The 55613-nt window shown below is 68.0% G+C and carries 53 protein-coding genes and 1 other RNA gene (1 of these 54 running past the window's edge); 31 read left to right on the forward strand and 23 right to left on the reverse strand.

The window, feature by feature from the left end; genetic code table 11:
* The first annotated feature begins 359 nt into the window (after positions 1-359).
* The gene (locus tag PV781_RS16425) at positions 360-872 is read left to right on the forward strand and encodes a peptide deformylase (RefSeq protein ID WP_274776718.1); all 513 of its coding nucleotides are present in this window, start codon (positions 360-362) and stop codon (positions 870-872) included.
* 98 nt (positions 873-970) lie between these two features.
* The gene (locus PV781_RS16430) at positions 971-1564 is read left to right on the forward strand and encodes a nucleoside 2-deoxyribosyltransferase (RefSeq protein WP_274776719.1); all 594 of its coding nucleotides are present in this window, start codon (positions 971-973) and stop codon (positions 1562-1564) included.
* 12 nt (positions 1565-1576) lie between these two features.
* On the opposite strand, the gene PV781_RS16435 is transcribed toward PV781_RS16430, so the two are convergent.
* The 7 genes from PV781_RS16435 to PV781_RS16465 form a co-directional block, all read right to left on the reverse strand.
* Positions 1577-2716, reverse strand: coding sequence for a tetratricopeptide repeat protein (locus tag PV781_RS16435; RefSeq protein WP_274776720.1), 1140 nt, complete (start codon positions 2714-2716; stop codon positions 1577-1579).
* Positions 2713-3354, reverse strand: coding sequence for a thiamine phosphate synthase (locus PV781_RS16440; RefSeq protein WP_274776721.1), 642 nt, complete (start codon positions 3352-3354; stop codon positions 2713-2715). Before PV781_RS16440 ends, PV781_RS16435 begins: the two co-directional genes overlap by 4 nt.
* A 301-nt stretch (positions 3355-3655) precedes the next feature.
* Entirely contained in the window at positions 3656-4681 is a 1026-nt protein-coding gene (locus PV781_RS16445; RefSeq protein ID WP_274776722.1) for a class I fructose-bisphosphate aldolase, read from the reverse strand.
* Between the two features lie 76 nt (positions 4682-4757).
* Complete coding sequence (locus tag PV781_RS16450) at positions 4758-5948, reverse strand: phosphoglycerate kinase (RefSeq protein WP_274776723.1); 1191 nt, start codon at positions 5946-5948, stop codon at positions 4758-4760.
* Positions 5949-5969: 21 nt separating this feature from the next.
* Positions 5970-6977, reverse strand: a complete 1008-nt coding sequence (gap, locus tag PV781_RS16455; RefSeq protein WP_274776724.1) for a type I glyceraldehyde-3-phosphate dehydrogenase — start codon at positions 6975-6977, stop codon at positions 5970-5972.
* A gap of 123 nt (positions 6978-7100) precedes the next feature.
* Positions 7101-9092, reverse strand: coding sequence for a transketolase (tkt, locus tag PV781_RS16460; RefSeq protein ID WP_274776725.1), 1992 nt, complete (start codon positions 9090-9092; stop codon positions 7101-7103).
* A 207-nt stretch (positions 9093-9299) separates the two neighbouring features.
* A complete protein-coding gene (locus tag PV781_RS16465; protein WP_274776726.1) occupies positions 9300-9803 on the reverse strand; it encodes a YqhG/Tai3 family protein in 504 nt (167 codons plus the stop codon).
* 209 nt (positions 9804-10012) lie between these two features.
* Between PV781_RS16465 and PV781_RS16470 the strand changes: the two genes are divergently transcribed.
* Together PV781_RS16470 and PV781_RS16475 are read left to right on the forward strand one after the other, a co-directional pair.
* Entirely contained in the window at positions 10013-10315 is a 303-nt protein-coding gene (locus PV781_RS16470; RefSeq protein ID WP_274776727.1) for a DUF4164 family protein, read from the forward strand.
* Between the two features lie 2 nt (positions 10316-10317).
* Positions 10318-10701, forward strand: a complete 384-nt coding sequence (locus PV781_RS16475; RefSeq protein ID WP_274776728.1) for a cell division protein ZapA — start codon at positions 10318-10320, stop codon at positions 10699-10701.
* A 3-nt stretch (positions 10702-10704) separates the two neighbouring features.
* Here the strand turns inward: PV781_RS16475 and PV781_RS16480 are convergent, their stop codons facing one another.
* Positions 10705-11538 carry a class I SAM-dependent methyltransferase gene (locus tag PV781_RS16480; RefSeq protein WP_274776729.1) on the reverse strand — a complete coding sequence of 278 codons (834 nt, stop codon included), beginning with the start codon at positions 11536-11538 and terminating at the stop codon, positions 10705-10707.
* A 150-nt stretch (positions 11539-11688) separates the two neighbouring features.
* Here PV781_RS16480 and ssrS point away from each other — a divergent pair.
* The 4 genes from ssrS to PV781_RS16495 all read left to right on the forward strand — a co-directional run bounded on the left by ssrS (position 11689) and on the right by PV781_RS16495 (position 14272).
* Positions 11689-11844, forward strand: a non-coding RNA gene (ssrS, locus tag PV781_RS24130) — 6S RNA.
* A gap of 29 nt (positions 11845-11873) precedes the next feature.
* Positions 11874-12470, forward strand: a complete 597-nt coding sequence (locus PV781_RS16485) for a 5-formyltetrahydrofolate cyclo-ligase (RefSeq protein ID WP_274776730.1) — start codon at positions 11874-11876, stop codon at positions 12468-12470.
* A gap of 1 nt (position 12471) precedes the next feature.
* On the forward strand, positions 12472-13296 hold the full coding sequence (locus tag PV781_RS16490; RefSeq protein ID WP_274776731.1) for a TIGR00282 family metallophosphoesterase: 825 nt from the start codon (positions 12472-12474) through the stop codon (positions 13294-13296).
* A 226-nt stretch (positions 13297-13522) separates the two neighbouring features.
* Complete coding sequence (locus tag PV781_RS16495) at positions 13523-14272, forward strand: YebC/PmpR family DNA-binding transcriptional regulator (RefSeq protein WP_274776732.1); 750 nt, start codon at positions 13523-13525, stop codon at positions 14270-14272.
* Positions 14273-14488: 216 nt separating this feature from the next.
* Here the strand turns inward: PV781_RS16495 and PV781_RS16500 are convergent, their stop codons facing one another.
* Positions 14489-14917, reverse strand: coding sequence for a MerR family transcriptional regulator (locus PV781_RS16500; protein WP_274776733.1), 429 nt, complete (start codon positions 14915-14917; stop codon positions 14489-14491).
* 354 nt (positions 14918-15271) lie between these two features.
* On the opposite strand from PV781_RS16500, the gene PV781_RS16505 reads away from it, so the two are divergent.
* The gene (locus PV781_RS16505) at positions 15272-17548 is read left to right on the forward strand and encodes a tetratricopeptide repeat protein (protein WP_274776734.1); all 2277 of its coding nucleotides are present in this window, start codon (positions 15272-15274) and stop codon (positions 17546-17548) included.
* Positions 17549-17671: 123 nt separating this feature from the next.
* On the opposite strand, the gene PV781_RS16510 is transcribed toward PV781_RS16505, so the two are convergent.
* The 3 genes from PV781_RS16510 to PV781_RS16520 form a co-directional block, all read right to left on the reverse strand.
* On the reverse strand, positions 17672-18277 hold the full coding sequence (locus PV781_RS16510) for a GNAT family N-acetyltransferase (RefSeq protein ID WP_274776735.1): 606 nt from the start codon (positions 18275-18277) through the stop codon (positions 17672-17674).
* 321 nt (positions 18278-18598) lie between these two features.
* The gene (locus PV781_RS16515; RefSeq protein WP_274776736.1) at positions 18599-19894 is read right to left on the reverse strand and encodes a glycerate kinase type-2 family protein; all 1296 of its coding nucleotides are present in this window, start codon (positions 19892-19894) and stop codon (positions 18599-18601) included.
* A gap of 141 nt (positions 19895-20035) precedes the next feature.
* Positions 20036-20941: a LysR family transcriptional regulator gene (locus PV781_RS16520; protein ID WP_274776737.1), complete on the reverse strand. Its 906-nt coding sequence runs from the start codon at positions 20939-20941 to the stop codon at positions 20036-20038.
* Between the two features lie 136 nt (positions 20942-21077).
* Between PV781_RS16520 and PV781_RS16525 the strand changes: the two genes are divergently transcribed.
* The 5 genes from PV781_RS16525 (at position 21078) to PV781_RS16545 (ending at position 25812) form a co-directional block, all read left to right on the forward strand.
* Positions 21078-22451: an acyclic terpene utilization AtuA family protein gene (locus tag PV781_RS16525; RefSeq protein WP_274776738.1), complete on the forward strand. Its 1374-nt coding sequence runs from the start codon at positions 21078-21080 to the stop codon at positions 22449-22451.
* Positions 22448-22834: an AtuA-related protein gene (locus PV781_RS16530; protein ID WP_274776739.1), complete on the forward strand. Its 387-nt coding sequence runs from the start codon at positions 22448-22450 to the stop codon at positions 22832-22834. Before PV781_RS16525 ends, PV781_RS16530 begins: the two co-directional genes overlap by 4 nt.
* A gap of 17 nt (positions 22835-22851) precedes the next feature.
* Positions 22852-23865 carry a Bug family tripartite tricarboxylate transporter substrate binding protein gene (locus PV781_RS16535; protein WP_274776740.1) on the forward strand — a complete coding sequence of 338 codons (1014 nt, stop codon included), beginning with the start codon at positions 22852-22854 and terminating at the stop codon, positions 23863-23865.
* 97 nt (positions 23866-23962) lie between these two features.
* Positions 23963-24862 carry a methyltransferase domain-containing protein gene (locus PV781_RS16540; protein WP_274776936.1) on the forward strand — a complete coding sequence of 300 codons (900 nt, stop codon included), beginning with the start codon at positions 23963-23965 and terminating at the stop codon, positions 24860-24862.
* 134 nt (positions 24863-24996) lie between these two features.
* Positions 24997-25812 carry an FkbM family methyltransferase gene (locus tag PV781_RS16545; protein ID WP_274776741.1) on the forward strand — a complete coding sequence of 272 codons (816 nt, stop codon included), beginning with the start codon at positions 24997-24999 and terminating at the stop codon, positions 25810-25812.
* A gap of 22 nt (positions 25813-25834) precedes the next feature.
* On the opposite strand, the gene PV781_RS16550 is transcribed toward PV781_RS16545, so the two are convergent.
* The 4 genes from PV781_RS16550 to PV781_RS16565 all read right to left on the reverse strand — a co-directional run bounded on the left by PV781_RS16550 (position 25835) and on the right by PV781_RS16565 (position 30054).
* Entirely contained in the window at positions 25835-26449 is a 615-nt protein-coding gene (locus tag PV781_RS16550; RefSeq protein WP_274776742.1) for an LbetaH domain-containing protein, read from the reverse strand.
* An 11-nt stretch (positions 26450-26460) separates the two neighbouring features.
* Complete coding sequence (locus tag PV781_RS16555; RefSeq protein ID WP_274776743.1) at positions 26461-27159, reverse strand: DUF1045 domain-containing protein; 699 nt, start codon at positions 27157-27159, stop codon at positions 26461-26463.
* 107 nt (positions 27160-27266) lie between these two features.
* Positions 27267-28400 carry an alpha-D-ribose 1-methylphosphonate 5-triphosphate diphosphatase gene (locus PV781_RS16560; protein WP_274776744.1) on the reverse strand — a complete coding sequence of 378 codons (1134 nt, stop codon included), beginning with the start codon at positions 28398-28400 and terminating at the stop codon, positions 27267-27269.
* 97 nt (positions 28401-28497) lie between these two features.
* Positions 28498-30054, reverse strand: coding sequence for a glycosyltransferase family protein (locus PV781_RS16565; RefSeq protein WP_274776745.1), 1557 nt, complete (start codon positions 30052-30054; stop codon positions 28498-28500).
* A 208-nt stretch (positions 30055-30262) separates the two neighbouring features.
* Between PV781_RS16565 and argB the strand changes: the two genes are divergently transcribed.
* From argB to PV781_RS16595, 6 genes are all read left to right on the forward strand, one after another.
* Positions 30263-31183: an acetylglutamate kinase gene (gene argB / locus PV781_RS16570; RefSeq protein WP_274776746.1), complete on the forward strand. Its 921-nt coding sequence runs from the start codon at positions 30263-30265 to the stop codon at positions 31181-31183.
* Between the two features lie 221 nt (positions 31184-31404).
* Complete coding sequence (locus PV781_RS16575) at positions 31405-32100, forward strand: pyrimidine 5'-nucleotidase (RefSeq protein ID WP_274776747.1); 696 nt, start codon at positions 31405-31407, stop codon at positions 32098-32100.
* 14 nt (positions 32101-32114) lie between these two features.
* Positions 32115-33413: a GGDEF domain-containing protein gene (locus PV781_RS16580; RefSeq protein ID WP_274776748.1), complete on the forward strand. Its 1299-nt coding sequence runs from the start codon at positions 32115-32117 to the stop codon at positions 33411-33413.
* A gap of 40 nt (positions 33414-33453) precedes the next feature.
* On the forward strand, positions 33454-34305 hold the full coding sequence (locus PV781_RS16585) for a GNAT family N-acetyltransferase (protein WP_274776749.1): 852 nt from the start codon (positions 33454-33456) through the stop codon (positions 34303-34305).
* Positions 34306-34362: 57 nt separating this feature from the next.
* Entirely contained in the window at positions 34363-34998 is a 636-nt protein-coding gene (locus PV781_RS16590) for a TetR/AcrR family transcriptional regulator (protein ID WP_274776750.1), read from the forward strand.
* A 106-nt stretch (positions 34999-35104) separates the two neighbouring features.
* Positions 35105-35527 carry a DUF2852 domain-containing protein gene (locus tag PV781_RS16595; RefSeq protein ID WP_274776751.1) on the forward strand — a complete coding sequence of 141 codons (423 nt, stop codon included), beginning with the start codon at positions 35105-35107 and terminating at the stop codon, positions 35525-35527.
* Positions 35528-35612: 85 nt separating this feature from the next.
* On the opposite strand, the gene PV781_RS16600 is transcribed toward PV781_RS16595, so the two are convergent.
* Complete coding sequence (locus tag PV781_RS16600) at positions 35613-39095, reverse strand: indolepyruvate ferredoxin oxidoreductase family protein (protein ID WP_274776752.1); 3483 nt, start codon at positions 39093-39095, stop codon at positions 35613-35615.
* Positions 39096-39587: 492 nt separating this feature from the next.
* Between PV781_RS16600 and PV781_RS16605 the strand changes: the two genes are divergently transcribed.
* From PV781_RS16605 to PV781_RS16625, 5 genes are all read left to right on the forward strand, one after another.
* Positions 39588-39911 (forward strand): hypothetical protein, encoded by a 324-nt coding sequence (locus PV781_RS16605; protein ID WP_274776753.1) that lies wholly within the window; start codon positions 39588-39590, stop codon positions 39909-39911.
* Positions 39912-39985: 74 nt separating this feature from the next.
* A complete protein-coding gene (locus tag PV781_RS16610) occupies positions 39986-40297 on the forward strand; it encodes a hypothetical protein (protein ID WP_274776754.1) in 312 nt (103 codons plus the stop codon).
* 349 nt (positions 40298-40646) lie between these two features.
* Complete coding sequence (locus PV781_RS16615; RefSeq protein WP_274776755.1) at positions 40647-40958, forward strand: hypothetical protein; 312 nt, start codon at positions 40647-40649, stop codon at positions 40956-40958.
* Positions 40959-41005: 47 nt separating this feature from the next.
* Positions 41006-41341 carry a hypothetical protein gene (locus PV781_RS16620; RefSeq protein ID WP_274776756.1) on the forward strand — a complete coding sequence of 112 codons (336 nt, stop codon included), beginning with the start codon at positions 41006-41008 and terminating at the stop codon, positions 41339-41341.
* Between the two features lie 234 nt (positions 41342-41575).
* Entirely contained in the window at positions 41576-41845 is a 270-nt protein-coding gene (locus tag PV781_RS16625; protein ID WP_274776757.1) for a hypothetical protein, read from the forward strand.
* Positions 41846-41933: 88 nt separating this feature from the next.
* Here the strand turns inward: PV781_RS16625 and PV781_RS16630 are convergent, their stop codons facing one another.
* The 4 genes from PV781_RS16630 to dnaK all read right to left on the reverse strand — a co-directional run bounded on the left by PV781_RS16630 (position 41934) and on the right by dnaK (position 46952).
* Positions 41934-42941, reverse strand: a complete 1008-nt coding sequence (locus tag PV781_RS16630) for a nickel/cobalt transporter (protein ID WP_274776758.1) — start codon at positions 42939-42941, stop codon at positions 41934-41936.
* Complete coding sequence (locus PV781_RS16635; protein ID WP_274776759.1) at positions 42938-43579, reverse strand: DUF1007 family protein; 642 nt, start codon at positions 43577-43579, stop codon at positions 42938-42940. The genes PV781_RS16630 and PV781_RS16635 overlap by 4 nt, the downstream gene beginning before the upstream one ends.
* 80 nt (positions 43580-43659) lie before the next feature.
* Positions 43660-44814, reverse strand: a complete 1155-nt coding sequence (gene dnaJ / locus PV781_RS16640; protein ID WP_274776760.1) for a molecular chaperone DnaJ — start codon at positions 44812-44814, stop codon at positions 43660-43662.
* 200 nt (positions 44815-45014) lie between these two features.
* Entirely contained in the window at positions 45015-46952 is a 1938-nt protein-coding gene (gene dnaK / locus PV781_RS16645) for a molecular chaperone DnaK (RefSeq protein ID WP_274776937.1), read from the reverse strand.
* 174 nt (positions 46953-47126) lie between these two features.
* Between dnaK and pncA the strand changes: the two genes are divergently transcribed.
* Positions 47127-47768 carry a bifunctional nicotinamidase/pyrazinamidase gene (pncA, locus tag PV781_RS16650; protein WP_274776761.1) on the forward strand — a complete coding sequence of 214 codons (642 nt, stop codon included), beginning with the start codon at positions 47127-47129 and terminating at the stop codon, positions 47766-47768.
* 42 nt (positions 47769-47810) lie between these two features.
* On the opposite strand, the gene PV781_RS16655 is transcribed toward pncA, so the two are convergent.
* Positions 47811-48218, reverse strand: coding sequence for a DUF1236 domain-containing protein (locus tag PV781_RS16655; protein WP_274776762.1), 408 nt, complete (start codon positions 48216-48218; stop codon positions 47811-47813).
* A gap of 166 nt (positions 48219-48384) precedes the next feature.
* Here PV781_RS16655 and PV781_RS16660 point away from each other — a divergent pair, with 166 nt between their 5' ends.
* The 5 genes from PV781_RS16660 to PV781_RS16680 all read left to right on the forward strand — a co-directional run bounded on the left by PV781_RS16660 (position 48385) and on the right by PV781_RS16680 (position 54509).
* Entirely contained in the window at positions 48385-49002 is a 618-nt protein-coding gene (locus tag PV781_RS16660; RefSeq protein ID WP_274776763.1) for an alpha-ketoglutarate-dependent dioxygenase AlkB, read from the forward strand.
* Positions 49003-49103: 101 nt separating this feature from the next.
* Complete coding sequence (locus PV781_RS16665) at positions 49104-50042, forward strand: hypothetical protein (protein WP_274776764.1); 939 nt, start codon at positions 49104-49106, stop codon at positions 50040-50042.
* Positions 50043-50588: 546 nt separating this feature from the next.
* Positions 50589-52703 carry an acetate--CoA ligase family protein gene (locus PV781_RS16670; RefSeq protein WP_274776765.1) on the forward strand — a complete coding sequence of 705 codons (2115 nt, stop codon included), beginning with the start codon at positions 50589-50591 and terminating at the stop codon, positions 52701-52703.
* A gap of 3 nt (positions 52704-52706) precedes the next feature.
* The gene (locus tag PV781_RS16675) at positions 52707-53696 is read left to right on the forward strand and encodes an NADPH:quinone oxidoreductase family protein (RefSeq protein ID WP_274776766.1); all 990 of its coding nucleotides are present in this window, start codon (positions 52707-52709) and stop codon (positions 53694-53696) included.
* A gap of 33 nt (positions 53697-53729) precedes the next feature.
* A complete protein-coding gene (locus PV781_RS16680) occupies positions 53730-54509 on the forward strand; it encodes an enoyl-CoA hydratase/isomerase family protein (protein WP_274776767.1) in 780 nt (259 codons plus the stop codon).
* Between the two features lie 63 nt (positions 54510-54572).
* On the opposite strand, the gene PV781_RS16685 is transcribed toward PV781_RS16680, so the two are convergent.
* On the reverse strand, positions 54573-55613 hold the 3' portion of the coding sequence (locus PV781_RS16685; RefSeq protein ID WP_274776768.1) for an acyl-CoA dehydrogenase family protein. 123 nt of this gene lie beyond the right edge of the window; only the last 1041 of its 1164 coding nucleotides appear in the window; its start codon lies off the right edge, out of view; it ends in the stop codon at positions 54573-54575.

Here is a 55613-nt window from a genome sequence, read left to right on the forward strand (position 1 = left end):
CATCACCCGGCGCCTGAGCCGGCTGTCACAACATCAAGTCGTGAGAAGCATCCAGAGACGACGAACCAGCCGCTGAATTCGCGGCCGCAGCCCGTCGTTGATGGGCGGTTTATAGGACCCCCAATTTGGGGTGTCAACACAGGCTTCGCCGAAAAAATGAACGTGGCATGACGGAAACTGCCGAAAAGTTCGGCGGCTCAAGGCTTCGGCCTGTGGATGGCGTGCTGTTTTTTGGGCGTCAGCCCTGGCCAACAGACGGGACTTGCGGCGAGAATCGGAATTTCCGGCCCTGCTTCGAGCCCGCGTTCGCGCCCAAGCCGGCGGTGGGCAATGGGCCGTTCCCATATTCGGAGATGGCCTTGGCGATCCGTCCTCTCGTTGTCTTCCCCGATCCGCGCCTGCGCCTGGTGGCGGCCCCGGTCACCGCCTTCGATGCCGATTTGCGCGCCCTCGCGGACGACCTGCTCGACACGCTGCGCGCGGCGCCGGGCATCGGCATCACCGCGCCGCATGTGGGCGTGGCCGCGCGCGTGGTCGTCCTGGATCTTGGTTCAGGCGACCCCGACCCCGGCCATCCCGTGCGCATCCTGGTCAATCCCCGCATTCTGGCGCTGTCCGGCACCCCCGTGAGCCATGTGGAAGGCTCCATTTCCATGCCCGGCATCTCGGAAGAGGTGGAGCGTCCCGCTCATGTGCGCGTGGCCTACCAGGACCTTGCCGGCGCCGCGCACGAGGTCGAGGCGGACGGGCTGCTGGGCGTGTGCCTCCAGCATGAGATCGACCAATTGGACGGTCTTTTCTGGCTTCAGCGCCTGTCGCGGCTGAAGCGGGACCGGGCGGTGAAACGCTTTGCCAAGATCAACGGGCGGTGAGCCGTTAACCTGGCCTTCACCCTAAATGACAAAAGTTGGCATCCGGCCTGCGGCCGCCCGCCCTTTGCGAGGCCCGGCGCGCCATGCGAAAAGAGGGAATGCCTGTTGTCTACCTTGCCGGCCCGGAGGTCTTCCGGCCCGATGCCCTCGCAGAAGGCGAGCGCCTGAAAGCCTTGTGCGTCGAGGCCGGCCTTATCGGCCTCTATCCGCTCGACGGCGCCCCGCCCGAGGGCGAGGATGCCGGGGCCATCCGCGCCCGGTGCATTGCGGGCATTGAGCAGGCCGACATTCTGGTCGCCAACATCTCCCCGTTCCGGGGCGCCCACATGGATCCCGGCACCGCCTGGGAGATCGGCTATGCCCAGGCGCGGGGAAAGCCGGTGCACCTGTGGTCGGCCGACCGGCGGACCATGCGCGAACGCGTGCCCGCCACCTGCGGCCCCGACGGCTGGCGGGATGGCGATGGCCACCTGGTGGAGGATTTCGGCCAGGTCGAGAATCTCATGATCTGCGGGCCGGATGCCGTGGTGCATCCCAGTCCGCAGGCAGCCCTTGCGGCGGCAGCGGACGGCCTGGTCCATCCTGCACCGGTGCGGGCGGTCACGCGGCTCGACCTCGCCTTCAAGGTCGGCGTGGCCATGCTGATCGCGGCTGCGGTCAGCTTCGTGGTGCCACGCCTGATCGGCTGGTAGCGCCCCTCGTCCTCAGGGAGTCTGGAGCGCGGCGGCACCGGGGGTGGTGACCGCCCATTTGCGGGCGATGGCTTCCGCGTTGCGCCGCTCCTCCGGGGTCAGGGCGGAGACCACCCCGTCCAGATAGACATCACCCAGGCCGCGGCTCTTGGCGAGCAGATGCCAGCTGGCGGCAGCGGACTTGTCCTGCGGCACGCCGCGCCCCACGGAGAGCAGGCGGGCATAGCGGTTCTGGGCGATGGCGTTGCCATTCAGCGCGGCCTTGCGGAACAAGAGCGCGGCGGCCTGCTCGTCCTTGGGCACGCCATCGCCATTGAACAAGGCGATGGCCAGCTCCACCTGTGCGGTCACATGGTCCTGCAAGGCGGCGGCGGCCAGCAGGCGGATGCCTTCCGGCTTGTTTGGGGCCACGCCATTGCCCTCGCGCAGCAGGACGGACAGGGCATATTGGGCATCGGAGACGCCCGCGTCGGAGGCCTGCTTGAACCAGGTGGCGGCCGTGCTCACCTCGGGCGGCACGCCCCGCCCCTGGAGATAGAGCAGACCCAGATTATAGGCGGCGGCTGAATGCCCCTTGCGGGCGGCCTTCTCGAACCAGCTGGCGGCCTCGATGTCGCTCTGCGGCACGCCCTGCCCGGTCAGGCTCGCCATGCCCAGCGCGAACATGGCGTTGGTGTCGCCGTCCGCCGCCGCGCGGCGATAATAATCGGCCGCCTTGACGGGATCATAGGGCACGCCGAAGCCCCGGGAATAAAGCTCACCCAGAAGGGTGAGGGCGGCCGGGTCCTTCCCCGCTTCCAGGCGCTTCACCGCCTCCTGGGCGGCGGTGATGTAGTGGCCGGCCTGGTAGGCGCCGAACGCCACGTCGCCCCGCGCCGGGCCGGTGGAGGGGGTGGGAACCGCCAGGTTGGGCAAGGTGGGCTTGGCCGCCAGCGGCACGGTGGTGCTGGGCACGCCAGGGACCTGCGGCAAGGCGGGATAGGCCGAGGGCGGCGGCTGGATGGTCTGGCTCTGCACGGGGATGCCGGCCGGCTTGTCCATGGGCGCCGGTGTCTGGGCGCGGGCGGGCGCGGCGAGGGCGGGCATCGCCATGAACAGCGCCGCGAGGACGCGCGCGGTGGGCGCGGACAGCGGAACGAGGCGACCGGTCATGGCACCGCCTGCATGGGGCGGGCGGCGTCCGCCACCCGGGCATCGATGCGGGCAATGGCGGCGGCGGCCTCCGCCTGCGCCAGCCAGTCCCCGGAGAGGGCGACGAAATCCGCGCCTGCCTCTGCCAGCGCCACGGCCTCGGCCTCGGTCTCTGCCACGCCCACGCACGGCACCTCGAACAGGTCCGCCCACCAGCCGACCAGGTCCAGCGTCTGCTCGAACGGGAGGCCGGCATCGCCAAACAGCACATAATCGGCCCCGCCCTCGCCCGCTTCCATGGCGGAATGGCGGGTGGTGAGGCCGCCGGCACCGGCGATGAAATCGGGCTTCAGGCGCTTGACCGCCGCCTGGAAGGCAGGCTGGCCGCGCAGATGGGCACCGTCCGCATGGAGATCCGCCACCAGCTCGGGCAGGCCCTCGAGCAACAAGGCGGCGCCGGCCGCCTGGACCGGGCCGGCCAAGTCAGCCAGACGCCGGGCCTCGTCCGGCAGGGGAGCGGCGCCGGGCCGGGTGTCGCTGCGGGCCACCACGGCGGCCACGTCGCCGGCCTCCACCAGCGCGGCGATGGTGGCCGGCGAAACGGCGGGCGGCAGGAGCAGCATCAGCCGGGCCCGGTCTTCGGGCGATGTGTTCGTCATGGGTCGTGCGCGGTCCGCGTCCTGGTGCTGATGCCGGAATCGATGGGGCACCGATCCTTCAGGTTCCTATAGGGCCAGAGCCCGAAAGGCTCCAGAGCGTGGCGCCATCGGGCGACAGGAAGCCGGCGAAAACGCGGCGCGCCCCTTCCGGTGGGGAAGAAGGACGGCCGAAGGGCAAAAAGAAACCCGCCGCGCCGGAGGGCGCAGCGGGCGATGATGGGAGACGAGCTTGGATGGGAGACGGGCTTGGATGGGAGACGGGCCTGAGACCGGCGCCGGCACAGGGCCGGCGCCGCCGGGCTCACGCCGCCTTCTTTTCCTCGGTCGCCGACCACTGGCCGAGGGCGGCCAGCGAGTTCATGCGCGCGCGGTGGGTGAAGGCGGCCTGGGCGGCGGCCACGTTCTCGGCCTTGCCGGACCACGCCTTCTGGGGCGCGGCCTGGAGGGCGCGGCCGTAGGAATAGGTGAGCTTCCAGGGCAGGCCGCCCAGCTTCACCATGGCGTCGAGGTGGGCGGTGGCCTCCTCGTCGGACTGGCCGCCGGACAGGAAGGCGATGCCGGGCACGGAGGACGGCACGCAGGCCTTCAGCACGCGCACGGTCTTCTCGGCCACTTCCTCGACCGAGGCCTTCTTGGCGGACTTCTTGCCCGGCACGATCATGTTGGGCTTCAGCACCATGCCTTCGAGGCGGACGCGCTGGTAGTACAGCTCCTCGAACACGGTCTTCAGCGTCCACTCGGTGACCGCATAGCAGCGCTCGATGTCATGGTCGCCGTCCATGAGGACTTCCGGCTCCACGATCGGGACGATGTTGTTTTCCTGGCAGAGCGCCGCATAGCGGGCCAGCGCATGGGCGTTGGCGCGGATGGCGGTGTAGCTGGGAATGTCGGCGGCGATGTCGATCACGCCGCGCCACTTCGCGAAACGCGCGCCCAGCTTGTAATACTCCTTCAGCCGGCCGCCGAGGCCGTCGAGGCCCTCGGTGATGGTCTCGCCGGGGCAGAAGGCCATGGGCTTGGCGCCCGCATCCACCTTGATGCCGGGGATGGAGCCGGCGGCGGTGATGAGGTCCACCAGCGGGGTGCCATCCTTGGCCTTCTGGCGGATGGTCTCGTCGAACAGGATCACGCCGGAAATATAGTCCTGCATGGCCTGGGAGGTGCGGAACATCAGCTCGCGATAGTCGCGGCGGTTGTCCTCGGTGTTCACGACGCCGATGGCATCGAAGCGCTTCTGGATGGTGCCGGTGCTCTCGTCGGCAGCCAGGATCCCCTTGCCGTCAGCCACCATCTTCTGCGCAATCGCGTCGAGCTCAGCAGCGCTCATCTGTCTTCACCCCTCTGTTGGGAAACCGGGCCGCAGCCCGTTCGATTTCAAGTCTGATCAGGATCAAACGGAGGTCTCAGCGCCGCAGCGCCTCGACCCCCGGCAGGGCCTTGCCCTCGAGCCATTCCAGGAACGCGCCACCCGCCGTGGACACGTAGGAGAAGTCTCCCGCCGCGCCGGCATGGTTGAGCGCCGCCACCGTGTCGCCGCCGCCGGCGACCGAGAGCAGGCGCCCGGCCTTGGTGGCTTCCGCCACCGCCCGCGCCACCGCCACCGTGGCGGCATCGAAAGGCGGAAGCTCGAAGGCACCGAAGGGGCCGTTCCAGACCACCGTCTTCACCTGGCCGAGCTTCTCCTTGACCCGGGCCACGGTCGCCGGGCCGGCATCCAGGATCATCTCGTCCGCCTTCACGTCGTCGAGGCCGACCACGCGATGGGGGGCATGGGCCTTGAACTCGGTGGTCACCACCGCGTCCACCGGCAGGATGATCTCGCAGCCGCGGGCCGCGGCCTTTTCCATGATGTCGCGCGCGGTGGCGGCGAGGTCATGCTCGCACAAGGACTTGCCGACCGTGTGACCCTGGGCCGCGAGGAAGGTGTTGGCCATGCCGCCGCCAATGACGATCACGTCCACCTTGGCGGTGAGATTGCCCAGCAGTTCCAGCTTGGTGGACACCTTGGCGCCGCCCACCACCGCCAGCACCGGGCGCTCGGGCGCTTCCAGCGCCTTGGTCAGGGCATCGAGCTCGGACTGCATGGAGCGACCGGCAAAGGCCGGCAGCTTGTGGGCCAGCCCCTCGGTGGAGGCATGGGCGCGGTGGGCGGTGGAGAAGGCGTCGTTCACATAGAGGTCGCCCAGCTGGGCGAGCTCGGACACGAAGTCCGGCGCGTTCTTTTCCTCGCCCGCATAGAAACGGGTGTTTTCCAGCAGCAGCACGTCGCCATTGGCGAGGCCGTCGACCGCCTTGCGGGCCTCGGGGCCGACGCAATCGTCGAAGAAGTTCACCGGCCGGCCGAGCCGGGCCGAGAGCGCCGGCACGACGGGGGCCAGGGACTGGCTGGCATCGCGGCCCTTGGGCCGGCCGAAATGGGCGAGCAGGATGGCCCGCCCGCCCTTCTCGGAAATGGTGCGCAGAGTGGGGAGGATCGCCTGGATCCGGGTGTCGTCGGTGACGCGCCCGGCATCCATGGGCACGTTCAGGTCCACCCGGACCAGGACGCGCTTGCCGGCGAGATCCGCGTCATCGAGGGTGCGGAAAGCGGTCATGATGGCGCCCTCCCCGTCCGATCAACCGAGCTTGCCGAGGGCGACCGCGGTGTCGGACATGCGGTTCGAGAAGCCCCACTCGTTATCATACCAGGACATCACACGCACCAGCGTACCATCCATGACCTTGGTCTGGTCCATGTGGAAGGTGGAGGAGTGCGGGTCGTGGTTGAAGTCGATGGAGACGTTGGGCTGCTCCGTATAGCCCAACACGCCCTTCAGCTCGCCGTCCGCCGCCGCCTTGATGGCGGCGTTGATCTCGGCGACCGTGGTGGGGCGCTTGGCCACGAACTTCAGGTCGATGACCGACACGTTCGGGGTGGGCACGCGGATGGACACACCGTCCAGCTTGCCGTTCAGCTCGGGCAGGACGAGGCCCACCGCCTTGGCGGCACCGGTGGAGGTGGGGATCATGGACAGGGCCGCCGCGCGGGCGCGGTAGAGGTCCTTGTGCACCTGGTCCAGCGAGGGCTGGTCATTGGTGTAGGAGTGCACGGTGGTCATGAAGCCGCGCTCGATGCCGACCGCGTCATTCAGCACCTTGGCCACGGGGGCGAGGCAGTTGGTGGTGCAGGAGGCGTTGGACACCACCACATGGTCGGCGGTGAGCTTCTGGTGGTTCACGCCATAGACGACCGTGATGTCGGCACCATCGGCAGGCGCCGATACGAGCACGCGGCGGGCGCCGGCGGTCAGGTGGGCCGAGGCCTTGTCCTTCGACGTGAAGATGCCCGTGCATTCCAGGGCGATGTCGACGCCGAGATCCTTGTGGGGCAGCTGGGCGGGATCGCGCACGGCGGTGACCTTGATGCGGTTCTCGCCGATCACGAGCGTGTCGCCGTCCACCGTCACGGTGGCGGGGAAGCGGCCGTGCACGCTGTCGAAGCGCAGGAGGTGGGCATTGGTCTCGACCGGGGCGAGGTCGTTGATGGCCACCACCTGGATGTCGGTGCGCCCCGATTCGATGATGGCGCGCAGCACGTTGCGCCCGATGCGACCGAATCCGTTGATGGCCACCTTCACCGTCATGTCTTCCTCCATGTGCCCGCCCTCAAGGCCAGCCGTCCGATTATCGATCCCGCGGGCGCATCTGGCGCGCCCTCTCACATGCGAAAGCGGCCGGAGCCCGAAGGCCCGGCCGCCTCTTGAACCTCAGTCCTGCTTCAGCTGCGCCAGCGCAGCATCGGCAACCGCCTCTGGCGTAATGCCGAAATGCTTGAAAAGTTCCTTGGCCGGGGCGCTCGCACCGAAGCTGGACATGCCGATAAAAGCCGCATCCGAGCCGATAATGGCGTCCCAGCCCATGCGGATGGCCGCTTCCACGCCCACCTTGGCGGGCGCGGTGCCGATCACGGCGGCGCGCTCGGAAGCGGGGCGGGCGAGGAACAGCTCGAACGAAGGCACCGACACCACGCGGGTGGGCACGCCCTTGTCTTCCAGCAGCTTGCGCGCGGCCATGGCGAGCGAGACCTCGGAGCCGCTGGCGAACAGCGAGACCTGCGCCTCCCCGGAGGCGGGAGCGATCTCATAGGCGCCTTCGGCGACGCGGTTGGCCGCATCCGCCTGCCGCAGGATCGGCAGGTTCTGGCGCGAGAGGATGAGCGCGCTCGGCCGGTCCTTGGCGTTCAGCGCGATCTCCCAGCACTCGGCGGTCTCCACCGTGTCGCAGGGACGCAGCACCAGGAGGCCGGGAATGGCACGCAGCGCCGCCAGATGCTCCACCGGCTGATGGGTGGGGCCGTCTTCGCCCAGGCCAATGGAATCGTGGGTGAGCACATGGATCACCCGCTCGCCCATGAGCGCAGCGAGGCGGATGGCCGGGCGGGAATAGTCGGAGAACACCAGGAAGGTGCCGGAATAGGGAATGACGCCGCCATGGAGGGCGAGGCCGTTCATGGCGGCGGCCATGCCGTGCTCGCGCACGCCCCAATGCACGAAGGTGCCGGAGAAGTCATCGGGCGTGACCGAGGTCTGGCCCTTGGCGCGGGTGTTGTTGGAGCCGGTGAGATCCGCCGAGCCGCCGAGCATTTCCGGCACCGCCACGGTGATGGCGTCCAGCGTGATCTCGGAGGACTTGCGGGTGGCCACGGCGCCACCTTCGGCCGCCGCCTTCTCCTTCACCGCGCGGATAGCGGCGGCAAGCGCCTGCGCCGGCAGCTCGCCGGCGATGCGGCGCAGGAACTCAGCCTTCTTGTCTGCGGGGAGGGCATCGACGCGGCCTTCCCACTGCGCGCGGGGCGCGGCGGCGCGGGCGGTCGCCTCGGCCCAGGCCTGCGCCACGTCGGCGGGAATTTCGAACGCGCCGGCTTCCCAATTGAGGGCCTTGCGGGTCGCCTCGATCTCGGCGGCGCCCAGGGGCGAGCCGTGGGACTTCTCGGAGCCGGCCTTGGCGGGCGAGCCGAAGCCTATGGTGGTGCGGCAGGCGATCAGGCTCGGCGTGCCCGTCGCCTTGGCGGCGACGATGGCCGCAAAGATGGCGTCGGGATCATGCCCGTCCACGCGGGTCACGTCCCAGCCGGAGGCGGCAAAGCGGGCCAGCTGGTCGGTGGAGCCGGACAGCGAGGTGGCGCCATCGATGGAGATGCGGTTGTCATCCCACAGGACGATCAGCTTGCCGAGCTTCAGATGGCCGGCGAGCTCCACCGCCTCCTGGCTGATGCCTTCCATGAGGTCGCCATCGGAGGCGAGCACGAAGGTGTGGTGATCCACCACCTCGGCCCCGAAGCGGGCGGCCATCAGGCGCTCGCCCATGGCAAATCCCACCGCGGTGGCGATGCCCTGGCCGAGCGGGCCGGTGGTGGTCTCGATGCCGGTGGTGACGAAATTCTCAGGATGGCCGGGGGTGAGCGAGCCGAGCTGGCGGAATCGCTTGAGCTCCTCGATGGTCACGTCCTTGAAGCCGGTCAGGTGCAACAGCGCATAAAGCAGCATGGAGCCGTGGCCGGCCGACAGGATGAAGCGATCGCGGTCCGCCCATTTGGGGGCGGAGGGATCGAACTTCAGGACCTTCGAGAACAGGACGGTGGCGATGTCGGCCGCCCCCATGGGCAGGCCCGGATGGCCGGAATTGGCGGCCTCGACCGCATCCATGGCAAGGAACCGGATGGCGTTCGCCATGCGGTCATGCTGAGTTCGGCTGGCCATTCGGGACGTTTCTCCGGCGCGCACGCGCGCTGTCTTCAACCACGAGACGGGGCGCGGCCGGTCCGGCCATGCCCCAGCGGCGGCAGTGATAGCAGCGCCGCTCGGGGTGTCAAACGCAGCACGGGCCGAACGTCAAGCCCATCTTTTCGCAAGATGCCGCGCCGCATGGTCACGCGCTGCGGCGCAACGTGGCATTTCAGCCTGTCCTCAACGACTTGCGGTGCCCAGCAGCGCGCGCAGCGACTCCCGTGACCCGCCCCATTGCACGTCAGCTATGCGCCATCCATCGGCCGTCATGGTCAATTTGTAGGTGATGAGCTTGGGCTCGTCGAAGTTCAGGAAGCGGGCGGTGACGGTGGCTTCCTTGGGCGAGAGAGCGGTGGTGGCAAGTGTAACCCGGTCGATCTCGAAATCCTGCCCATCCACGAAGGGATCGAAATTCAGCCGGGGATCGCCGCGTTTCCCATCCGCCACCAGGAGCTTGGCCAGAACCGCATCGAAATAGGCGCGGGTGGTCGCGGGCGCGGTGTAGTCGAAGGGGATGAGCCGCTCCGGCTCGGTCTCCAGATAGTGCTTGTAGATGTCGCGGACCACCGTTTCAGGTGTTCCATTCGCCGCCGGCGCGGCCACCATTGGCGTGGACCACACCGCCGCCAGCAGGCAAGCCAGCGCCGCGATGACGGCCCGTCCCCGCCATCCCCATCCTTCCACACCCGCTCTTCTCCGCCCGGCCGTGCACCGCTCCACGTCCATCCCCTTCCCAAAGATCTGGCGGCCAACGGCTTTCCGCCGCCGGTTCCGCAAAGCCCCCGCCATCATGCGCCAGCTGCAATGCTGCCCCGCACGCCTTAAGGATCATTTATGCGTTGACAAGTATGAACAACTGGTCGCTTCGGCCGCGACTCGGATACATTGATGCCATGTATGCTCTGAAGCACCGCGCCCCGGACCCCAGTCCGATCGAAGCTGCCACCCAGCGGCTGCATGCCGCGCTGGACGCGCTCACCGCGGCGCTCGACCGGCGCAAGGACATGGACCGGCACCAGGAAGCCCTGCTGGCCCAGCTTCACGCCATGAGCAATGACCGCGCGCGGCTCGCCGCAGAGCTCGATGCCGCCCGCGAGCAGTCGCAGGCCCTCGGCGAGGTGGGCGAGGAAGTGGGCCGGCGGCTCGACGTGGCCATGGGCACCATCCGCGACGTGCTCGCCACCCACGGCGGATGACCATGGCCCAGGTGAGCGTCAACATCGCGGGACGTCATTACCGGATGGCGTGTGACGAGGGTCAGGAAGAACACCTGATGCGCCTCGCCAAGGACATTGACAGCCGCATCGGCCAGTTGCGCACCGCGTTCGGCGAGATCGGCGACCAGCGGCTGACCGTCATGGCGGCGGTGACCATCGCGGACGAGCTCCACGAGGCCCGCGCCCGCATTCGCGCTTTGGAGAGCGACCTGGAAGGCCAGCGCGACGCCCGCGCCTCCGCCCTCGCCCGCCTGGAAGCGGGCGAAGAGGCCGTCGCCCGCACCATAGACGAGGTGGCCGAGCGCCTGGAGCGCCTTGCCCGAGACATCACCCCGGCGCCCGTCACCACCATCGGGATGGGGTGAGCTTCACACCTCGGCGACGAAGATCAGCACGGCGGCCAATTCCGCAGCACGGATGCCAAAACGGCGAGATGCGCGACCAACGAAATAACATCGGGAGAAACCCGCTTGGCGGGTCCAGTCCAGAATCTCCCATCCGGGAATGGTGAACACGAGACTCCCCTTTTCCGGGTCAGCCGGGTTGCCGTGATACTCGGGCTCTTGCAGATGGACCAGTTTTCCATCCTGCAACTCAGCCTTCACCATGGACTTTTCCTGGCCATAGAAAAACGGAAAGGTACCGATGATGCGGCCGCCCGGCCGTAGAATACGACGTGCTTCGCGCAACTTGGCGTGGACATCGGGGACATGCTCAAGAACCTCGCATGTCACGTAGAGATCAAATGTCCCGTCCTGAAATGTAAGGGCCGTCACGTCTTCATGTCGGACGCCGGGATTGAGGGCCTTGGCCTCCTCGGTCGGCAAATACTCGCTGCCGGTGAAGCGCACCGGAAGCCGGTGTGAAAGAGTTGCCGCCAACGGCGTCAAAGCCTCAGGAGCATACACGTCTAATGGGTGACCAGCGTCGGTCAGGAAGGTCAGGATTTCATCCAAGACGGCCCGGATTCTAGCATTATGCCCGCCGAAACTGATGGTCTCACGATAGTTTTGGCTTGCTATTTCAATGTCGTGCGGCACTGCCCAGCCCAGGCATGGATCTTCTAGCCCAACGGCTCGCACAGAGGAAAGGTAGCGGCCAGTATAACCCGGGTCGGTGAGCCACGCCTCAGACTCAAACCAAGCCCTAAAATCTTCCAACGCACCGAGGATCTGTCGAACCTCATGCCACCTCTCCGCCATAAGCCCCCCCTCTGCGAAAAGATACACATGTTTAACACTTACATGGGGGCCAATACCACCCTAAAAAGAGAGACGACCAGATGCAACCGCGGGCGAAGCCATTCATCACCCCTGGCGCTTCACGCCATTCGCCCCTACATTGGTCTCAAGGCGGGGCTGTGGGGTTCGTTTTGGAGACTTTTCCCCGGGGCCTTATCGATCCTTAAGGGAGCTGTTCCTGACCTCGCCCCTGGGCTTGGACAAACGGCGCCCACCTACGTTGTAGGTTTCCCGGGATCGACCTCCGACGGCTTTTGCGGCTCCGCCCCATCTCATTCTTCTTCTTCGTGCGCCCCATGACCCCGCTGCCGCCCTCCGACGCCGCCGAAAAGGCGCGCCTGCGCACAGAGGTGCTGAAGCGCCGGGCCGCCATGGGGCCGGATGCCCGCGCCACCGCCTCGGTGCTCGCCGCCGGCAACGCGCCCGCGCTCCTGGGTTCGGTCGCCGGGCGGGTCGTGTCTCTGTTTGCCCCCTTCCGTGACGAGATCGACACCGCTCCGCTTGCCGCCGTCTTGTGGGAGGCGGGGGCGGAGGTCGCCCTGCCGGTGGTGGTGGACCGCGCCTCGCCCTTGCTCTTCCGCCGCTGGCGGCCAGGGGACGTGCTGGAACCGGTGGGCGCCTATCGTATCCCCACCCCCTCCGCCCTCCAGCCGGAGGTGGTGCCGCAGGATCTCATCGTGCCGCTGGCCGCCTTCGACCGGCGCGGCTATCGCATCGGCTATGGCGCGGGCCATTATGACCGGACGCTGGCTCTGCTGCGCGCCCATGGTCCGGTGCGCGCCTTCGGCTATGCATTTGCCTGCCAGGAAGTGGACCACGTTCCCGCCGAACCCCATGACGAAAGGGTGGAGGGAATGATAACGGAAGAGCGCGTTTTCACCTGCGGCGAGTAGCATGCGCATTCTCTTCCTTGGCGATGTGGTCGGCCGTCCCGGCCGCGAGGTCGTCACTGCCCATCTGCCGGGCCTCGTTTCCGGCTGGAAGCTCGATCTCGTGGTGGTCAATGGGGAGAATGCCGCCGGCGGGTTCGGCATCACCGAAGCCATCTATGAGGATCTGCGCGCCGCCGGCGCCGATGCGGTGACGCTGGGCAACCACGCCTTCGACCAGCGCGAGGCCCTCGTCTTCATCGAGCGCGTCGACCGGCTGGTGCGCCCCGCCAATTATCCCGCCGGGACCCCCGGCCGGGGGGCGGTGCTGGTGGAGGCCAAGAATGGCGCCCGGGTGCTGGTGGCCAATGTGATGGGCCGCACCTTCATGGACCCGCTGGATGATCCCTTCGCCGCCGTGGACCGGCTGCTGGACGGGGCGGAACTGGGACACATGGTGGATGCGGTGCTGGTGGACTTCCACGCCGAGACCACTTCCGAGAAGCAGGCCTTCGGCTTTCATTGCGACGGCCGGGCGAGCCTGGTGGTGGGAACCCACACCCATGTGCCCACCGCCGACCATCGCATCCTGCCCGGCGGCACCGCCTTCATGACCGATGTGGGCATGTGCGGGGCCTATGACGGCGTCATCGGCATGGACAAGGAAGAGCCGCTGCGCCGCTTCACCCGCAAGATCGGCGCCGGCCGGTTCGAGCCAGCAAGCGGCCCCGCAACGCTGTCGGGGGTGGCGGTGGAGACGGACGATGCCACCGGCCTCGCGATCAAGGTGGCGCCGGTGCGCATCGGTGGTGCGCTCAGCCCGGCGCGGCCGGACTTCTGGCAAGGCTGACGGGCCGCCGGGCACGACCCTGCGCCGACAAAAGGGCGCGCAGGGCTTCCTTGCCCTTTCCCCGCCCGCCGCCCTATAAGGCGCCACGGGCGCCGACCGGGCCGGAGCGGGGCAAGACCCTCCTGGCCCCCTCGGCCCCCGCACGAGCAATCGACACCAACAGGCCGGCCCGGGCGGCGCCGCATGAGGCGGTGCGCGGGGCCGCCCCAAAAACCCGGAGGCGGCCATGGCCGGACATTCACAATTCAAGAACATCATGCACCGCAAGGGGCGGCAGGATGCCATGCGCTCCAAGCTGTTCTCCAAGCTGGCGCGCGAAATCACCGTCTCGGCCAAGATGGGCCTGCCCGACCCCAACATGAACCCGCGCCTGCGCGCCGCCATCCTTGCGGCCCGTGCGGAAAACATGCCGAAGGACAATATCGAGCGCGCCATCAAGAAGGCCGCCGGCGGCGACAGCGAGAATTACGAAGAGATCCGCTATGAGGGCTACGGCCCCGGCGGCGTCGCCGTGATCGTCGAGGCGCTCACCGACAATCGCAACCGCACGGCGGGCGAGGTGCGCTCCTATTTCACCAAGTCCGGCGGCAACCTGGCCGAGACGGGTGCCGTGTCCTTCATGTTCGATCGCGTCGGCCTGATCGAATATGCCGCCGACAAGGCGAGCGAGGATGCGATCATGGAAGCCGCCATCGATGCGGGCGCAGACGACGTGTCTTCGTCCGAGGATGGTCATGAGGTGGTGTGCGCCGCCGATGCCCTCGCGGAGGTGCAGCGGGCGCTGGAAGCCAAGTTCGGCGAGCCCAGCAAGGCGCGCCTGGTGTGGAAGCCGCAGAACACCGTTGCGGTGGACGACGAGACCGCCGAGAAGCTGCTGCGCCTCGTCGAAAACCTCGAGGACAATGACGACGTCCAGAACGTGACGGCCAATTTCGAGATGTCCGAGGCGATGCTCGCCAAGATGAGCGGCGAGTGACGTCGCGGGGGCCTGGCGCCCCCGTATTGGCGCCCCCCCCCCAAGACGGATTGCCGCCAAAAGAAAAGGCCGCCGGTTCGCCCGGCGGCCTTTTCTTTTGCGGTGTCCCCTGCAGAAGGACCCGCCGTTTCGATGGCGTCGTATTGACGGGAGCGGGATGGCCATCAGCGGCGCCCGTCCGTCATTGCCACTGGCCGGGCCCGCCCGACCGATCGGTCAGGCCGCGGCGAGGCGCTCGGCGGTTTCCTGCAGCTCGGCGATGGCCGCGTCGATCTCCTGGCGCTGGCGCTGGAGCTGGGTGAGCTGGGACAGGCAGCGCTCGCGGGTGAGCGCAAGGCCACGGCCGCCGGCGGACTTCTCATGCGCGGCAACCAGGGAGCGGATCTCGGCGAGGGTGAAACCGAGGCGCTTGCCCTTCAAGATCACGGTGAGGCGATCACGGTCGGCAGCGGAATAGAGGCGGGCGAGACCTTCCCGGCGGGGGGAGAGGAGACCCTTGTCCTCGTAGAAGCGCAGGGCGCGCAGGGTGACACCGAAATCGCGGGCGAGGTCACCGATAGTGTACACCTCTTCGCCAAGCGGGCCACGTTCGTAGCTCTCGGCCCGGATCGACCGGTCGCGCACCGGGAAAGCGTTCAATTCCATCCGCACTCTCCTAAAGAGGGCTGGTGGGCTGTCGGCCCACCGGGATTGTCAAACACGAGGGATGTCACGACCCGGGAGGTATCGCTGCCACTCGCCACGCCACACGACGCACAGGCCGCCTGACGCACCGACAGGAGTTAGGCACAATCTTGCGGCAGCGGGAGAAGGTTGCAGGCTCCCTTAGGGAAAGTAACGGTTACCTGACCCCCATTTGGGGGGCGAAAAGCATTGTGAGCACAGGAAAACGCCGTCCGGCCCCGTACGGTTAACGCACCGTTTACCAAACCGGCCAAAAACTCCCTCCATCGATTCTCGGCGGCATCAGGCCGCCTTGTTCCGGGTGAGGAAGCGGCCATGGAGCTTGCACGCACGGCCCCGCAGGACGAACAGCAGCCCGCCGGAGGTGCGGCCGAAGGGACTGTGGCCCCCGCCGAGACCGGCGCGGCGCAGCCCTTGCCCTTCGCCCGTGGCGCCCTCGACAAGCTGCGCCAGGACGTGGTCCAGATGCGCCAACGCATGCGGGAAGATGCCGCCGCCCGGGCCGCCTCCGCACCCGCCCCGGCGCCCGCTCCAGTTCCCGCACCCGCTCCCGCGGCGGTCCGGCAGCCCCCCCAGGCCCGCCCGAAGGGCGAGGTCAATCCCTGGATCCTGGCCGAGCGGCTGGCCACGGAGCTGGACGCCGTGCGCGCCGATCTCGCCATGCTGCGGGCCTCCGATCGCTCCGAAGCGCTGGCCGGCGCCATCGACGCGCTGGGCCGCAAGATCGACCTCATCAACGCCAAGGCCCTGGACCCTGTGGCCCTTGCCCGTCTGGAACGCCAGACTGGCGAACTGAAGCTCGCCGTCTCCGATGCGGTGGCCCGGGCAGGCACACAGTCCCTGTCCGCCGAGGCGGTACAGGCGGCGGCCGTGGAAGCCGCCCGTGCGGCCGCTCGCGAAGAGGCGGCCCGGCATCAGCCCGGCGGCGATGCCGCTGCCTTGCACGACCGTCTTCACGCCCTCGCCGAGCATCTCGCCGCCCTTTCGGCTGAAGGCGGCCTGGGCCAGCTCGGCGCGCAAGTCGGCCTGCTGGTGGAGCGGATCGATTCGGGGACGCTCATGGACACCGAGGCGCTCTCGCCGCTGGTGGACGTGATCGAGCGCCACATGGTCACGCTCACGGAACGGGTGGTGGACACCCATCAGCGCCTCTCGCGGCTCGACCATATCGAGGATGCCCTGGAGCGGCTGGGCGATGAGATGGCCCATCTGCGCCATGCCTCGGCGCAGATTTCCACCGAGGCCGTGCAGGCGGTGGCCCTGCGCCTGTCCGCCCGCGACGATGCGCCGGCCCTGATCGGCCTGAAGCGGAGCCTTGCGGCGCTAGAGGCCCGGCAGATCGAGTTCGAGAGCCGCACCGAAGACCTTCTGGTACGGGAACTGGAACTGGGCCTGAAGGAATTGGTGGACGTGCAGGTGGTGCGTCCCGACGCGTCCGCCGGCGTGGGCGCGCCGGCGCAGGACGCCGCCCCCACCCCTACCCCCACCGCTGGGCCGGGCGGGGAGGCGACCCGGTCCTGGCCCATCCAGGTGTCGGCCGAGAAGATGGCGCCGGAAGTCATGCCTCCCGACATCCGCTCGCCCCAGGCCGGCCGCCTCGAGCGGGCCTCCAGCTTCAATCTGGACCGCCGCGTGTTCGAGGTGGCGCTCGGCGACCCCATGGCCGAAACCCATGACGCGCCGTCCATCGACTGGGTGGCGGCGGCCGAGCGGGCGGAGGTGATCGAGGCCCGCGAGAAGCCGCGCAAGCGGCGGCTCAGCCGCTTCGCGCTGTTCGGGCGCGCCGCCATGGTGGTGGCGGTGCTTGCGGTGGGCGGAGTGGCAGTGCTCCAGATTCTGGGCGCCAACCCGCTCCAGGCCGGCCTGGCGGCGCGGGGCCAGGTGGCGGCCAATCCTGCGGACGCCGCCCCGCCGGTGGCCGCGCCCGATCTGTCCCGCCTGCCCGCCGCCGTCGGCCCGGCCCCGCTGCGCACGGCGGCGGAAGCGGGCGATGCGGATGCGGCTTATGAGGTGGGCTTGCGCTACGCGGAAGGAAAGGGTGTCGCCGCCAACCAGCAATCGGCGGTGCGCTGGCTCACCTTCGCCACCGCGAAGGGCTCGGTGCCCGCAGCCTATCGTCTGGCCCTGATCCAGGAGAACAGCCTGCGCAACCTCCAGGAGGCCAAGCGGCTTTATGAATGGGCAGCGGTAAAGGGCAATGTGGCCGCCATGCATGCCTTGGGCGTGCTCGCCTCCGGCGGGACCGAGGGCAAGGCCGACTGGAGCGAGGCGGTGACCTGGTTCCGCAAGGCGGCCGAGCTGGGCTACCGGGACAGCCAGCACAATCTGGGCGTCATCTATGCCCGCGGCTTTGCCGGCCAGACCGACCTTCCCGAAGCCTATAAGTGGTTTACCGTGGCGGCCGGCCAGGGCGATACGGACAGCGCCCGCAAGCGCGACGAGGCCGGCGCCCGGCTCGATCCCACCATCGCCGCCAAGGCCAAGGCGGCGGCGGCCACCTTCGTGCCGGCATCCCCCAACCGGCAGGCCAATTCCGTGATGCCGCGCCCGGAATGGGACGGCACCGAGGACCGCCCCTCAGCCGCCAGCTGATCTTTCGATCAAGGACGTCCACCAAGGACGCCGCCCTCCGCCTGGAGGATTAGGAGACGGCCCCGTTCCATCGGGGCCGTCTGCCGTTCAAAGGCCCATTTGGCTCGGGCCGTCCTTGCTTCCTCAGGCCGCCTTGGGCGTCGGCAGGAACAGGTCCAGCATGACGCCCGTGGCCCGGCGCTGCGCCTGGAACATGGCCCCCGCCATGCCGCGCACGTCGGCGGTGGCTTCCTGGGCCAGCGAGACTGCCGTCGGATAGGGCGCAGTCAGTTCGGCCTGCACCTCGTCGTGCTCGAAGGACAATTCCGCGTCGAACTTGCGCACGATCTGCTGCATGCGGCGGTTATGGGCCAGGCAGCTCAGATGAAGGCGGCGGATGCCGCGATTGCGGGCAGCCAGGATCGACCGTTCCAGGAGCATCGTGCCAAGGCCCAGATTCTGGAAGGCACTTTCCACGCTGAAGGCCACTTCCGCGCCTTCGGCCATGATTTCCGAGTCCGGATAAAGCTCGGCGGCGGCGCGCAGCACGCCATCCACATAGGCGCCGTGGATGAGGGACCCGGACCGGAACACCCGGGCCGCATAATGATCGATGAACTCGTCCGAGACCGCCGAACAGAACCGGCTGCGGCGGCTTTCAGGGTCGAGCCGCAGGAGATGATCGCGCAGCATATGCTGCTCTCCGGGCCAGAGTTTGCGAATGATACCCGGTGCCACGGCTTCGCTCATGGCTCAACTCCGTTCGGCGACGTGACGAACTCTCCTCCCTTGCGTGGTCTTGAGGGGTGGGGACCGGCGCCGAACCTGCCCATTCCGCCTTCTTGGCCGAGCCATCCAGGGATGGTCGGCGGCACGGACCCGATGGTGCGGGTCCGGGACGGCGGAAATGAGGTGCACTGCACAAAAGGTCAAGGCGACTGACCTTTCAAATCCGATCCATTGTGGACGCATCTGCGCAGGCTGCGACATAATCGCTTGCCAACAAAGGCATTCTCACCGTCATGCCCCTGTCGCATGCCTGCTGCGCCGCAGCATCATGCCTGCGACCTGCTAGCGCACGAGGATGGCGCGGAAGTCGTTCACGTTGGTCAAAGTGGGCCCGGTGGTCACCAGACGGTCCAAAGCGGCGAAGAAGCTGTAGCCGTCATTATTGAGGAGCATCTGCGCCGCGCTCAGCCCGGCTGCCTCCGCCTCGGACAGGATGGCCGCGTCAAACCAGGCGCCCGCTGAATCCTCAGTGCCATCGATGCCGTCGGTATCGCAGGCGATGGCCGAAATACCCCCCGCGCCCTTCAGCGACAGCGCCAGGGCCAGCAGGAATTCCACATTGCGCCCGCCTCGCCCGTGGCCGCGCACGGTCACCGTGGTCTCCCCGCCGGAGAGCAGCACGCCGGGTGTCTTGAGCGGCACGCCGTGCAGGCTGGCGCAGCGGGCGATCCCGGCAAAGACATGCGCGGCCTCCCGCGCCTCGCCCTCGATGGCATCGCCGAGGATAAGGCTGGAAAGGCCCAGTTCCGCCGCCCGCTTCTCCGCCGCCCGCAGCGCCATGAGCGGCGTGGCGATCATGTGCACCGCCTGGTCGGGCGGCGTTTCCCCGGACACGGTGTTGGAGCGGATCACGGCCTCCAAAGCGGGCGTTGTCTCCACGCGCCAGGTGCGCATGAGGCTGAGCACCTCCTCGGGGTCGGACGCCTCGGGAATGGTGGGACCCGAGCCGATCGCCGCAGGGTCATCCCCCGGCACGTCGGAGATGAGATAGGTCACCGCCCGCGCCGGAGCGATGGCGGCGGCGAGCCGCCCGCCCTTGATGGCCGAGACCGCCTTGCGCACCTTGTTCATCACGCCGATGGGCGCACCCGACTTCAAAAGCGCCTTGTTCAGCGCCTGCTTGTCGGCGAGCGTCAGGCCCTCCGCCGGCAAGGTCAGCAGGGAAGAAGCGCCCCCCGACATGAGGCAGATCACCAGGTCCTGCGGCCCCGCCGAGCGGGCGAGGTCCAGGATGCGCCGCGCCGCGGCAAGGCCCGCCTCGTCCGGCACCGGATGGGCCGCCTCCACCACCTCGATGGAGCGGGTGGGGCAGGCATGGCCATAGCGGGTAACAATGAGACCTTCGCAGGGATGGGCCCAAGCCTCCTCGAAGGCCTGCGCCATCAGGGCCGAGGCCTTGCCGGCGCCGATGACGATGGTGCGCCCGCCGGGCCCCGGCGGCTCCGGCAGCAGGCCCTCGAACTTGCCCTGCGGCAAGGCGGCGGCGAGCGCGGCGTCATAGAGCGTGCGCAGGATCTGCGCGTCGGTCAGGGTCTGAAATTCGGCGGCTGGCGTGGACTCAGCGGCTGGCGTGGACATGGCCCATCTCCCTCGCGGCGTCCCGAACCCTGAGGGCGTCTGGGATTCATTATTTCAGGCAGTGGTAGCCCCGTCGCCGCCCGCGATCAATGGCCCTGCATGCCGAACCCTGCGCGCGGCAACGCTAAGTGTCCCCCATCCCTAATCCGGCGAAACCCCGACCTTGGCCCGGAAGGCCACGCGCAGCCCTTCCGCCAGCGCCGCCGCCGCCGGGGAGAGGGTGCGCCGGGTCGGGGTAATCAGCCCCAGCGCCCGCCGGACCACCGGCTTTTCCAGCCGCCGCATGACGAGCCCCTGGCGCGGGAACATGGCAAAGGTGAGCGCCGGCAAGGCGGTCACGCCGAGACCCGCCGCCACCAGGGCGACAGCGGAGGGGATCTGCTCCACCTCGAACCGGGGCGCCAGCGCCACGTCGGCCGCCGCAAGGCCGCCATCCACCAGCCGCCGCACCGAGGTGGAGCGGGCAAGCGCCACGAAGGGATGGCCCGCCAGCGTCCCCCAGGGCAGCGCGCCACGCCCCGCCAAGGGATGGTTACGTCGCATGAGGGCATAGACATCGTCCGCCCCCAGCGGTTCATAGGCCAGAAGCTCCCCCGCCGGCCGCATGGTGACGGCGAGATCCGCCACCCCGTCCTCCACCAGGCCAACGGCGCGCTCATGGAGCACGTCGCACACCGCCAGCTCCGCCTCCGGAAAGGCGCGGCGCAAGGCGTCCGTCGCGGCCGGGAGAATGGCGGCGGCAATGGAAGGCAAAAGCGCAATGCACACGCGCGGGCGCCGCTGACCCCGCTCGGCAATGTCCTGGAGGCCGGCGCGCACGTCGCGCACCACCTCCTCGGCGAGGCCCGCCAGTGCTTCCCCATCCTTGGTGAGGCTGAGGCGGCGGGTGGTGCGGTCGAACAGGCGCAAACCCAGCTCCGCCTCCATGCGGCGGATGCTTTCGCTCAAGGCCGGCTGGGAAATGCCCAGCACCTGCGCGGCTTCCGTGAAGCTCAAGGCGCGCGCGGCGCAGGCGAAGACTTCCAGCTGGCGCACGGTGACATTCATCGTATCACCCTATGAAATTATACAGTTGCATTATTTGACGTGATGAATGGGGGCTGTCTAGGATTTTCCGGACCGGCGGGGGAACGACCGGTGCAGCCGTAGTGCCCGCGCAGACGGGCCGGCACGGGAGGATGGGATGACGGACGTGGTGCGCATCGGCTCCGGTGCCGGCTTTGCGGGCGACCGGGTGGACGCCGCAATCCCGGTGGTGGCGGAACTGAGCCGCCATGCGGGGCCGCGCTTCCTCATCTTCGAGACCCTGGCGGAACGCACGCTCGCCGCCTGCCAGCTGGCGCGCCGCAATGATCCCACGCGCGGCTACAGCCCGGCGCTGGAGCGCTTCGTCGCCCCCATCCTGGCCCCGTGCCTGTCCTCCGGCATCCGCATCATCGGCAATTTCGGCGCCGCCAATCCCCGGGCCGCGGCGGCCCGTATCGCGGCCCTGGCCAAGGCCGCCGGCTTTTCCCCCCGTATTGCGGTGGTGGAAGGCGCAAGCCTGGAGGATCGCCTGAGCGTCGGCGATCTGGCCGCCCGCGAGGTGGGCGGTCGCCTGCTGGAGGGGCAGGACGCCATCGTCTCGGCAGACGCCTATATCGGCGCCACCGCCATCATGGAGGCGCTGGATCTCGGCGCCGACATCGTGGTGACCGGCCGCATCGCCGACCCCGCCTTGGCGCTCGGCCCGCTGCGCCATGTGTTCCGCTGGGAGGAGACGGACTGGGACCGCCTCGCCGCCGGGACGCTGGCCGGCCATCTCCTGGAATGCGGATCCCAGGTCTCGGGCGGCTATTTCGCCGATCCGGGGATCAAGGACGTGCCGGATCTGGCCCATGTGGGATTTCCCATCGCCGAGATCGCGCGCGACGGCACGCTCACGCTCTCCAAGCCGCCGGGGACGGGCGGGCGCATCGATCGCTTCACCGTGATCGAGCAGATGCTTTACGAAATCCATGATCCCGCCGCCTATCTCACCCCCGACGTGGTGCTCGACATCACCGCCGCCCGCGTGGACGAGATCGGCCCGGACCGCGTGCGGGTGAGCGGGGCGCGCGGCCATGCGCGGCCGGACACGCTGAAAACCACGGTCTGCTTCGAGGCGGGGCACCTGGCGGAAGCCGAAATCTCCTATGCCGGCCCCAATGCCGCCGCCCGCGCCGCGCTGGCCGCTGAGATCATCCGCACCCGCATGGGCGAGCAGGCGCCGAGCCTGACCGTGCGGGTCGATGCCATCGGCATTGCCAGTCTCTTCAACGACACCGCCGGCGATGTGCTCGCCGCGCGCCTGCCGGAGGCGCGAACGCCGGACGTGCGCCTGCGCTTTGCCGCCCAATCCAGCGACCTGAATGCGCTGAACCTGCTGCTGGACGAGGTAGAGGCGCTCTATTGCGTCGGCCCGGCCGGCGGCGGGGGCGTGCGGCGCCATCTCACGGCGCGCCTGTCCAGCGCCTCTTGCCTGGTGGAGCGCGCCTTCACGCAGCCCCGCGCCACCCTCCTGGAGGAAGCGGCATGACCTTGCACCACCCGGCGCCCCTTCTTCTGCACCGCCTCGCCTTCGCCCGCGCCGGCGACAAGGGCAACCGGGCGAACATCGCGCTGGTCTGCCGCGTGCCCGAGGCCTTCCCCGCCTTGGCCGAGCAGGTGACGGCCGAGGCGGTCGCCGCCCATTTCGCCAGTCGGCATCCCACCCGCGTGGTGCGCTACGACCTGCCGAGCCTTGGCGCCTTCAATTTCGTGCTGGACGACGTGCTGGAGGGCGGGGTGAACGCCTCTCTCGGCCTCGACGGTCACGGCAAGTCCCTGTCCTTCTGCCTGCTCGAACTGGAGCTGGCGCCGACGCCAAAGGTGCAGGAGGCGCTGTGCCTCCTGGCCGCAAATACGCTCGCAACCATCTGAAAAACCGGAGGAACCCCATGGACAAGACGCTTTCCGCGCCGCCTGGCGCCCGCCCCCTCACCCGCCGCACGGCACTCGCCGCCACCTTCGCGGCGGGCTTGGCCCTGGCCTTCGGCGCGGCACCGGCCTGCGCCGATACCTATCCCTCCCGTCCCATCAAATTCGTGGTGCCCTTCTCCGCCGGCAGCGCCACCGATACGCTGGCCCGCGTGCTCGCCCAGAATGTCTCGGCCACTCTCGGCGGGTCGGTGGTGGTGGAGAACGTACCCGGCGCCAACGGCCAGATCGCCGCCTCGCAGGTGGCCCGCGCCGCGCCGGACGGCTACACCATCCTCATCACCTCCAACTCCACCCATGCCTCCAACCAGGCGCTCTACAAGAAGCTGAGCTATGACCATGTGAAGGATTTCGAGCCCATCTCGAAGCTCGGCTCCATCACGCTCGCTTTGGTGGTGAACCCCTCCGTGCCGGTGACCACGGCGCAGGAGTTCATCGCCTATGCCAAGGCCAATCCGGGCAAGCTCTCCTTCGGCGCCGGCTCCGCGTCCTCCCGCCTTGCGGTGGAGATGCTGAAAAGCCAGGCCGGGGTCGACATTCTCTATGTGCCCTACAAGTCCAATCCCCAGGCGGTGACGGATCTGCTTGGCGGCCAGGTGCAGGTGATGTTCGCCGACATCTCCACCACCATGCCGTCCGCCCGCGCCGGCAAGCTGAAGGCGCTGGCGGTCTCGAGCGCCGAGCGCTCGGCGTTGGCGCCCGACCTGCCCACCATGCGGGAGGCCGGCCTGAAGGAGTATGAGCTGACCGCCTGGTTCGCCGCCTTCGCCCCGGCCAAGACGCCGAAGGACATCATCGACACCCTCGACAAGGCCTTCATCAAGGCCATGAGCGAAAAGAGCGTCCAGGACACGCTGGTGGGCGCCGGCATCGAGCCGTCTTCCTCCACCCCGGCGGAACTGGCCGCCTTCGTTGCGTCCGAAACCAAGAAGTGGGCTGAGATCACCAAGGCCGCCGGCATCGAGCCGGAATGAGATTGGCGCTTCGGGCCGGCGGGCGGGCGTGATTTCCAACGCCCGCCCGCCGGCCCTGCGCCTTTCCTCCCGCGCTTCCCGCGCCTATATGGCCGGCATGAGCCATCTCCTGTTCGATCGTCCCCTTCTGCGCCGGCGGCTGGCGCGTGCCGCGGGCATGGGGCCTGCCGATTTCCTGCTGGAGCGGGTCGCCGAGGACCTGGCCGACCGGGTGATGGCGGTGCGCCGCACCTTCGCCCGCGCGGTGGACCTCGGCACGCCCACCGATGCGGTGGCGCGCGCGCTGGCCGGAGCGGGCAATGTGGAACAGGTCTTCCGCGCCGCGCCCCTGTCGCTCGGCCTTGGCGCCGCCTGTCCGGGGGTGGTGGCCGACGAGGAGGCGCTGCCCTTCGCCGATGGTGCACTGGACCTGATCGTGTCCGGGCTTTCCCTCCAGCATGTGAACGACCTGCCGGGCACCTTTGCCCAGGTGCGCCGCGCCCTGAAGCCCGACGGGCTGTTTCTCGCCGCCATCGTGGGCGGGGCGAGCCTGACCGAATTGCGGGAAGCCTTCGCCGCCGCCGAGACCGAGGTCACCGGGGGCCTCTCCCCCCGCGTCGCCCCTTTCGCAGATGTGCGGGACCTGGGCGGGCTGCTGCAGCGCGCCGGCCTTGCCCTTCCGGTGAGCGACACCGACCGCCTCACCGTGCGCTATTCCAGCCCCTTCGCATTGTTCGCCGACCTGCGCCGCATGGGCGCCACCAATGCACTGCTGGAGCGGCGCCGGGTGCCGCTGCCACGGGCGGTGCTGCTGCGGGCGGCGGAAATCTATGCGGATCGCTTCTGCGACCCCGACGGGCGGGTACGCGCCACCTTCGAGATCGTCTGGCTCTCCGCCTGGGTGCCTCATGAGAGCCAGCAGAAGCCGGCCCGCCCCGGCTCCGCCCGCATGCGCCTCGCCGATGCGCTCGGCACGGTTGAGCTGAAGACCGGATCGACGCCGGGAGAACCCGCCTGACACGGCGGGCCCGCAGGTCATGCGGGCAACCGCGCCCCCTTGACCTTGCGCGGTCCAGCCCGTGGGGGCTATGCCAACCGCATCCCCTGGCCCACGGGGCCAGCCGGCGCCGCAGACGGAACGAGGCAGAAGACATGCGTGAGGAACGGCAAGCCACGGTCCGGATTGGCGCCAAGGACTATCTGATCGTCTCCGACGACGATTACCTCGCCTATGTGGCCAACGGGTTCGAGCCCGACACGGTGCGGCTGCTCAGCAGCCTTCTGCGCCCGGGCGACACGGTCCTGGATATCGGCGCCAATATCGGCTGCACTGCGCTTCTGTTCGGGGAAACGGCGGCCACCGTGCATGCCTTCGAGCCGTCCCCCACCACCTGCGCCTATCTCACCCGCAATGTGGCGCAGGCTCGGCTTGGCAATGTGCAGGTCCACAATTTCGGCCTGGGATCGCAGGCGGGCGAGACCAGCCTGACCTTCTCGCCCAACAACCGCTCCGGCGGCTTCGTGTCGGACCGGACCCAGGCCGGGGCGGACCATACCACCGAGACCATCCGCATCCGGACCCTCGACGAGGCGGCCCCGGCTTTGGGAATCGACAGGATCGACCTCATCAAGATCGACGTGGAAGGCTTCGAGGGGCACGTTCTGCGCGGCGGTGCCAAAACCCTGGCGCACCATCGGCCCGTGGTGACGGCGGAGCTGAACCACTGGTGCCTGAATGCGTTCCAGCGCACATCCGTGCCCGACTTTTTCGACCAGTTGCGGGCCACCTTCCCCCTTTTGCTGGCGGTGGATGGGGCGACCTATCTCGATCTGAACAACGAAGGCGAGCGCTATACGGTGATGTATCACCACATCCTGCACATGCGCTTCCCCAATTTGGTGGGCGCCTTCGAGGAGGGGCAGATCGCACCGCTCCGGGCGATGCTCACCCACGGCTTCGCAGGCTAAAGCCAAGCTCGCGCCGCCGATGTCAGCCGCCGTGCTTGTCGAGGAAGTCGAGCACGGTGAGCTGGCGGAAATCCTCGAGCGCGGCGCGCAGGCGCTCATGCTCCCAGTCCCACCAGGACAGGGCCACCAGGCGCTCCGCCACATCCTCGGGAAAGCGCCACTTGATCACCTGCGCCGGCACCCCGCCCACAATGGCATAAGGCGGCACGTCGCGGGTGACCACGGCTCCCGCCGCCACGATGGCGCCGGTTCCGATGGTGCGGCCGGGCAGGATGACCGCCCCGTGTCCCACCCAGACATCATGCCCCATGCGCACCGGCTGCTCGCGCCGCCACTGGAAAAAGCCGGGCTCATCCTCCGCATCGTCGAAATAGGCGGCCGCGCGATAGGTGAAATGGGACTGGCTCGCCCGCCACATGGGGTGGTTGCCGGGATTGATCCGGGTCATGGCCGCGATGGAGCAGAACTTGCCGATCTGGCTGTAGGCGGCCTCGGCATCCCCGGCGATGTAGGAATAGTCCCCCATCTCCACTTCCAGCAGCTTGGTGCGGGCGCCGACTTCCGTATAGCGCCCGAGCTGGCACAGCTTCACCTGGGCCGTTGGATCGAGGGTGGGAGCAACGCCGAGCTTCTTCATGGGAACGGCCTTCAGAGAGGACGGAGCGGCGCGCGGGCGATCTGGCGGAAGCGCGCGCCCGGCGCCTCCTGCCGGAACAAGGCGAGATCCTCCACCGGCAAGGGCAGATGGGCGCCGGAGGCGGCGAAGGCATCGGCCAGGGTGTTCTGCACATGGACGGCAGCATCCACCTCCAGCGGCCCCGACAGGGTCATGTGGAAGCGGAACTCCTCCATCACATAGGGATAGCCATACTGCTCCAGCAGCAGCATCTGCCGCTCGGAAAGTCGATCGGGATTGCGCTTGGCCCTCTCGGCCGCCGTCAGCGGTGCGCGCAGATGATCGAGCCGGGCCACCAGCTCGCCCGCCAGGTCATTGAGAACCGGCGTCGGCGCCGACGGCAGCAAGGCGATGAAAGTGCCGATCCCCTTCACGTCAAGCGGGGGAAGCTCGAAGGCGTGGTGCTGGGCCACGAGGTCGGTGAAGGCCCCGATGGCGTCCGCCTCCGACACGCCCTCGGCGAGGCGGAACGGGGGCTTCAGCGTGCCGTGGAAGCCATAGAGGCGCGGCTCGGCCGTCAGGTCCCGCCAGGATTGGGCATCGAAACCGGCCAGATCCAAAGGCGGCAGGTCTTCGCCCGTAATGGCGTCATAGCCGACCACGCGCGAACCGAATTGCCAGAGGGCGCTGTCGGGCGGGGGGGCGAGATAGACGGCGTAGCGCGGGGCCATTTCCTCTCCATTTCGGTTCGGCTCCCCACCCCGGCGGACCGGCCCGGCGGGGGCTCATCATGCCCCACTGCTATATCCCGCGCGGTCACCCCGGGCGAGGGCAGCGCTCAGAACACGCGCTGGCCCCGGACATGAACCTCGCGCACCACCGGCGTGTCTTCCACCATGCGGAACCGCAGGAGATCGGCCCGCAGCCCCGGCGCGAGGCGGCCGCGATCGGCCAGCCCCGCCATCCGGGCCGGCGCGCTGGTCACCAGGGCCAGCGCACGGGGCAGGCCGATCGCCTCAGACTGACCGAGCCTGGTCGCGGCCTGGAGGAGGCTTGCGGGCACGTAATCGGAGGCGAGCGCGTCCAGGAGCCCTTCGGCCATGAGATCCTTCATGGCCACGCCGCCGGAATGGGAACCGCCCCGCACCACGTTGGGCGCCCCGCCAATGGTGGTGAGCCCTTCCGCATGGGCGGTGCGGGCCGCTTCCAGCGTGGTCGGGAATTCCGAAATGGTGCAGCCGGAGGCCTTAGCGTCCCGCACATGCTCCGGCAGGGTGTCGTCATGGCTCGCCAGGACGATGCCGGTGCCGGCGAGCAGCGCCACCATCCGCTTGTGGTTGTCCAGCACGGCCGCGCGGCCGCGCTCGGTGCGCTCGGCCAGCTCCACCTCCACATCCTCGGCGGTCTTGCCGATGCCGAGCAGGAAGGTCCGCAGGTGCTCCAGGTTGCGCCATTGCCGGGCGCCGGGCGTGTGGTCCATGAGCGAGGCGAGGGTGACCACGGGGCGCGAGAGCTGCGGCTCCACCAGGTCCACCACGCCGGGATCGGTCAGTTCGCAGCGCAGATGGATCTGGTGATCGGCCCGGAAGAGGGACTGGTTCGCTTCCACCGCATCCAGCATCAGCGTGAACAATTCGCGCCGCACGGACTTGGCTTGGTCGAATCCTCCCGCCGAAATGGCGTCGTAGACAGTGGTCACGCCGGAAGCCACCACCTGCCCGTCATGGGCGAGCGCGGCGGCGCGCGCATCGGGCCAGACCACCTTGGGCCGGGGCACGAAATGGCCTTCCAGGGCGTCGGTATGCAGGTCGATGAGACCGGGCGACAGCAGATCACCCTCGCAGTCCTGCGCGGCGGACAGGGCGCTCGTGCCCTCGCTCACCTCGGCGATGGCACCGTCGCGCACCACCAGCGTGCCGGGCGCGAGGCGGTCGTCCAGGACCAGGATGGCATTGGTATAGATGGTTTCCATCACGGCCTTCTCGGGTCTTTCAGGAATCGCCGAAGACGCGCTTTTGCCTGCAGGCGGCTCCCTTGTCACGCCTCGATGACGAGACGGTGACACCCGCTCATGACGGCCGCGACGGCTTGAGCACCTTGTAGAGCTGGAACCGCGCGCCCTCGAAGACGGGCTCCAGCCGGTCGGGATCGGGATTGATGTCACCGGGCTCGGTGAACAGCAGGTAGACATAATCGAAGTGCTTCGGCCACAGGTCCCAGTAACGGGGGCCATCGGGGCTGGGCTCGTCGGCGGTCAGCAGCATCTGCTCGAGGGTCGGGGGATTACCGTCCTCGGTGTCGACAAAGTCGCGATAGGGCGGCCGCACCCGCAGGATCTGCTTGCCGGCCACGTTGAAGACGGTGGGAATGAGCGCCGACTTCTCGATGATGGCCAGGCAGGCCGCATGGACGAGGCCGAGATCGGTCACGTCGCTGCCGCCGCGGGGATCGGCATAGACCACCAGCACCCGCGCGCCCCGGTCGATCTTCTGTACCGAGGCGTCGAAGGCGCCGGTCCAGCGGGTGAGGCGGTCCCAGACCACCTGCACCTCGGCGACGCGGATGGACAGCAGGATCACGAGGACCACCGCAAAGCCCCGCCGCGCCAGGCGGTGGCGCAGATCCACCTGGATGCAGGCAATGACCATGAAGGCCACCGCGATGGGCAGGCGCTGGTCCGCCATGTAGGTGGCGAAGACCGTGCGCGGCATGGCCAGGTACACCGCGCCCGATACCACCAGCAGCGGCCAGAGCACGGGATGGATACGCAGCAGCCGATGCCGGCTGGCCCAGGCGGCGGCCAGGACCACCACGCCCGTCAGCGCGAAGGCCACATGGTCGTAATAGACGTTGACCACGAATTCGAGGCCGTCGAGCTTGCCGCGCGGCTCCCAGTAATTCTGGCCCGACAGCCCCCAGGTGGGGCTCTTGAGCAGCATGGGGATGACGGGAAGGAAAGGCAGCCCGGCGCAGACGAAGGCAACGAGGCGCGTCGCCAGGGGCGCCCGGCGATCGCGCGCCAGGATCCACAGCTCAAAGGCCAGGAGCCCCATGCCGTATATGCCCACCGACACCAGGTGGCAGAAGAACAGCGCCACCACGAACGCCACAGCCACCGGATAGCGCCACAGGCTCTGGCGCAGCCCGATCCAGCTGGTCAGCGCCAGAAGGGCAAGGCCAATGCCGAACACATAATTCATCACTCCGATCAGGAAGACGGAGTTGTAGAGCAGCGGAAAGGCCAGCAGCGGGATCGCCGACCACTGGCCGAACAGCGCGCGATGCAGGGCCAGCGTGCCAAAGGCAATGAGGGCGAAGCACAGCAGGGTGTAGATCTCCCCCGCCACGAACACGTTCGCCACCCGCTCGAGGACGGGGACGATCAGGTCCATCATCAGGTTCGGCAGCACCGACCATTCCAGCGCATAGTAGCGCGCCAGGTCCGGGTCGGAGGTCACCTGCGCGATGATGTGCATGCGCGAGAGGTGATTCACATAGTCCGACAGCGGCGGCACGGGATGCGTGACGATCGGGATGGCCACGATCGCGAAGCACAGGGCAAACAGGAGGGCGATGCGCGAAGGGCGCAGATCAAGCGCTCGGCGGGCAGGCTTCGGCGTGGTCATGGGCGATGGGTCTACCTGGGAGCAGGTCCCGCATGGGGCGTTCGCACAGCCTAGAGCGGCTCAAATGTGGTGGATCGGAGGCGGCTGCCGTCGCCCTGCCCCCGCCGTCACCAAAGCCGTGAGGCAGGCATGCGGGCAAAGGCCATTCAACTTTCACCGATCATGCTCTAGAAGCGTGCCGCCCCGCACCAACAGGACGCACCCGACCATGAGCGAGCAAGACCCCGCAGGCCAGGACCCCGCCGGCGAAGCGCAAGGCCAGCTCCTGGCCGAGGTGCTCACCAAGGCCCTCCCCTACATGCAGCGCTATGATGATTCCATCGTCGTGGTGAAATATGGCGGCCACGCCATGGGCAATGAGAGCGTCGCCCGCACCTTTGCCGAAGACATCGTGCTGCTGGAGCAGTCCGGGGTGAATCCGGTGGTGGTGCATGGCGGCGGACCGCAGATCGGCGCCATGCTGACCAAGCTCGGCATCAAGTCCGAATTCGCGGCCGGCCTGCGCATCACCGACAAGGCCACGGTGGAGATCGTGGAGATGGTGCTGGCCGGCTCCATCAACAAGCAGATCGTCGGCTTCATCAATGCGGCGGGCGGCACTGCCATCGGCCTGTGCGGCAAGGACGGGAACATGGTGGTGGCCCGCAAGGCCAGCCGCGTGGTGACCGACCCCGACAGCAATATCGAGCAGGAGATCGACCTCGGCTTCGTGGGCGAACCCGAGCGGGTGGATACCACCGTGCTCGACCAGATCCTGCGCCGGGAGCTGATCCCCGTCCTCGCGCCGGTGGCGGCGGCGGCGGATGGCGGCACCTATAATGTGAACGCCGACACCTTCGCCGGCGCCATTGCCGGTGCGTTGGGGGCCAAGCGCCTGCTTATGCTCACCGACGTGCCCGGCGTGCTCGACAAGAACAAGAAGCTCATCCCCCGCCTGACCATCACCGAGGCGGAGCGGCTGATCGCCGACGGCACCATTTCGGGGGGCATGATCCCGAAGGTGGAGACCTGCATCTACGCCCTGGAGCAGGGCGTGGAAGGCGTGGTCATCCTTGACGGCAAGGTGCCCCATGCGGTGCTGCTGGAACTCCTGACCGACGGCGGGGCGGGAACGCTCATCACCCGCTGACAGGGCGCGCGGGCAACCCGCGGCATTCCTCCCGAGCGCGCCGCAGCCCCCTGCGGCGCGCTTTTTCTTTGACCCAATGGGGCGGCGCGAAGTCCCCTGCCGGCGGGTAGCCCGCGCCCCCACCCCCCGCCTTTTCGGTCTGCCATCTTCCCCCGTTCGTCCCGACATGACGAAACGGCGCTTCGATGCTACATCCGCGCGCCTCTCCTGCGGATGTGCTCATGACCCAGATTCCCTCTCCTGCCTTTCGTGATGTCGACACCTGGGTGTTCGATCTCGACAACACCCTCTATCCGGCCAGCCACGATCTGTGGGGCCAGATCGATGCGCGGATGCGGGACTATATTTCCGGGCTTCTGGGGCTCAGCCTCGACGATGCCTTCAAGCTTCAGAAAGACTATTACCGGCGCTATGGCACGTCCCTTCGGGGGCTCATGATCGAGCATGGCATCGAGCCCGACGCCTTTCTCGACCATGTGCATGACGTGGATCTCTCCCGCCTCGAGCCCTCCCCTCGGCTGGCCGCCGCCATCGAATCCCTGCCCGGCAAGAAGCTTGTCTACACCAATGGATCGGAGCGCCACGCGCGCAATGTCCTGACCCAGCTTGGGATGGACCAGCACTTTGCCGCGGTGCATGACATAGTTGCGGCGGAATTCCATCCCAAACCCACGCCTGAGGCTTATGGGAGGTTTCTTGATGCCTACGGGGTGGACCCCGGACGCGCCGCCATGTTCGAGGACTTGGCACGCAACCTGGAGGTTCCCCACCGGCTCGGCATGGTCACCATCCTGGTGGTGCCGCCGGGTGAACAGGTGGCGGCGCGGGAAGCCTGGGAGTTCGAAGGCAGGGAGGATGCCTATGTGGATTTCGTCACGGAGGACCTTGCCGGCTTTCTCGAGCAGGTGGGCACTTAGGGAGTGGGGTTCGATTGGCCATCACGCCTGAGGCGCCCGCGGCCGGAGAGCGACTGCCGCCCAGCGCCCAAGAGGGCCTGTCCTGGCTCAATCTGGTCCACCATCCCCTCCTCGCCATAGGTGCGGACGGGCGGCACGTCCTTGCGGCGAACAAGGCCGCGCGTGCGCTGCTCCATATCCCCGATCAGCCCGTCGCCCTTCCCCGCCTTGCGGGGCTCGTGGGCGATTGGGCGGCGGTGCGCCTGTCCGCCCATGTCCAGACCCGGGCACCGGGCGATCGCCTCCTGCTTCCGCTGGAGCGCCCGGCGGCGACAGGTGTGCTGGCGGTGCGCCATGCGCGCTTGCCCGCGCCCGCCGACGGCTATCTCCTGACCCTTGAGCCGGGCGCAAGCTTTCTGGAAGGGGAAGCGCGCGGCTGGACGCAATTGTCCCAGGACGTGCTCGCGGGGCTGCCCCTCGGCCTGAAGATCTTCGACCTGGACTTCAACCAGGTGTTTTCCAACGCCGTGTCCGACGACATGTTCGCGCCACCGGCGGCCGGCGGCCGCCTGCACCTGGAGGACTGGTGGACGCAGGCATTCCCAGAGGAGGATGCGCGCCAGCGGGCAATGGCGGAATGGCGGCACCGCCTGTCGCTGATGCGCCTTCAGTCCAACCAGTTTGCCCAGTCCGACTGGGACGTGCGCTGCCGCGACGGGGCCACCCGCACCATCCAGTTCCGGTTCGGCTTCATCGGCGAGCTTTATGTGATGGCCTATTGGGACATCACAGCCCGCCGCCGCATGGAGGAGGAGCTGCGGCGCCTCGCGGGCACGGACGCCCTCACCGGCCTCGGCAACCGCCGCATGTTCATGGAGCGCAGCGAAGCAGCCTTCCACCATGCCTTGCTGGCCGGGACGCCGCTGTCGGTGCTGATCTTCGACATGGACCGCTTCAAGTGGATCAATGACCGCTACGGCCATCCGGCCGGGGACGCTGTGCTGCGCGAAGTGGCCGCCCGCTGCCGGGCGGAATTGCGCCCCCATGACGTGTTCGCCCGCCTCGGGGGCGAGGAGTTCGCCATCCTGATCTCGGGCGCGGATCTGGACGTGGCCGAGCGCGTGGCCCACCGCCTGGCGCGCGCCATCGCATCCGCCCCGGTGGAGACGCCCGCTGCGTCCCTGGACGTGCGCGCCAGCTTCGGCGTCGCCGGCCTGACCCGGGAGGACGCCAATCTGGAGGCGGTCATCGAACGGGCCGACCGGGCGCTTTACCTCGCCAAGGCGCGCGGTCGGAACCGGGTGGTCGTCTCCGACGGCACCGAGCCCGGCTGACGGCGCTCCCTCCCCATTCCCTCCTTCTGCCGGCATGACCATGACGCATCACATCCGAACCTTGACCCCCGACGAGGTGGAGACCGCCATCGCCTGGGCCGCACGGGAAGGGTGGAACCCTGGCGTCGGGGATGCTGCTGCCTTCCTGGCGCAGGATCCCGACGGATTCCTTGGGCTGTTCGCCGGAGAAGACCTGGCCAGCCTCATCTCGGCGGTAACCTATGGCCCCGCCTTCGGCTTCATCGGCTTCTATATCTGCCGGCCGGACCTGCGCGGGCAGGGCTTTGGCCTTGCGGTGTGGGATGCCGCCCTGGAGCGGCTCGGGTCTCGGGCGGTTGGGCTCGACGGGGTTCTCGCCCAGGTGGACAATTATGCCCGCTCGGGCTTTGTCCTCGCCCACCGCAACATCCGCTATGGCGGCCTGCCGCTGGCCAGTGACGCTGCGCCCGACGGCATCGTGCCCGTGGAGGCGCGCCATGTGCCCGCATTGATGGCCCTCGACCGCCACCATTTCCTGTTCGACCGGCCGGGCTTCCTCTCCCGCTGGCTGCTGCCGACGGAGGGACGCGCCTTCGCCGCGCAGGAGGACGGAGGCATTGAGGGCTATTGCGTGGTCCGCCGCTGCGGCACCGGGCACAAGATCGGACCGCTCTTTGCCCCCAACGCCGCAACCGCCCGCGCGCTCTATGAGGCGGCTTGCAGCCATGCCCGCGCGGCGGCGCCGGGCGAGCCGGTCTTCCTCGACGTGCCCGAGCCCCATGCCGCCGCCCGTGAGCTGGCGGAAGAGGCCGGTCTCTCGCCCGTGTTCGAGACCGCCCGCATGTATCGCGGCGCGGCGCCCGCCTTGCCCTTGGACCGGATCTTCGGCATCACCACCTTCGAGCTCGGATGAGCCTCGACGGGCAGCCGGTCCTTATGTAAACCCGGCTTACATAACCGGGACCCGAACATGAGCTGGTCAAAATCGGACCGAGAGGGCACGCGCGGCTACCACCACGGCAACCTGAAGGAAGCCCTGGTGCGGGCCGCGCTGGACCTGATCGGCGAAAAGGGTCCCGGCGGTTTCACTTTCGCTGAGGCCGCCCGTGCCGCCGGGGTGAGCCCGGCCGCGCCCTACCGCCATTTCCGGGATCGCGACGACCTGATGGCCGAAGTGGCCCGGCGCGGCTTTGCGGCCTTCGCCGACGCCCTGGAAGCGGCCTGGGACCGGGGACGGCCCGACCCGCGCACGGCGCTTGAGCGGCTGGGGCGGGCCTACCTCGCCTTCGCGCGCACCCAGCCGGCCTACTATGCCGCCATGTTCGAGGCCAACGTGCCAGCCGACGCCACGCCGGATGTGCGGGCGGAAGGCGATCGCGCCTTCGGCGCCCTGCGCAGCGCCGCAGAGGCGGTGGTCGCAACCTTGCCCTCCCGCCCCCCGGCCATGATGCTGGCCCTTCACATCTGGTCGCTGGCCCATGGCATCGCCGACCTCTTCGGGCGCGGCGACAAGGCCCGGCGCAGCCTGCCCATGTCACCGGAAGACCTGCTGGAGGCCGGCGTCCTGGTCTATCTCCAGGGCCTTGGCGCCGGCCCGCACCGCTGAAATTCTCCGCTCCGAGGCCAAGGTCCGCGCGATGCGCCCTTGACAGAAAGCCAACCTGGGGCCATCTATGTAAATGTTATTAACATTCACGCCGAAAGGGTTGGCCGTGACACTCGTATCGAAACTGGATGGCCTCGGCACCGGGGCGTGGATCGCGCTGGCGGTCCTCGGCTTCGTGTTCTGGTGGCCGGCGGGCCTGGCGGTCCTCGCCTTCACTCTCTTCTCCGGGCGCGTGGGCTGCGGACATCGCATGGCCCGCTGGCAGGACAAGATGGACCGCATGTGCGGTGGCGGCCGCGGGCCGGGACCCTGGGGCTTCGGTGGTCCGCCGTCCTCGGGCAACCGCGCCTTTGACGAATACCGCTCCGAGACGCTGCGGCGCCTTGAGGAGGAGCAGAAGGAGTTCAAGGACTTCCTGGAGCGGCTGCGGATGGCCAAGGACAAGGCCGAGTTCGACCAGTTCATGGCCGAACGCCGCCGCACCGGTCGCGCCAGCGACCAGTCCGAAGCGCCTCAGCCGCAGGATTGAGGCACGCGCCTTCTGATCAGAAAAGACCGCCGGCCTTCGGGCCGGCGGTTTTATTTTGGGCCGGACATCGCGCGCTGCCCGCGCATCACTCCGCCGCCTGCGCCTCCGGCCGGGCGGCGGGCGGGGCGCGGAAGCGAGCCAGGAGGTCGGCCTCCTCCGCCTTGGCGGCCGTCAAGTGACGGACCTTCACAGGACCATAGCCGCGGATCTTGGCGGGGATGGAGGCGAGCGCCACCGCATAGGCGTGGTTGTCGAGGCTCAGCGCCCCGATCAGTTCCGCCACCAGCTTCTCATAATCCTTGATGAGCGCCCGCTCCGTCCGGCGCTCCTCGCTCCACCCGAAGATGTCGAGCGGCGTGCCGCGCAGCGCCTTGAAGCGCGCGAGCCAGGAAAAGCCCTTCATCATGCGCGGCCCGAACCGCATCTTGCGCGGCTCGCCGGTGACCGGATCAGGCTTGGCGAAGAGGGGCGGGGCGAGGTGGAATTCGTAGGAGAGGTCCCCCTCGAAGGCCGCTTCCACCTGGCGCTGGAACGCGCCATCGGAGAAGAGCCGCGCCACCTCATACTCGTCCTTATAGGCCATGAGCTTGTAGAGATTGCGCACCACCGCCTCGGTGAGGCCGGACCGGCCGGGGGCGCGGGCCGCCTCGGCGGCCTGTACCTTGTCCACCAGCGCCTTGAAGCGGGCGGCGTAGCGGGCGCTCTGATAGGCCGTGAGGTCGGCCACCCGGCGGGTGATCATCTCCTCCAGGGAGGTTGAGAGCACGCGCGCATCGGAGGTGGGCGCGGACGTGCCGATGGCGGCTTCCACGCGGGCGGGATCATGCGCCGCACGCCGGCCCCACAGGAAGGCGGCCTGGTTCATGGCCACCGCCTCGCCATTCAGCTCGATGGCCTTGAGAATGGCCTCGGCCGACACCGGCAGGCCGCCGAACTGATAGGCATAGCCCACCATGAAGATGTTCTGGGCCAGCGAGTTGCCGAACAGGCCGGTGGCGAGGCGGCTCGCCTCGATGAGATGGGTGTTCTCCTCCCCCGCAGTGGCGGCGATGGTGCGCTTGATGCGGGCGCTGGGGAGCGAATAGTCGGCATTGCGGGTGAAATCGCCAGGCAGCACCTCGTGGGTGTTCACCACCACCAGCGTCTTGCCGGGCTTCACCGACGCCAGCACCTTCTTGGTGCCGGCCACCACCAGATCGCCGCCCAGGATAAAGTCGGCCCCGCGCGCGGGAATGCGGATGGCGGTGATGTCCTCGGGCGTATTGGCGAGGCGGATATGGCTGTAGACCGCCCCGCCCTTCTGGGCGAGGCCGGCCATGTCGATCATGCCGCACGCCTTGCCTTCCAGGTGCGCCGCCATGCCCAGGATGGCGCCAATGGTCACCACGCCGGTGCCGCCCACCCCGGTGGCGATGACGCCATAGGTGCCCTCGATGGCGGGCAAGGTGGGCTCGGGAAGCTCAGGCCAGTCGCCTGCGCCCGCCGCCGCGCCCGCGCTCTTGCGGGGCTTGGCGCCATGCACCGTCACGAAGGACGGGCAGAAGCCGTTCACGCAGGAAAAGTCCTTGTTGCAGGAGGACTGGTCGATCTCCCGCTTGCGGCCCCACTCGGTTTCCAGCGGCTGCACGGAGACGCAATTGGACTTCACGCCGCAATCGCCGCAGCCCTCGCAGACGCGCTCATTGATGATGACGCGCTTATCCGGGTCGGGGAACTGCCCGCGCTTGCGGCGGCGGCGCTTCTCGGAGGCGCAGGTCTGGTCATAGATGAGGGCGGTCACGCCGGGGACGGTGGCCAGCTCGCGCTGCACCTTGTCCAGTTCATCCCGGTGATGGATCGTCAGGCCGTCCGGCCACTTGATGCCGGCGGGATATTTGTCCGGCTCGTCGGTGACGATCACCACTTTCTGCACGCCTTCGGCCGCCACCTGCTGGGCGATCATGGGCACGGTGAGATTGCCGTCATGGCGCTGGCCGCCGGTCATGGCGACCGCGTCGTTGAACAGGATCTTATATGTGACGTTCACCTTGGCGGCCACGGAGGCCCGCACCGCCAGATAGCCGGAATGGTTGTAGGTGCCGTCGCCCAGATTCTGGAACACGTGGCCGCGCTTGGAGAAGGGCGCCTCGCCGATCCAGTTGGCGCCCTCCCCGCCCATCTGAGTGAAGCCCACCGTCTGGCGGTCCATCCACTGCACCATGTAGTGGCAGCCAATGCCCGCATAGGCACGCATGCCCTCGGGCACCTTGGTGGAGGTGTTGTGGGGGCAGCCTGAGCAGAAATAGGGAATGCGGGTGGCTACGTCGCCGGTGGCGGCCAGCACACGCTGGGCCTCCTCCAGCTCCGCCACGCGGGCGGCGATGTCGGGGATGTCGCCATAGGCGAGCAGCCGCTTGCCGAGTGCGATGGCGATGTCGTTGGGATCGAGCGCGCCCTTGACCGGGAACAGCCAGCGGCCCTGCTCGTCCTTCTTGCCGATGCAGACCGGCTGGTTGGCGGTGCCGTACAGCTCCTCGCGCACCTGCACCTCGATGAGGGAGCGCTTCTCCTCCACCACCATGATGAGGTCGAGGCCGCGGGCGAAATCCTGGAGGCCCTGGGTCTCCAGCGGCCAGGGGCAGGCCACCTTCCAGATGCGGATGCCCAGGTCGTTGGCCCGCACCTCGTCAATGCCCAGCTCGTCCAAGGCGAGGCGCACGTCGAGATAGCTCTTGCCCACGGTGGCAATGCCGATGCGCGGGCGCGCGCCGCCGGAGGTGATGAAGCGGTTGAGCCGGTTGGCGCGCAGAAAGTGAATGATGGCGTCGCGCTTATATTCCTGGAGGCGCTCCTCCTGCGCCAGCGCGGTATCCCCAAGGCGGATGTTCAGGCCGCCGGGGGGAAGGGTAAAGCCCGCGAGATCCGCCAGCACCACACGGTCCAGGCGCCCATCCACGATGCCGGTGGATTCGATGGTGTCCTTGACCGCCTTCAGCCCCACCCAGGCGCCGGAAAAGCGCGAGAGCGCCCAGCCATAGAGGCCGTAATCGAGGATTTCCTGCACGCCCGCCGGATTGAGGACGGGGATCATCACGTCGACGAAATGGAACTCGCTCTGGTGGGCGGTGGTGGAGCTTTCGCAGGTGTGGTCGTCCCCCATAAGGGCGAGCACGCCGCCGTGGGGGGAGGTGCCCGCATTATTGGCGTGACGGAACACGTCGCCGGAGCGGTCGACGCCCGGCCCCTTGCCGTACCAGAGGCCGAACACGCCGTCATACTTGCCTTCGCCACGCAGTTCCGCCTGCTGCGAGCCCCACAGGGCGGTGGCGGCCAGATCCTCGTTCAACCCGCTCTGGAACAGGATGTCGTTGGCTTTCAGCACCTTGTCGGCGCGCAGGAACTGCTGGTCGAGGCCGCCCAGCGGCGAGCCGCGATAGCCGCTGACATAGCCGGCCGTGTTGAGCCCGACCCGCCGGTCTCGCTCCTTCTGCATCAAGGCGAGGCGCACCAGCGCCTGGGTGCCGGAAACGAAGACCTCTTCCTTGGCGAGGTCGTATTTGTCGTCGAGCGAGACAGGCTTCAATGCCATCAGGGCCTCCCGACGCGGCGCCATGCCCGCGCCTGCCGGCTTGGGCGAGGTGCCGCGCCGGTTTGATCTACCTCAAGGCTGACACGGAGTGCCGCACCCCGCAATTTCGTTGTTTGGAAGGGTTGTGAAATGAAATTGCCGAAAAAGCGGGCTTGGCGAACTTTGGTGCACTGCATCAAATTCTAGGCTTGCATTGCACCCTCGCCGCAAAGACGGCCCGCATGGACAATGGCCCCCATCCACTTGCGGGAAGCAGGCTATCGCGAAGTAGAGGAACTTGCCTTTCCTCCTGTTACAGATTGTATTTCGTAATCATGACACGATGAAAGAAATCAAAACAAAATTATCATGGAATCCACCAATCGGGATGGTATCATTTACACAATTAAACCATAAAGTAGAGATTAAAGACTGTGGCGCGCCGCAATCCAAGAAGATGACGTGCGCAGCGAAGATTTACTCAGTGCTACAAAGTGAATGACGGAGATCATCATGAACGACAAAGTGTCCGCCTTCTTCGCCGCAGCGAAGGCTGAGCCGGAACTCGGCAATAAGGTCCAGGCCGTCTATGGCGATGCCGCCACGGCCGTGGCCGCCCGCCTGTCCGAACTGTCGCAGGGCACCGCCTATGCCTTCAGCGCGGAAGAACTTCTGAACCAGGGCGGCCTGTCGGACGACCAGCTGGACGGGGTGAGCGGCGGGGCCGGCATCACCAAAATCGAGTATTCCTCCTCGTACACGGGGCGGGGCCCGATGCCCAAAATGGACGATCCGCTCAACATTTTCAGCGGTCTCAACAATTTCAAGTTCCGCTGACGGCCCCATGGGCGAGGCGCGCAGGTGAAGCGCCTCGCCCACACCAACCTGGAGAGCGACTGGAGTTTTGCGAGATGACCAATAACGTGTCCCGCTTCATGGAGGCATCCCAGTCGGATGCCGATCTCGCCCAGAAAGTGGAGGCCATCGGCGCCGAGGCCGCAGCCCTGGTCGCGGCGCGCCTGTCCGAGCTTTCGCAGGCGACGGCCTTCCCCTTCGCTCCTGGCGACATCCTCTCCGCACGCACCGTGCCCGATGACAATTTAGAGATGGTAAGTGGCGGTCTTTTTGGGCTCGACATAGACCGATATACTACAAAACATGAGTTCAAGATTGGCCCATTCTCTTTTACTTTGTACGATAATCCATATTATTATCTTGGTTAGAAACAAAAAACTGAACTCTATTATCTATTTTTTGAGACCCTGCTCAGAAGCGGCAATCTTTCAGACGAAAATCTGGACGAGGGAAGCGGGGGAAGTGGATACGCGTGATCCATGATCCACCCGAAGATGCGCGCAAAGAAAAGCTCCACCGCTGCTCCCCCACAACGGACCGCCTTGCTGCGCATCGTCACGAAGATGCGGGCGAGAGAGTGAGGAAGGGCACCCGGACGGCCCGGAAACAAATTCGGGCCGATCAACAATTTCAAGCTGTACCAGCGGCAGATGGGCGGAGTGGGCGAATGAAGCGCCTCGCCCGCACCTCTTCCCTCACCCAAAGGAGTCTTGCGAGATGACCAGCAACGTGTCCCGCTTCATGGAGGCGTCCCGGTCGGATAGCGATCTTGCCCAGAAAGTGAATGCCATCGGTGCGGAAGCAACAGCCCTTGTGGCGACGCGCCTGTCCGAGCTTTCGCAGGGCACCGCATTTCCCTTCAAGCCCGGTGAAATGCTCGCCGCACATCCCGTTGTGGACGACGAATTGGGCGCCGTAACCGGCGGATCGATGCTTGATTCTGTCAGGGCAGCCCAAAGAAAATATGAAGTTACGTTCGGACCATTTACCTTCACCTTCTACGACAATCCCGCGCTGAATATGGTTTAGTTGCCATTTTTTCGTGAGTGAAAGGGGCGGACGTCACCGGACAGCCCATGATTGCCGACGAACACATTGGGGAGGCTGACGACATGGCCGATAACATTTCCCGCTTCATGGATGCATCGCAAGCGGATGCCGATCTGGCGCAAAAGGTGAATGCCGTCGCCAATGAAGCTGCGGCTCTCGTGGCGGCGCGCCTGTCCGAGCTTTCGCAGGCGACCGCCTTTCCCTTCACGGTTCAAGAGGCCCTCGCCGAACGCCCCATGTCAGACAACCAGCTTGAGGCGATGACGGGGGGTGCCAAGAATTACTCCATGCGTGAGATCAATCTTGGATTCTTTACGATTCGATATTTGAGCCCAAACAATATGCGCATCGGCTTCGACTGAAAGACGAATGCGGGGTAGCCGCGCGGTCGTTGAGATTGAAAAACGCTGACGTGGGCCATTCAGGCCCCACGTTCTCTGCTTAACGAGAGATCCAAGGGGAGCGGCCCCGGCCATTGCCTCCCAGGCCGATGTCACGCCTTATTTGCGGCCGCTTTACCCTACAGGAAAGCGCCGCTGTTGCGGCATGCGACTGTTCCGGTCCGGGTGGGCGCCTGCCGCGCCAGGATGGAGGGCATGATGAACAAGGTGTCCCAGTTCCTCGAATCCACCAAGGCGCAGCCGGAGCTTGCCGGCCAGGTGGACGCGATCTTCGCGGAGGCCGCCGCCACCCTCGCTGTCCGGCTTTCCGCGCTGTCGCAGGGCACGGCCCACGCCTTCGCGCCGCAGGACGTGTTCGGTGCCCGCCCGCTGGATAGCGACCAGCTGGAAGGCGTTTCCGGCGCCGGCTTTCTGGACGATGTGAACTACCAGGGCTTCGTCGACATGATGATGTCCCGCAAGTGAGCCCGGCCCGGTCGGTCGCATCGCCGCGCCCAACCGGGCACAGCTCCTTTGGAACCTTGCCCCGCACCCCGGCGTGCCGGGACATGCGCTAGCCCGGCAGCAGGCGTTCGCTGGCCAGGTACCCGGTCAGGAGCGCCAGGCCGAAGCCCATCACGAGGCAGGCGGCCATAAGCTCCACCGCCAAGGTGACCATGGCCGCCCTTGGCCCCCCAAAGCTTGCCAGCCCCACCGCCGCGCGCTTGCCATAGACCGCCAGGGCGGCAATGGCGGACACCGTGATGGCGGTGCCCACCCCCATGGCGAAGACCGAGATCACGCCGCTCCAGGGCACGCTCTGGGCGAGGGCGAAGGTGAGCACCAGGATCGCCCCCGAACACGGCCGGGCGCCGGCGGAGACCACCGCGATGGCCGCCCGGCGCCAGCCGCCTCGCCCATCCAGCAAGTGCGGATCGGGAGCATGCTTGTCCACGCAGCCGCAATCGGGGCCGTGCACATGGTCCGCCGGCACGCCACGCAGCAGGCGCACCAGGCTGCGCCCCTTGGTGAAGGCGAGCCACGCCCCGAACAGTGCGATGCCGCCATAGGCCGCAATCTCCACCATGGTCATGGCGTTGGCCATGGAGACGGCGGTGGCGCCGAACAGCACCGCCAGCACGCCCACGAACAGGATGGCCGCGCAGGCCTGCACCAGCGCGGAGGCGAATGCCAGGCCGATGCCCCGCCGCAGGGTGCCACCATCCGCCAGCAGATAGGAGGAGATCACCGCCTTGCCGTGGCCGGGGCCGGCGGCGTGGAAGATGCCATAAAGGAAGGAGAGACCCGCCAGCACCTTCACCGCATTGCCATCGGCCTTGGCGGCCCGCACCGCCTGGATGAGGGCGCGGTAGAATTCCGATTGCTTGGCGAGGATGAAGCCGGTGAAGCCCGAGGGCGCCGCGCCGGGCGTCCCCATGCCGAAGGGGGAGGCCTTCGGCCCGGCCTGTCCGAGGGCCTGTGCCGCTACAGTTCCCGCATGGGCATCCAGGGCAAGAAGGACAGCAAGGACGAAAGCGGCGATTAGGGAGCCGCGCAGCACGGGCGCCAGCCGAAGCGTCACGGACACTTCACCGTGACCTTGTTGGCGAACTGCGCGCCATAGGTGCTGGAGGAGGTCAGGTCCGTGAAGAAGCTCTCGGACAATTGCATGGTCTGGGGCTGGTTGGGCACCACCACTTGCGAGGTGCACCCCGAGGGGGCACCGGCAAGCGCCACCGGGTCCTTATCGGCGAAGCTGAAGGAGACGAAATAGGTGGGATCGTAGATGTCGAAGCTCATCAGCCCTTTGGCCGGGACAGGCTTCACCAGCGGCAGGACGAAGTGCAGGGTGAGCGCTTCATTCTCATAGGTCAGGTGATAATCGACCGGATCCTTGAAGGCGAGCTTGGCGGTCGCGTTCTTGGCCTTGACGAAGTAGCCGTATTCCTTGAGCGAGGTGACATTCACCTCCGCCAGCGGCTTCAGCACCTTGTCGGGATAGGTCCCGTCCTTGTTGCGCTCCAGGCCCTGAAGGGCGAAGGCGGTGAAGGCCTCGTCGAAGGTCCAGTCCTGCTTCAGCCCGGTGACCATGCCGTCCGGCCCATACATGACCTGCGTCTGCATGGTCACCCAGACATGGGGATGGGCAAGCGCGCTGCCCGCCGAGCCGAGGACGGCCAGCATGGCGCAGGCAAGAAGGCGGAGGGAACGCGGAATCATGGCCACACCTTTCAGACGCCGAACTCCTCGCTTGGCAGTTCGGCGGAAGGATGGCGGACGGGCCCGGCGCCGGCCGCCCGTCACTCCGGGTCGGCCGTGCCCTGGAAGAAATCCTTCATCTTGGCAAAGAAACCGTTGGATTCGGGATGGGTCTCGTTGGAGCACTCGCGATCGAACTCGGAGAGCAGCTCCTTCTGGCGCTTGGTGAGGTTCTGCGGCGTCTCCACCACCACCTGCACATACATGTCGCCATGGTTGCGGGTGCGCAGCACCGGCATGCCCTTGCCGGACAGGCGCAGGCGCTTGCCGGACTGGGTGCCCTCCGGGATCTTCACCTTCGACTTGTCACCGCCAATGGTGGGGACCTCCACCGTCCCGCCCAGCGCCGCCGTCACCATGGAGATGGGCGCGCGGCAATAGAGGTCGGCGCCCTCCCGCTGGAAGAAGGGATGGGGCTCGATGGACAGGAAGATATAGAGATCGCCCGCCGGGCCACCGCGCGTGCCAGCCTCGCCCTCGCCGCCGAGGCGGATGCGGGTGCCGTCCTCGACACCGGCTGGAATGTGCACGGTGAGGGTGCGCTCGCGGGTGACGCGGCCCGCGCCGCCGCAATTGGGGCACGGGTCCTCGATCATGCTGCCGCGGCCCTGGCAGGCAGGACAGGTGCGTTCCAGAGTGAAGAAGCCCTGGGCATGGCGGATCTTGCCCGCCCCGCCGCAGGTGCGGCAGGTCTTGGGCTGGGTGCCCGCCTTGGCGCCGGAGCCCGAGCAGGATTCGCACACGATGGAGGTCGGGATCTTGATCTGGGCGTCCTTGCCGGAGAAGGCTTCCTCCAGCGTGATGTCCATGTTGTAGCGCAGGTCCGCCCCGCGCCCGCGCCCGCCATTGCCCTGCCGGCCGCGCCCGCCGCCCATCTGGCCGCCGAACAGATCGTCGAAAATGTCGGCGAAGGTGGAGGCGAAGTCGGCGCCGAAGCCGGGCCCACCCGGCCCGCCGCCGCCCATGCCATTCTCGAAGGCAGCATGGCCGAAGCGGTCATAGGCGGCGCGCTTCTGCGGGTCTTTCAGGACCTCATAGGCCTCGTTGACTTCCTTGAAGCGGATCTCGGCCTCGCCGTCGCCCTGGTTGCGATCGGGGTGCCACTTCATGGCGAGCTTGCGGTAGGAGGCCTTCAGCACCGTCTCGTCGGCGCCGCGGTCACATCCCAGAACTTCGTAATAATCGCGCTTCGACATGGCTCGTTACATCCGCCGCCCCGGTCCGGTAGGGGGCCCCTGAAGCGTCATGTGCGGCACCACGCCCCTTCCGCCCCGGCGAGCCGCGGGCACATGGTCCGAGGGGCGGGCAACAGGTGCCCCGATACAAGACCCCCGGGGCAAGCCCCGGGGGATCGGTGGTTCACGCTCCCATCCCCCAAGAGGACGGGAGGCAAGGATCAGGCCGACTTCTTCTTGTCGTCGTCCACCTCGGTGAACTCGGCGTCCACCACGTCGTCCTTCTTGGCCGCGCCGGGCTCTTCACCGCCACCCTGCTGGGCCGCATACATGGCTTCGCCCAGCTTCAGGGAGGCCTGGGCCAGGACCTGGGTCTTGGCCTGGATGGCGTCCGCGTCCTCGCCGGTCACCACGCCCTTGAGGTCTGTGATGGCCTGCTCGATGGCCGCCTTCTCGGTGGCGCCCACCTTGTCGCCGTGCTCGGACATGGCCTTTTCCGTGGAGTGGATCAGGGCCTCGGCATGGTTCTTGGCTTCCGCCAGAGCCTTGCGCTTCTTGTCCTCGGCGGCGTGCGCCTCGGCGTCCTTGACCATCTTGTCGATGTCATTGTCGCTGAGGCCGCCGGACGCCTGGATGCGGATTTGCTGTTCCTTGCCCGTGCCCTTGTCCTTGGCGGACACCTGCACGATGCCGTTGGCGTCGATGTCGAAGGTCACTTCCACCTGCGGCACGCCGCGCGGCGCGGGCGGGATGCCAACCAGGTCGAACTGGCCGAGGATCTTGTTGTCCGCCGCCATTTCGCGCTCGCCCTGGAACACCCGGATGGTGACCGCGGTCTGGCCATCCTCAGCCGTGGAGAACACTTGGCTCTTCTTGGTGGGGATGGTGGTGTTGCGGTCGATCAGGCGGGTGAACACGCCGCCGAGCGTCTCGATGCCCAGCGAGAGCGGGGTCACGTCGAGCAGCAGCACGTCCTTCACGTCGCCCTGGAGCACGCCCGCCTGGATGGCGGCGCCGATGGCGACCACCTCGTCCGGGTTGACGCCCTTGTGGGGCTCCTTGCCGAAGAACTGCTTCACCACTTCCTGGACCTTGGGCATGCGAGTCATGCCGCCCACCAGCACCACTTCGTCGATCTGGCCGGCGGTGAGTCCCGCATCCTTCAGGGCGAGCCGGCAGGGCTCGACCGTGCGCTGGATCAGGTCTTCCACCAGCGCCTCGAACTTGGCGCGGGTCAGCTTCATGGTCAGGTGCTTGGGACCAGACGCATCGGCCGTGATGAAGGGCAGGTTGATCTCGGTCTGGGTCGCAGACGACAGCTCGATCTTGGCCTTCTCGGCGGCTTCCTTCAGCCGCTGGAGGGCGAGCTTGTCGTTGCGCAGGTCGATGCCCTGCTCCTTCTTGAACTCGTCGGCCAGGTAATTGACGAGGCGCATGTCGAAGTCTTCGCCGCCCAGGAACGTGTCGCCGTTCGTGGACTTCACTTCGAACACGCCGTCGCCGATCTCCAGGATCGACACGTCGAAGGTGCCGCCGCCCAGGTCATAGACCGCGATGGTGCCGGCCGACTTCTTGTCGAGGCCATAGGCAAGCGCGGCCGCGGTCGGCTCGTTGATGATGCGCAGCACCTCGAGACCGGCGATCTTGCCGGCGTCCTTGGTGGCCTGGCGCTGGGCGTCGTTGAAGTAGGCCGGGACGGTGATGACCGCCTTCTCGACCTTCTCGCCCAGGAACGACTCGGCCGTCTCCTTCATCTTCTGAAGGATGAAGGCGGAGATCTGCGAGGGCGAATATTTGGTGCCGTCGGACTCGACCCAGGCGTCGCCATTGTCGGCGCGCACGATCTTATAGGGAACGAGGCCCTTGTCCTTGGCCACCGTCGGGTCGTCGAAGCGACGGCCGATGAGGCGCTTCACGGCGAAAAAGGTGCGCTCGGGATTGGTGACGCCCTGCCGCTTGGCGGGCTGGCCAACCAGGCGCTCGCCATCTTCCGTGAAGGCGACGATGGACGGCGTGGTGCGCGCGCCTTCGGCGTTCTCGATGACCTTCGGGGAGGTCCCCTCCATCACCGCCACGCAGGAATTGGTCGTTCCGAGGTCGATGCCGATAATCTTGGACATGTACTTCTCCTTGTCGGCAGACCGGCCGGGCCTATGCAGCGCCCACAAAAGGATGCCCGCGAGCCCCTCCCGCGGCTGTCCGCCGGTCCCCGTTTGAATTGGGGTACGTCACGTTTCCGTGGCGTTCGAGGCCGATATAGGAGGGGTGCCGGACCGCCGCAAGGCGTGCAAGATGGCGCGCCTTAGCTTTTTCAAGAATCCGCGAGGTTCCTTATGGCCGCCCTGTCTTCCGTCGGCGAGAATCCGCGGGCCGCTTTGCTGCTCGTCGATCTTCAGGTGGACTTCCTGCCGGGGGGAAGCCTTGCGGTGACGGGAGGCGACGAAGTTGTGCCACTCGCCAATCGGGTCGCCTCAACTTTCCGTAACGTCATTCTCACCCAGGACTGGCACCCGGCGGGGCATGTGTCCTTCGCCTCCACCCATGCGGGACGGGCGCCGTTCGACATGATCGAGCTGCCTTACGGGCCGCAGGTGCTGTGGCCGGACCATTGCATCCAGGGCAGCCCCGGCGCGGCGTTCGCCCCGGGGCTCGACGTGCCCCATGCCCATCTGATCGTGCGCAAGGGAGTGCATCCCAGCATCGACAGCTATTCCACCTTCTATGAGGCGGACCGCGTGACCCCGACGGGCCTCACCGGCGCGCTGCGCGACCGGGGCATTGAGAGCGTCTACCTCATGGGCCTGGCCACTGACTTCTGCGTTGCCTGGTCGGCCGTGGATGCCGCCCGCCACGGCTTTGCCACCCATGTCATCCCGGAAGGGTGCCGGGCGATCGATGCCAATGGCTCGCTCGCCCGCGCCCATGCCGACATGGCGGCCGCAGGCGTCACCCTGACTGGGCTCGGCGCGCTGTAGCCGGGCGACCGCTGGGAATAAGACCCGTCCGCGCCAGCTCCCTTACTGGGGAATGACGTGGATGATTTTGCGCGTTCCCGGCTCCACCAGCACCGTGCCCTGGTCCTGAAGCACCACATAGCGATAGGCGGGCGCATTGAAGCCGCCATAATCCTGCGTGGCGTCAAAGGTCTGCAATTGGACCGTCTCCGGCAGCACGGCGCCCACCACGGGCGTGTAGCCGCTGGACACCACCACCGCGGGCGCCGCGCTCACCATGTAGCGCTGTACCAGCACGCCCTGAGCCGGTGTCACGACCACGGCCTGCGGAGCACCCGGCTGGGCGGTGGGCGCCTGGACCAACAGGGGTTGCGGCTCGCGGACCACAAGGGTGCCGGTCTGGGCCAGGGCGCCCACAGTGCCCGCCGCCAGGATGGCCACGCAAAGCGGGCCGGTAAGACGTGTCGTCATGATGCGATCTCCTCATGTCGCCCGCGAGCCCCGGCAGTCCGGGTGCCCCTGCCCCGCTTGCCTGCAACACCGAGGGCCTGCGTGGCGTTCCTCCCCCGCCAGTCGACCCTTCCGGGGCGCCCGGCCTTGCGCCATGGTGAACGGCGCGCCACGATGGAACGGATTGATGCAGACGCTCGAACTTGCTCCCGGCTGCCTGTGGTGGCCTGGGCTTCTGGACCGGGACCGGCAAGCTGCCCTGCTGGCGCAGGTGGAGGCGGGCCTGGCGCAGGCGCCCCTCTTCACACCCCGCATGCCCCGCACCGGCCAGCCGTTCAGCGTGCGCATGAGCAATTTCGGCCCGCTGGGCTGGGTGTCCGACGTGGATGGCTATCGCTACCAGACCTTCCATCCCGACACGCGCCAGCCCTGGCCGGCCCTGCCCGCTGTCCTGTCGGAACTGTGGGACCAACTGGCGGGCGTGCCCTATGGGCCGGAAGCCTGCCTCATCAACTGGTACGGCCCGGACGCCCGCATGGGGCTCCACCAGGACAAGGACGAGCAGGACCTCACCGCGCCTGTCCTATCCCTGTCCCTGGGCGATACCGCCCTGTTCCGGATCGGCGGCAGCCAGCGGCGCGCACCCACCCGCTCCATCCGCCTCGCCTCTGGCGATGCCGTGCTGCTGTCCGGGCCGGGACGCCTGGCATTCCATGGGATCGACCGCATCCTGCCAGGAACCTCGACGCTCATCGGCCAGCCCGGCCGCTTCAACCTGACCCTGCGGCGGGTGACGCCCCCCTGATCGCGCCATCCGCCACCCTTTACCGCCCTTGGATGCGGCCGGCCGCCATGGTTCTGCCGGGATTGGTTCTAAACAGGGACATGGCCCTTCTGGAGATGCACATGCGCCTACCGCTCGTTCTCGCCGCCCTCCTGATGTCGGGCGGTCTCGCCGGGGCTGCCGATGCCACCTTCCCCAAAGGCAGCTCTTTCGGCCTGGTGCCCCCAGTAGGCATGGTGGAGAGCACCACCTTCGCGGGCTTCGAGGATCCCAGCATCGGCGCCGCCATCCTCATGGTGGAGATGCCGCCCGTGGCCTATGCCCAGGTGGAATCGGGCTTCACCGACGCGGCGCTCGCCTCCAAGGGCATCACGGTGGAATCCCGCGGCACGCTCCCCTTGGCCCTGCCGGATGCCAAGACCCTGTTTGTGACCGGCAAGCAGAGCGTCGGCGCGGTTTCGGCCCGCAAATGGATTCTGCTGGCGGGCACGGCCCAGGCCACCGTCCTCGTCACCGTCCAGGCCGCCGACGACAAGCCCGGCGGGCTGACCGACGAGAGCGTGCGAAAGACCCTGGAGACCCTGGCCTATCGCACGCCGCCCACGCCCCAGGAGCAGATGGCGGACCTGCCCTTCCGCTTCGCCGACATGGCCGGCTTTCGGCCGGTGAAGGTGATCGGCAATACGGCGGTGGTTCTCACCGACGGGCCGAAGGACGTGATCGAGAATGCCGACCAGGCCCTCTTCGTCGCTGGCGTTGCCCCCGGCGCCCCCCGGGAGGAGGAGCGGCGGCAATTCGCCTTGCGCGCCCTGTCCTCGGTGACGGGTGTGAAGGACATGCGGATCGAGCGCGCGGAACCCCTGCGCATCGGCGGCATGTCCGGCTTCGAGATCCTGGCCAATGCCAAGGATGCGGCGGGCAACGAGGATGTGAAGGTGGTCCAGTGGCTGCGCTTCGGGCCGACCGCCCATCTGCGCATGGTGGCCATCGTGCGGGCGAAGGATTTCCCTGAGGAATATGGCCGCCTGCGTGCCCTGCGCGACGGCATGGAGCCCCGCTGAGGCGGCGGTCGCTGCGCCCCCTCAGGCCGGTGCACGGCTTTGTGCGCCGGCAAAACATCCCAGTGGATGCCTCGCGAGCAGGTGTTCGGACGCCGAGGGAAACACGCCTCCTTGCCCGCAAGGGTGTGAGCGTTCGGCCTCGTCGCGTCCCCCGCAAGAGCCATCGCTCCGCACCCGTCGAAGGCCCCTGAAGGGTGACGATGATGCGCTTGATCGCGCCCGCTGCCGCGGGCGCGCATGGGGCGTTGACAGGTCATTTTAATTCGAGTGTATTAAATTCGCCTGGATGGAGAGAGGGCCTGCCCTGCGGGCCCTCTCGCTGCCGCTCCATGCCCGTCCCTCGCACGATGCCCGCCCCGGCGTCGTGCGGCGGACCAGCCTACCGAACGCCGCCGCCGGCGCGGCCAAAATGACGGGGCCGGACGCTCTCCGGTCATCCGTCCAAGACGCACCCAAGAAACGTCCGCCCAAGACTCGTCCCTCCAAGACACGTCCGCCCAAGAAACGCCCATTCAAGAAACGCCCAACCGCGAAGACGCCAAACCCATGAGCCTTGTCCCCCCGGTCATCGAGACCGCGTCCCTGGAGCCCCTGTTCCGCCCCCGCTCGGTCGCCATCATCGGCGCCTCGGCCACCCCCGGAAAGATCGGCGCCGTGCCGGTGGCCATGCTGCGCGAATATGACTTCTCCGGCGCGGTGTATCCGGTGAACCCCAAGGGCGGGCGCATCAGCGGATATGAGGCGGTCCCCTCTCTTGCCGCCATTGGCGGCCCGGTGGATCTCGCCATCATCGCCATTCCCGCCTCCGGCGTCCTGGAGGCGCTGGACGAGTGTGCCGCGCGCGGCACCAAGGCGGCGGTCGTGTTCAGCTCCGGCTTTGCGGAAATGGGCGGAGCCGGGGAGGAGGCGCAGGCGGCGCTTGCCGCCTTGGCGCGGCGGTCCGGCATGCGCGTCATCGGGCCGAACGCGCTGGGCGTCGCCAATCTGGAAACCGGCCTCGTCGCCAGCTTCTGCCCCTTCTTCAAGCCGCGCTTTCCCTCCGGAGGCTCCATCGGCCTCGTCAGCCAATCCGGCGCCTTCGGCGGCTATGTGGCGAACTTGGCCCAGGATCGGGGCCTATCCTTCTCCACCTGGATCACCACCGGCAACGAAGCGGACGTGGAAGTGGCGGATGGGATCGCCTATCTGGCCGCCGACCCCGCCACCCGCGTCATTCTCGTCTATATGGAAGGCGCGCGGAACGGCCCGCGCCTCGTGGCAGCGCTGGAGCAGGCGCGGGAGGCGGGCAAGCCCGTCATCGTGCTGAAGGTGGGGCGCACCGAGGCCGGCGCGGCCGCCGCCGCCTCACATACCGCCTCCCTCGCCGGCGCCGATGCCGTCTATGACGCGGTGCTGCGCCAATGCGGCGCCCACCGCGCCCGCACCATCGCCGAATGGTTCGACCTTGGCTATGCCTATGCGGTCGGCCGGCCGCCCCGCAACACGGCCATCGGGCTCATCACGGTGTCCGGCGGCGTCGGGGTCATGATGGCGGACGAGGCGGTCTCCGGCGGGCTCGACCCGACACCCCTCGGGGAAGAGGCCCAGGCCCGCATTCGCGACATCATTCCTTTCGCCGGCACCCGCAACCCCGTGGATGTCACCGGCCAGATGCTGGGCGAGCTGGACCGCTTCGGCGACATGGTGGAGGTGGTGCTGGCGGATGCCGATTTCGGCAGCATCGTCGCCTTCAATGCGGGCGCCGGCCACAAGGAGGAGAACGGCTTCCGCATCCAGAAGGTCTGGCAGGAGGTGCGCGCCCGCCACCCGGACGCCTTCCTTGCCATATCCGGCGCGACGCCCCCCGCCGTGCGCGCCGCCTATGAGGCGGATGGCTGCCTTGTTTTCACCGAGCCGGATGCCGCAGTGCGCACCGCCGCCGCCATGGCGCAGCTGTCCGCCCCCCGCCCGGCGCGCACCCCGCCCGCCCCCATGGCGCCCACGGCCCTGCCGGCAGGCACGCTGAACGAGCACGACGCCCTTTCGGTCCTCGCCGCTGCCGGCCTCCCCGTTCCCGGCGCTCGGACAGCCGCCAGCCCGGACGAAGCTGTCGAGGTGGCGCGGGAGATCGGCTTCCCCGTGGTGGTGAAGGTGCTGTCCGCCGACATCCTGCACAAGTCCGACATTGGCGGCGTCGCGCTCAACCTCGGCGATGCCGAGGCGGTAAAGCGTGCGGCCGAAGAGGTCATGGCCCGCGCCCGCGCTGCCATGCCCGGCGCGCGGATCGAGGGGTGCCTTGTCGCGCCCATGGTGCCGTTCAAGGGGGCGGTGGAGACCATATTAGGCGTCCAGGTGGACCCCGTCTTCGGCCCCATGGTGATGTTCGGCCTTGGCGGCGTGCTGGTGGAGGTGCTCCACGACGTGGCGCTGAAGCGCGCGCCCTTCAGTCAGGACGAAGCGCGGGAGATGATCGCCTCCATCAAGGGCGCGGCCATCCTTAAGGGCGCACGCGGGGCCCCGCCGGCCGATGTGGATGCGCTGGCGCGGGCGCTCTCCGATCTCTCACGCTTCGCCGCCGCCCATCAGGACCAGTTGGTGACGCTGGACATCAACCCCTTCCTGGTCCGCCCCGCCGGAGAGGGCGCCGTGGCGCTCGACGCCGTCATCACAACGAGGACTTGAGCCATGACGGCATCTGAAACCGTGGACGCGCTGGTCTGCTCCGCCCATGGGGAGCCTTCCGGCCTGTCGGTGGGCCTATTGGCGCTGCGGGCGCTGACGGACAATGAGGTGGAGATCGAGGTGGAGGCCGCCGGCATCTCCTATGTGGACGTGCTGATGGTGCGCAATCTCCACCAGAACAAGCACGCCACGCCCTTCGCCGCCGGCATGGAAGCGGTGGGGCGGGTGCGGGCGGTGGGGCCGGCCGTGGCCCATGTGAAGCCCGGCGACCGCGTGGCGGCCCTGCTCTATGACGGCGGTCATGCCCGCCGCGCCATCGCCGCCGGCAGCGAGACCTTCCTCCTGCCCGACGGGTGCGACCCCGTGCGCACCGCCGCCTGGCTTTCGGTGGCGCTGACGGCTGAGATCGCTCTCACGGACCGGGCCGGCGTGAAGGCGGGCGAGACGGTCCTGGTGGGCGGCGCGGCAGGCGGCGTGGGCCTGTGCGCGGTGCAGCTCGCCCATTGGCACGGCGCCCGCGTCATCGCCGCCGCCAGCGACGCGGCGCGCTGCGACCTGGCGCGCCAGGCCGGGGCGGATGCGGCGCTCGTCTATGGGGACGGCTTCCGCGAGCGCTGCCAGGGCGTGAATGACGGTCGGGACGTGAATGTCATCATCGACCCGGTGGGGGGCGCCTTTGCCGAGGCGGCCGCCAACCTCCTGGACTGGGACGGGCGCTATGTGGTGATCGGCTTTGCCGGAGGCGGCATCCCCTCCTTTGCCGCCAACCGGCTCCTGGTGAAGAACCGGGCTGTGCTGGGCATGGTGCTAGGCTTCTACCGCTGGCAGCGCCCGGCCGTCCTGGCGGCGGCGGCGGACCGGGTGTTCCGCGCGCTTGCGGAAGGGGCGCTCGATGCGCCAGTGACGGTGGTCGAGGGCCTTTCCGGCGTTCCGGCGGTGATGGAGGAGATTGCCGGGCGGCGGTTCCTCGGCAAGGCGGTGGTGGTGCCCTGAGCGGGTTTGGACACGAAAAAAGGGGAAGTGCGGATGAGTGGGACCGAGGCCGTTCTCGTGGAGGATCGCGGCGCCGTGCGCCTGCTCACCCTCAACCAGCCGGAACGGCGCAATGCGCTGTCCCCGCCGGTGCGGGAAGCGCTGCATGATGCCCTAGCCCCCGCCATGGCGGACCCGCAGGTGCGGGCCATCGTCATCACCGGCGCCGGCGGCACCTTCTGCGCCGGCGGCGATCTCTCGGCCATGACCCCGGGCGCAGGCCTCGCCGGGCGTGACCGGGTGGAACGGCTTCAGCGCATCGGCCGCCTGCTGCTGGGCGGCCCGAAAGTGGTAATCGCGGCGGTGGAAGGCCACGCGGTGGGCGCCGGCCTTGCCCTTGCCGCTGCCTGCGACCTGGTGGTGACGGCAAGCGATGCCCGCTTCACCAGCGCCTTCGACAAGGTGGGCCTCATGCCGGACCTCGGGGCGCTCTGGACCTTGCCGTGGCGCATCGGCATGGGCGCCACGCGGCGCCTCGTCTTTGCCGGTGAGAGCGTGACGGGAGAAGAGGCGCGCGCCATGGGGCTCGCCGATTTCGTCAGCCCGCCGGGGCGCGCGCTGGAGGTCGCGCTGGAGCACGCCGCGGCCATTGCCGCCGGGCCGAGCCGGGCCTTCGCCCTGGCCAAGTCCATGCTGGCCACCCATCCGTGCGGCCTCGACCCCTTCCTGCGGGCGGAGGCCGACGCCCAGGGCCTCCTCTTCACCTCGGAAGACTTCGCCGAGGGGCGCGCCGCCTTCCTGGAGAAGCGCAAGGCCAGCTTTTCCGGCTTCTGAATCCCGCTCAAGATAAAAGGGCCGGCGGATGTCTCCGCCGGCCCTTCTGCATTTCCGGGCTTGTCAGGCCGCCTCTTCGCGCAGAACTTGGCGGGCAATGTTGATCTGCTGGATCTGCGAGGTGCCCTCGAAGATGCGGAACAGGCGGACATCCCGATAGAGCCGCGCCACCGCCTGCTCTTCCAGATAGCCCTGGCCGCCGAACATCTGGACCACCCGGTCGGCCACCCGTCCCACCACCTCGCTGGCGAACAGCTTGGCGCAGGCGATCTCCACATGGGGGATGGGACCCACATCGAACTGCCGGGCGCATTCCAGCACCAGGGCGCGGGCGGCCGCGATCTCCGCCTGGCTCTCGCCCAGGAGAACCTGCATGGCCTGGAAGGAACCGATGGGCTGGCCGAACTGATGACGGCTGGTGAGATAGGCCTTCGCCTCCTCCATGAGCCGCAGGGATTGCCCGACACAGGTGGCGGCCACATGGGTGCGGGCATGGTTGATGCCGCGCAGCGCCTTCTTCAGGCCGTTGCCCTCCTCCCCACCCAAAAGAGCGGAGGCCGGCACCCGGACCCCGTCCAGATGCACCTCGCCCACATGGGAGCCGCGCTGGCCCATCATGCGATCATGGGGCGGGGTGGACAGGCCGTCCACGCCCCGCTCCACCAGGAAGCAGGACAGGCCCTTGCCGCCGGAGGACGCATCCCCCGTGCGGGCCACGATCATGAAGAGGTCGGCGTCCGGCGCGTTGGTAATATAGCGCTTGTGGCCGGTGAGGACGTAGCTGTCCCCCTCCTTCACCGCCACCGTCTCCACCGCCCCGGCGTCGCTGCCTGCCGCCTCCTCGGTCAGGCAGAAGGCGCCGGTGATGGCCCCGGCCGCCATGCCGGGCAGATAACGTTCGCGCTGCGCCTGCGTGCCATAGTCCAGCACCACCTGGGAGGTGAGGCCGATGGTGGTGGAGAAGCGCGAGCGATAAACCGCCGAAGCCTGGGTGAACTCGAACGTGAGCCGCACCTGCTGCTCCATGCTCCAGCCGAGCCCGCCATAGGCGGGCGGCAAGGTGATGCCGAACAGGCCGAGCTGGCGCATGCCGTCCACCACCTC

Source organism: Aquabacter sediminis (genome assembly GCF_028863665.1).
In the GTDB taxonomy this organism is placed as follows: domain Bacteria; phylum Pseudomonadota; class Alphaproteobacteria; order Rhizobiales; family Xanthobacteraceae; genus L1I39.

What these genes read in the sequence shown, in the direction of transcription:
- PV781_RS16515 (WP_274776736.1), bottom strand. Translation starts at nt 19,894, where the DNA reads ATGTCCACGCCAGCCGCTGAGTCCACGCCAGCCGCCGAATTTCAGACC.
- PV781_RS16530 (WP_274776739.1), top strand. Translation starts at nt 22,448, where the DNA reads ATGACCTTGCACCACCCGGCGCCCCTTCTTCTGCACCGCCTCGCCTTC.
- dnaJ (WP_274776760.1), bottom strand. Translation starts at nt 44,814, where the DNA reads ATGTCGAAGCGCGATTATTACGAAGTTCTGGGATGTGACCGCGGCGCC.
- PV781_RS16615 (WP_274776755.1), top strand. Translation starts at nt 40,647, where the DNA reads ATGACCAGCAACGTGTCCCGCTTCATGGAGGCGTCCCGGTCGGATAGC.
- PV781_RS16555 (WP_274776743.1), bottom strand. Translation starts at nt 27,159, where the DNA reads ATGGCCCCGCGCTACGCCGTCTATCTCGCCCCCCCGCCCGACAGCGCC.
- PV781_RS16470 (WP_274776727.1), top strand. Translation starts at nt 10,013, where the DNA reads ATGTATGCTCTGAAGCACCGCGCCCCGGACCCCAGTCCGATCGAAGCT.
- PV781_RS16485 (WP_274776730.1), top strand. Translation starts at nt 11,874, where the DNA reads ATGACCCCGCTGCCGCCCTCCGACGCCGCCGAAAAGGCGCGCCTGCGC.
- PV781_RS16675 (WP_274776766.1), top strand. Translation starts at nt 52,707, where the DNA reads ATGACGGCATCTGAAACCGTGGACGCGCTGGTCTGCTCCGCCCATGGG.
- PV781_RS16620 (WP_274776756.1), top strand. Translation starts at nt 41,006, where the DNA reads ATGATTGCCGACGAACACATTGGGGAGGCTGACGACATGGCCGATAAC.
- PV781_RS16560 (WP_274776744.1), bottom strand. Translation starts at nt 28,400, where the DNA reads ATGGAAACCATCTATACCAATGCCATCCTGGTCCTGGACGACCGCCTC.
- argB (WP_274776746.1), top strand. Translation starts at nt 30,263, where the DNA reads ATGAGCGAGCAAGACCCCGCAGGCCAGGACCCCGCCGGCGAAGCGCAA.
- PV781_RS16575 (WP_274776747.1), top strand. Translation starts at nt 31,405, where the DNA reads ATGACCCAGATTCCCTCTCCTGCCTTTCGTGATGTCGACACCTGGGTG.
- PV781_RS16520 (WP_274776737.1), bottom strand. Translation starts at nt 20,941, where the DNA reads ATGAATGTCACCGTGCGCCAGCTGGAAGTCTTCGCCTGCGCCGCGCGC.
- PV781_RS16495 (WP_274776732.1), top strand. Translation starts at nt 13,523, where the DNA reads ATGGCCGGACATTCACAATTCAAGAACATCATGCACCGCAAGGGGCGG.
- PV781_RS16680 (WP_274776767.1), top strand. Translation starts at nt 53,730, where the DNA reads ATGAGTGGGACCGAGGCCGTTCTCGTGGAGGATCGCGGCGCCGTGCGC.
- PV781_RS16670 (WP_274776765.1), top strand. Translation starts at nt 50,589, where the DNA reads ATGAGCCTTGTCCCCCCGGTCATCGAGACCGCGTCCCTGGAGCCCCTG.
- PV781_RS16545 (WP_274776741.1), top strand. Translation starts at nt 24,997, where the DNA reads ATGCGTGAGGAACGGCAAGCCACGGTCCGGATTGGCGCCAAGGACTAT.
- PV781_RS16475 (WP_274776728.1), top strand. Translation starts at nt 10,318, where the DNA reads ATGGCCCAGGTGAGCGTCAACATCGCGGGACGTCATTACCGGATGGCG.
- PV781_RS16610 (WP_274776754.1), top strand. Translation starts at nt 39,986, where the DNA reads ATGACCAATAACGTGTCCCGCTTCATGGAGGCATCCCAGTCGGATGCC.
- PV781_RS16600 (WP_274776752.1), bottom strand. Translation starts at nt 39,095, where the DNA reads ATGGCATTGAAGCCTGTCTCGCTCGACGACAAATACGACCTCGCCAAG.
- PV781_RS16450 (WP_274776723.1), bottom strand. Translation starts at nt 5,948, where the DNA reads ATGACCGCTTTCCGCACCCTCGATGACGCGGATCTCGCCGGCAAGCGC.
- PV781_RS16430 (WP_274776719.1), top strand. Translation starts at nt 971, where the DNA reads ATGCCTGTTGTCTACCTTGCCGGCCCGGAGGTCTTCCGGCCCGATGCC.
- PV781_RS16590 (WP_274776750.1), top strand. Translation starts at nt 34,363, where the DNA reads ATGAGCTGGTCAAAATCGGACCGAGAGGGCACGCGCGGCTACCACCAC.
- PV781_RS16490 (WP_274776731.1), top strand. Translation starts at nt 12,472, where the DNA reads ATGCGCATTCTCTTCCTTGGCGATGTGGTCGGCCGTCCCGGCCGCGAG.
- PV781_RS16435 (WP_274776720.1), bottom strand. Translation starts at nt 2,716, where the DNA reads ATGACCGGTCGCCTCGTTCCGCTGTCCGCGCCCACCGCGCGCGTCCTC.
- PV781_RS16540 (WP_274776936.1), top strand. Translation starts at nt 23,963, where the DNA reads ATGAGCCATCTCCTGTTCGATCGTCCCCTTCTGCGCCGGCGGCTGGCG.
- gap (WP_274776724.1), bottom strand. Translation starts at nt 6,977, where the DNA reads ATGACGGTGAAGGTGGCCATCAACGGATTCGGTCGCATCGGGCGCAAC.
- PV781_RS16605 (WP_274776753.1), top strand. Translation starts at nt 39,588, where the DNA reads ATGAACGACAAAGTGTCCGCCTTCTTCGCCGCAGCGAAGGCTGAGCCG.
- PV781_RS16445 (WP_274776722.1), bottom strand. Translation starts at nt 4,681, where the DNA reads ATGAGCGCTGCTGAGCTCGACGCGATTGCGCAGAAGATGGTGGCTGAC.
- PV781_RS16535 (WP_274776740.1), top strand. Translation starts at nt 22,852, where the DNA reads ATGGACAAGACGCTTTCCGCGCCGCCTGGCGCCCGCCCCCTCACCCGC.
- PV781_RS16550 (WP_274776742.1), bottom strand. Translation starts at nt 26,449, where the DNA reads ATGAAGAAGCTCGGCGTTGCTCCCACCCTCGATCCAACGGCCCAGGTG.
- PV781_RS16655 (WP_274776762.1), bottom strand. Translation starts at nt 48,218, where the DNA reads ATGACGACACGTCTTACCGGCCCGCTTTGCGTGGCCATCCTGGCGGCG.
- PV781_RS16565 (WP_274776745.1), bottom strand. Translation starts at nt 30,054, where the DNA reads ATGACCACGCCGAAGCCTGCCCGCCGAGCGCTTGATCTGCGCCCTTCG.
- PV781_RS16625 (WP_274776757.1), top strand. Translation starts at nt 41,576, where the DNA reads ATGATGAACAAGGTGTCCCAGTTCCTCGAATCCACCAAGGCGCAGCCG.
- PV781_RS16440 (WP_274776721.1), bottom strand. Translation starts at nt 3,354, where the DNA reads ATGACGAACACATCGCCCGAAGACCGGGCCCGGCTGATGCTGCTCCTG.
- tkt (WP_274776725.1), bottom strand. Translation starts at nt 9,092, where the DNA reads ATGGCCAGCCGAACTCAGCATGACCGCATGGCGAACGCCATCCGGTTC.
- PV781_RS16480 (WP_274776729.1), bottom strand. Translation starts at nt 11,538, where the DNA reads ATGGCGGAGAGGTGGCATGAGGTTCGACAGATCCTCGGTGCGTTGGAA.
- PV781_RS16585 (WP_274776749.1), top strand. Translation starts at nt 33,454, where the DNA reads ATGACGCATCACATCCGAACCTTGACCCCCGACGAGGTGGAGACCGCC.
- PV781_RS16505 (WP_274776734.1), top strand. Translation starts at nt 15,272, where the DNA reads ATGGAGCTTGCACGCACGGCCCCGCAGGACGAACAGCAGCCCGCCGGA.
- PV781_RS16660 (WP_274776763.1), top strand. Translation starts at nt 48,385, where the DNA reads ATGCAGACGCTCGAACTTGCTCCCGGCTGCCTGTGGTGGCCTGGGCTT.
- PV781_RS16665 (WP_274776764.1), top strand. Translation starts at nt 49,104, where the DNA reads ATGCGCCTACCGCTCGTTCTCGCCGCCCTCCTGATGTCGGGCGGTCTC.
- PV781_RS16635 (WP_274776759.1), bottom strand. Translation starts at nt 43,579, where the DNA reads ATGATTCCGCGTTCCCTCCGCCTTCTTGCCTGCGCCATGCTGGCCGTC.
- PV781_RS16525 (WP_274776738.1), top strand. Translation starts at nt 21,078, where the DNA reads ATGACGGACGTGGTGCGCATCGGCTCCGGTGCCGGCTTTGCGGGCGAC.
- PV781_RS16500 (WP_274776733.1), bottom strand. Translation starts at nt 14,917, where the DNA reads ATGGAATTGAACGCTTTCCCGGTGCGCGACCGGTCGATCCGGGCCGAG.
- pncA (WP_274776761.1), top strand. Translation starts at nt 47,127, where the DNA reads ATGGCCGCCCTGTCTTCCGTCGGCGAGAATCCGCGGGCCGCTTTGCTG.
- PV781_RS16510 (WP_274776735.1), bottom strand. Translation starts at nt 18,277, where the DNA reads ATGAGCGAAGCCGTGGCACCGGGTATCATTCGCAAACTCTGGCCCGGA.